Source organism: Pseudoalteromonas apostichopi (genome assembly GCF_030297135.1).
Taxonomy (GTDB): Bacteria; Pseudomonadota; Gammaproteobacteria; order Enterobacterales; family Alteromonadaceae; genus Pseudoalteromonas; species Pseudoalteromonas apostichopi.
On the sequence record NZ_AP028065.1, the window covers coordinates 1326441 to 1384111 of the forward strand.

Annotated in this window: 49 protein-coding genes (2 of these 49 cut by a window edge); 19 read left to right on the plus strand and 30 right to left on the minus strand. The window is 41.3% G+C overall.

The genetic code is table 11. The features are described from left to right. Nucleotides 1-632, minus strand: partial view of a tRNA (cytosine(32)/uridine(32)-2'-O)-methyltransferase TrmJ gene (gene trmJ / locus QUE86_RS05905; protein ID WP_130050440.1) — the 5' portion only. 91 nt of this gene lie to the left of the window's left edge; only the first 632 of its 723 coding nucleotides appear in the window; it begins with the start codon at nucleotides 630-632; the stop codon falls past the left edge of the window. Between the two features lie 618 nt (nucleotides 633-1250). Here trmJ and suhB point away from each other — a divergent pair. Then, nucleotides 1251-2054, plus strand: coding sequence for an inositol-1-monophosphatase (suhB, locus tag QUE86_RS05910; RefSeq protein ID WP_130050439.1), 804 nt, complete (start codon nucleotides 1251-1253; stop codon nucleotides 2052-2054). A gap of 36 nt (nucleotides 2055-2090) precedes the next feature. Here suhB and QUE86_RS05915 read toward each other — a convergent pair whose 3' ends face one another. The 5 genes from QUE86_RS05915 to QUE86_RS05935 all read right to left on the minus strand — a co-directional run bounded on the left by QUE86_RS05915 (nucleotide 2091) and on the right by QUE86_RS05935 (nucleotide 8258). After that, nucleotides 2091-2921: a substrate-binding periplasmic protein gene (locus QUE86_RS05915; RefSeq protein WP_130050438.1), complete on the minus strand. Its 831-nt coding sequence runs from the start codon at nucleotides 2919-2921 to the stop codon at nucleotides 2091-2093. A gap of 83 nt (nucleotides 2922-3004) precedes the next feature. Continuing rightward, nucleotides 3005-4795: a GGDEF domain-containing protein gene (locus QUE86_RS05920; protein ID WP_286259876.1), complete on the minus strand. Its 1791-nt coding sequence runs from the start codon at nucleotides 4793-4795 to the stop codon at nucleotides 3005-3007. Nucleotides 4796-4882: 87 nt separating this feature from the next. Further along, nucleotides 4883-5434, minus strand: a complete 552-nt coding sequence (locus QUE86_RS05925) for a hypothetical protein (protein ID WP_286259877.1) — start codon at nucleotides 5432-5434, stop codon at nucleotides 4883-4885. Between the two features lie 125 nt (nucleotides 5435-5559). After that, nucleotides 5560-6516 carry a sugar-binding transcriptional regulator gene (locus QUE86_RS05930; RefSeq protein ID WP_286259880.1) on the minus strand — a complete coding sequence of 319 codons (957 nt, stop codon included), beginning with the start codon at nucleotides 6514-6516 and terminating at the stop codon, nucleotides 5560-5562. A gap of 392 nt (nucleotides 6517-6908) precedes the next feature. Further along, nucleotides 6909-8258 (minus strand): carbohydrate porin, encoded by a 1350-nt coding sequence (locus QUE86_RS05935; protein WP_286259883.1) that lies wholly within the window; start codon nucleotides 8256-8258, stop codon nucleotides 6909-6911. A gap of 612 nt (nucleotides 8259-8870) precedes the next feature. On the opposite strand from QUE86_RS05935, the gene QUE86_RS05940 reads away from it, so the two are divergent. Together QUE86_RS05940 and QUE86_RS05945 are read left to right on the plus strand one after the other, a co-directional pair. After that, nucleotides 8871-10583, plus strand: a complete 1713-nt coding sequence (locus QUE86_RS05940) for a purine-cytosine permease family protein (protein WP_286259884.1) — start codon at nucleotides 8871-8873, stop codon at nucleotides 10581-10583. 17 nt (nucleotides 10584-10600) lie between these two features. Further along, nucleotides 10601-12097: a mannitol dehydrogenase family protein gene (locus QUE86_RS05945; RefSeq protein WP_286259886.1), complete on the plus strand. Its 1497-nt coding sequence runs from the start codon at nucleotides 10601-10603 to the stop codon at nucleotides 12095-12097. 60 nt (nucleotides 12098-12157) lie between these two features. On the opposite strand, the gene secF is transcribed toward QUE86_RS05945, so the two are convergent. The 5 genes from secF to queA all read right to left on the minus strand — a co-directional run bounded on the left by secF (nucleotide 12158) and on the right by queA (nucleotide 17661). Beyond that, nucleotides 12158-13105: a protein translocase subunit SecF gene (gene secF / locus QUE86_RS05950; protein ID WP_130050431.1), complete on the minus strand. Its 948-nt coding sequence runs from the start codon at nucleotides 13103-13105 to the stop codon at nucleotides 12158-12160. A gap of 8 nt (nucleotides 13106-13113) precedes the next feature. Beyond that, entirely contained in the window at nucleotides 13114-14973 is a 1860-nt protein-coding gene (gene secD, locus QUE86_RS05955; protein WP_167658393.1) for a protein translocase subunit SecD, read from the minus strand. A 22-nt stretch (nucleotides 14974-14995) separates the two neighbouring features. Further along, nucleotides 14996-15334, minus strand: coding sequence for a preprotein translocase subunit YajC (gene yajC / locus QUE86_RS05960; protein ID WP_036973302.1), 339 nt, complete (start codon nucleotides 15332-15334; stop codon nucleotides 14996-14998). A gap of 29 nt (nucleotides 15335-15363) precedes the next feature. Continuing rightward, on the minus strand, nucleotides 15364-16491 hold the full coding sequence (tgt, locus tag QUE86_RS05965; RefSeq protein ID WP_058583935.1) for a tRNA guanosine(34) transglycosylase Tgt: 1128 nt from the start codon (nucleotides 16489-16491) through the stop codon (nucleotides 15364-15366). A gap of 138 nt (nucleotides 16492-16629) precedes the next feature. Next, the gene (queA, locus tag QUE86_RS05970; protein WP_130050429.1) at nucleotides 16630-17661 is read right to left on the minus strand and encodes a tRNA preQ1(34) S-adenosylmethionine ribosyltransferase-isomerase QueA; all 1032 of its coding nucleotides are present in this window, start codon (nucleotides 17659-17661) and stop codon (nucleotides 16630-16632) included. A gap of 215 nt (nucleotides 17662-17876) precedes the next feature. On the opposite strand from queA, the gene QUE86_RS05975 reads away from it, so the two are divergent. Together QUE86_RS05975 and QUE86_RS05980 are read left to right on the plus strand one after the other, a co-directional pair. Further along, nucleotides 17877-20387 carry a two-component system response regulator gene (locus tag QUE86_RS05975; RefSeq protein WP_167658394.1) on the plus strand — a complete coding sequence of 837 codons (2511 nt, stop codon included), beginning with the start codon at nucleotides 17877-17879 and terminating at the stop codon, nucleotides 20385-20387. Between the two features lie 233 nt (nucleotides 20388-20620). Beyond that, nucleotides 20621-20824 (plus strand): hypothetical protein, encoded by a 204-nt coding sequence (locus QUE86_RS05980; RefSeq protein ID WP_054563535.1) that lies wholly within the window; start codon nucleotides 20621-20623, stop codon nucleotides 20822-20824. A gap of 29 nt (nucleotides 20825-20853) precedes the next feature. Here the strand turns inward: QUE86_RS05980 and QUE86_RS05985 are convergent, their stop codons facing one another. The 10 genes from QUE86_RS05985 to QUE86_RS06030 form a co-directional block, all read right to left on the minus strand. Next, complete coding sequence (locus tag QUE86_RS05985) at nucleotides 20854-21762, minus strand: hypothetical protein (protein WP_286259905.1); 909 nt, start codon at nucleotides 21760-21762, stop codon at nucleotides 20854-20856. 1 nt (nucleotide 21763) lies between these two features. Continuing rightward, nucleotides 21764-22363, minus strand: coding sequence for a hypothetical protein (locus QUE86_RS05990; RefSeq protein WP_130050426.1), 600 nt, complete (start codon nucleotides 22361-22363; stop codon nucleotides 21764-21766). Beyond that, nucleotides 22356-22898, minus strand: coding sequence for an RNA polymerase sigma factor (locus QUE86_RS05995; RefSeq protein ID WP_130050425.1), 543 nt, complete (start codon nucleotides 22896-22898; stop codon nucleotides 22356-22358). Before QUE86_RS05995 ends, QUE86_RS05990 begins: the two co-directional genes overlap by 8 nt. A gap of 132 nt (nucleotides 22899-23030) precedes the next feature. Continuing rightward, on the minus strand, nucleotides 23031-23960 hold the full coding sequence (locus QUE86_RS06000) for a hydrogen peroxide-inducible genes activator (RefSeq protein WP_130050424.1): 930 nt from the start codon (nucleotides 23958-23960) through the stop codon (nucleotides 23031-23033). Between the two features lie 76 nt (nucleotides 23961-24036). Then, complete coding sequence (locus tag QUE86_RS06005; RefSeq protein ID WP_130050423.1) at nucleotides 24037-25305, minus strand: inorganic phosphate transporter; 1269 nt, start codon at nucleotides 25303-25305, stop codon at nucleotides 24037-24039. A gap of 42 nt (nucleotides 25306-25347) precedes the next feature. Further along, the gene (locus tag QUE86_RS06010; protein WP_130050422.1) at nucleotides 25348-26025 is read right to left on the minus strand and encodes a TIGR00153 family protein; all 678 of its coding nucleotides are present in this window, start codon (nucleotides 26023-26025) and stop codon (nucleotides 25348-25350) included. Nucleotides 26026-26176: 151 nt separating this feature from the next. After that, nucleotides 26177-26878, minus strand: a complete 702-nt coding sequence (gene phoU / locus QUE86_RS06015; protein ID WP_130050421.1) for a phosphate signaling complex protein PhoU — start codon at nucleotides 26876-26878, stop codon at nucleotides 26177-26179. A 47-nt stretch (nucleotides 26879-26925) separates the two neighbouring features. Then, nucleotides 26926-27753, minus strand: coding sequence for a phosphate ABC transporter ATP-binding protein PstB (gene pstB, locus QUE86_RS06020; RefSeq protein ID WP_130050420.1), 828 nt, complete (start codon nucleotides 27751-27753; stop codon nucleotides 26926-26928). Between the two features lie 26 nt (nucleotides 27754-27779). Next, a complete protein-coding gene (gene pstA / locus QUE86_RS06025) occupies nucleotides 27780-29429 on the minus strand; it encodes a phosphate ABC transporter permease PstA (protein WP_130050419.1) in 1650 nt (549 codons plus the stop codon). Between the two features lie 15 nt (nucleotides 29430-29444). Next, on the minus strand, nucleotides 29445-31679 hold the full coding sequence (locus tag QUE86_RS06030) for an ABC transporter permease subunit (protein WP_130050418.1): 2235 nt from the start codon (nucleotides 31677-31679) through the stop codon (nucleotides 29445-29447). 348 nt (nucleotides 31680-32027) lie between these two features. On the opposite strand from QUE86_RS06030, the gene QUE86_RS06035 reads away from it, so the two are divergent. The 3 genes from QUE86_RS06035 (at nucleotide 32028) to ppx (ending at nucleotide 36501) form a co-directional block, all read left to right on the plus strand. After that, nucleotides 32028-32534 (plus strand): glycine cleavage system transcriptional repressor, encoded by a 507-nt coding sequence (locus tag QUE86_RS06035; protein WP_130050417.1) that lies wholly within the window; start codon nucleotides 32028-32030, stop codon nucleotides 32532-32534. A 405-nt stretch (nucleotides 32535-32939) separates the two neighbouring features. After that, nucleotides 32940-35021, plus strand: coding sequence for a polyphosphate kinase 1 (gene ppk1, locus QUE86_RS06040; RefSeq protein ID WP_130050415.1), 2082 nt, complete (start codon nucleotides 32940-32942; stop codon nucleotides 35019-35021). Next, on the plus strand, nucleotides 35014-36501 hold the full coding sequence (gene ppx, locus QUE86_RS06045; protein WP_167658397.1) for an exopolyphosphatase: 1488 nt from the start codon (nucleotides 35014-35016) through the stop codon (nucleotides 36499-36501). The genes ppk1 and ppx overlap by 8 nt, the downstream gene beginning before the upstream one ends. 276 nt (nucleotides 36502-36777) lie before the next feature. Here ppx and QUE86_RS06050 read toward each other — a convergent pair whose 3' ends face one another. From QUE86_RS06050 to QUE86_RS06080, 7 genes are all read right to left on the minus strand, one after another. Further along, the gene (locus QUE86_RS06050; RefSeq protein ID WP_054563522.1) at nucleotides 36778-37233 is read right to left on the minus strand and encodes a hypothetical protein; all 456 of its coding nucleotides are present in this window, start codon (nucleotides 37231-37233) and stop codon (nucleotides 36778-36780) included. A gap of 142 nt (nucleotides 37234-37375) precedes the next feature. After that, nucleotides 37376-40480 (minus strand): efflux RND transporter permease subunit, encoded by a 3105-nt coding sequence (locus QUE86_RS06055; RefSeq protein ID WP_286259918.1) that lies wholly within the window; start codon nucleotides 40478-40480, stop codon nucleotides 37376-37378. Continuing rightward, a complete protein-coding gene (locus QUE86_RS06060; protein ID WP_286259920.1) occupies nucleotides 40477-41934 on the minus strand; it encodes an efflux RND transporter periplasmic adaptor subunit in 1458 nt (485 codons plus the stop codon). The genes QUE86_RS06055 and QUE86_RS06060 overlap by 4 nt, the downstream gene beginning before the upstream one ends. Continuing rightward, on the minus strand, nucleotides 41927-43249 hold the full coding sequence (locus tag QUE86_RS06065) for a TolC family protein (RefSeq protein WP_286259922.1): 1323 nt from the start codon (nucleotides 43247-43249) through the stop codon (nucleotides 41927-41929). The genes QUE86_RS06060 and QUE86_RS06065 overlap by 8 nt, the downstream gene beginning before the upstream one ends. Before the next feature lie 104 nt (nucleotides 43250-43353). After that, complete coding sequence (locus tag QUE86_RS06070; protein WP_286259924.1) at nucleotides 43354-43710, minus strand: hypothetical protein; 357 nt, start codon at nucleotides 43708-43710, stop codon at nucleotides 43354-43356. Between the two features lie 40 nt (nucleotides 43711-43750). After that, a complete protein-coding gene (locus tag QUE86_RS06075) occupies nucleotides 43751-44365 on the minus strand; it encodes a paraquat-inducible protein A (RefSeq protein WP_286259926.1) in 615 nt (204 codons plus the stop codon). Between the two features lie 54 nt (nucleotides 44366-44419). Continuing rightward, on the minus strand, nucleotides 44420-45697 hold the full coding sequence (locus QUE86_RS06080; protein ID WP_130050408.1) for an EAL and HDOD domain-containing protein: 1278 nt from the start codon (nucleotides 45695-45697) through the stop codon (nucleotides 44420-44422). A gap of 104 nt (nucleotides 45698-45801) precedes the next feature. Here QUE86_RS06080 and QUE86_RS06085 point away from each other — a divergent pair, with 104 nt between their 5' ends. The 3 genes from QUE86_RS06085 (at nucleotide 45802) to QUE86_RS06095 (ending at nucleotide 48180) form a co-directional block, all read left to right on the plus strand. Beyond that, a complete protein-coding gene (locus tag QUE86_RS06085; protein ID WP_286259927.1) occupies nucleotides 45802-46566 on the plus strand; it encodes a substrate-binding periplasmic protein in 765 nt (254 codons plus the stop codon). 80 nt (nucleotides 46567-46646) lie between these two features. After that, nucleotides 46647-47213 carry a PhnA domain-containing protein gene (locus QUE86_RS06090; protein ID WP_130050406.1) on the plus strand — a complete coding sequence of 189 codons (567 nt, stop codon included), beginning with the start codon at nucleotides 46647-46649 and terminating at the stop codon, nucleotides 47211-47213. A 157-nt stretch (nucleotides 47214-47370) separates the two neighbouring features. Further along, on the plus strand, nucleotides 47371-48180 hold the full coding sequence (locus QUE86_RS06095; RefSeq protein WP_239977677.1) for an META domain-containing protein: 810 nt from the start codon (nucleotides 47371-47373) through the stop codon (nucleotides 48178-48180). Between the two features lie 57 nt (nucleotides 48181-48237). On the opposite strand, the gene QUE86_RS06100 is transcribed toward QUE86_RS06095, so the two are convergent. Beyond that, a complete protein-coding gene (locus QUE86_RS06100; RefSeq protein WP_130050404.1) occupies nucleotides 48238-49077 on the minus strand; it encodes a 23S rRNA (adenine(2030)-N(6))-methyltransferase RlmJ in 840 nt (279 codons plus the stop codon). Nucleotides 49078-49316: 239 nt separating this feature from the next. Between QUE86_RS06100 and QUE86_RS06105 the strand changes: the two genes are divergently transcribed. The 8 genes from QUE86_RS06105 (at nucleotide 49317) to QUE86_RS06140 (ending at nucleotide 54994) form a co-directional block, all read left to right on the plus strand. Further along, entirely contained in the window at nucleotides 49317-49547 is a 231-nt protein-coding gene (locus QUE86_RS06105; RefSeq protein ID WP_130050403.1) for a DUF904 domain-containing protein, read from the plus strand. Next, nucleotides 49547-49834, plus strand: coding sequence for a cell division protein ZapA (locus tag QUE86_RS06110; RefSeq protein WP_130050402.1), 288 nt, complete (start codon nucleotides 49547-49549; stop codon nucleotides 49832-49834). The genes QUE86_RS06105 and QUE86_RS06110 overlap by 1 nt, the downstream gene beginning before the upstream one ends. 233 nt (nucleotides 49835-50067) lie before the next feature. Further along, nucleotides 50068-50889: an MBL fold metallo-hydrolase gene (locus QUE86_RS06115; RefSeq protein WP_353506591.1), complete on the plus strand. Its 822-nt coding sequence runs from the start codon at nucleotides 50068-50070 to the stop codon at nucleotides 50887-50889. 43 nt (nucleotides 50890-50932) lie between these two features. Beyond that, a complete protein-coding gene (locus QUE86_RS06120) occupies nucleotides 50933-52411 on the plus strand; it encodes a LysM peptidoglycan-binding domain-containing protein (RefSeq protein ID WP_372799671.1) in 1479 nt (492 codons plus the stop codon). Nucleotides 52412-52475: 64 nt separating this feature from the next. After that, nucleotides 52476-52964, plus strand: coding sequence for an FKBP-type peptidyl-prolyl cis-trans isomerase (locus QUE86_RS06125; RefSeq protein ID WP_130050399.1), 489 nt, complete (start codon nucleotides 52476-52478; stop codon nucleotides 52962-52964). Nucleotides 52965-52973: 9 nt separating this feature from the next. Further along, nucleotides 52974-53699 carry an SDR family NAD(P)-dependent oxidoreductase gene (locus tag QUE86_RS06130; RefSeq protein ID WP_130052235.1) on the plus strand — a complete coding sequence of 242 codons (726 nt, stop codon included), beginning with the start codon at nucleotides 52974-52976 and terminating at the stop codon, nucleotides 53697-53699. After that, nucleotides 53696-54538 (plus strand): amidohydrolase family protein, encoded by an 843-nt coding sequence (locus tag QUE86_RS06135; RefSeq protein WP_130050398.1) that lies wholly within the window; start codon nucleotides 53696-53698, stop codon nucleotides 54536-54538. Before QUE86_RS06130 ends, QUE86_RS06135 begins: the two co-directional genes overlap by 4 nt. 84 nt (nucleotides 54539-54622) lie before the next feature. Beyond that, a complete protein-coding gene (locus QUE86_RS06140) occupies nucleotides 54623-54994 on the plus strand; it encodes a hypothetical protein (RefSeq protein ID WP_205987921.1) in 372 nt (123 codons plus the stop codon). An 81-nt stretch (nucleotides 54995-55075) separates the two neighbouring features. Here the strand turns inward: QUE86_RS06140 and QUE86_RS06145 are convergent, their stop codons facing one another. Continuing rightward, nucleotides 55076-57671: the 3' portion of a TonB-dependent receptor gene (locus tag QUE86_RS06145; protein WP_130050397.1), read on the minus strand. The gene runs 425 nt beyond the window's last position; only the last 2596 of its 3021 coding nucleotides appear in the window; its start codon lies off the right edge, out of view; the stop codon is at nucleotides 55076-55078.

Sequence of the window (57671 nt, forward strand, 5' to 3'; positions counted from 1 at the left end):
AGTTTTGTCATCACCATACCTGGGTGTTGCTTGATGATAAAACCTGTATCATTTAGAGTTTGCTCTAAGTGCTCGTAAAACAGCTCAGTTTGCTTTGCATTTGGGTAGGTTGCTTCGTCTTCTTCTTGTGCTTTTGGCTGTTTGTTTAAATAAGCCATACGTGTTTCATAACACAATGTTTGCACAGCCATTGCTAGATTTAGCGAGCTGTATTCAGGGTTCGCAGGAATACATACGTGGTAGTTACATTGTTGTAGTTCTTCGTTAGTTAAACCACTATTTTCGCGGCCAAATACCAATGCTACTGGACCATGCTCAGCTTCAGCCACTAGTTTTTCACCACATTCACGCGGCTCAACCATAGGCCAAGATAAAGTACGTGAACGTGCACTCGTACCAATTGTTAAACTACAATCAGCAATTGCATCAGCTAGCGTATCAACAACCACAGCTTTACCTAAAACATCCGTGGCACCTGCAGCAAGGGCACTCGCATGACTATCAATTTCACAAGCAGGATCAACAAGATATAAATTTGATAAGCCCATCGTTTTCATAGCACGTGCCGCTGAGCCAATATTACCAGAATGTGATGTGTTTACTAATACGATACGAATATCATCAAGTGTCATTGCGTTGTTACTTACTGAAAGTCAAAAATTGCGGGGATTATAGCATGGCTGCAAGCGCTAGGCGATATGCTTTGAGCGGTAAGCAAGCATTGTAGGTACGATTTTACATCGCGCAACACTTCTATGATTCACAAAGAGAATAAGAGGCGCTGCGCTTTAGAGAAAACAAAAAAGCCTTATTGTCACTTTCTTATTTTCTTCTCGCTCACTTCTCTTTTGCAAAAACATATTTGAACCACAGAGAACACAGAGGCGTTTATCGCTTCACTGAGAAAACCAAATTATCACAAAGAGATAAAGAGACGCTGCGCTTTAGAGAAAACAAGAAAACATAATTATCAGTTCCTCATTTTCTTCTCATTCACTTCTCTTTGTGTAAATATTTTCGGCACTAAAGTACCTCCTACGAGGCAGGCCTTTGACAAAACCCTGAAAAACAACACCGTTCGACTTCAAACTTAAAGCTTACCGCTTGTTGTGCAATAGGATCCCCTTACATTTCAACCCTGTACAAAAAACAACCTAATTTATTCGAGTTTATTGTTTACTTTACGCTAGAAATCGCTAGAATACGCCGGCTTAAATATATTCGTTCTTTTACAACCCAAAGGTAATGCTATGCATCCAATGTTAAACATTGCGGTTCGCGCTGCGCGTAACGCAGGCAAAATTTTACTTCGTGCAAGTGAAGATTTATCAAAAGTTGATGTACAACAAAAAGGCACTAACGACTTAGTGACTAACATCGATAAAGAAGCTGAAGCCGCAATTCGTGATACCATTTTAAAATCTTACCCTGATCACTGTATCGTAGGTGAAGAGCTTGGTGAGCACAAAGGTAAAGATGCAGATTACCAATGGATTGTTGATCCACTTGATGGCACAACTAACTTCATCAAGGGTATCCCTCATTTCGCAGTATCAATTGCACTTAAAGTTAAAGGTCGTTTAGATCAAGCTGTTATCTATGATCCAATTCGCGGTGAATTATTCACTGCTTCACGTGGTCAAGGCGCACAGCTTAACAGCAAGCGTTTACGCGTAACTAAAACTAACGAGTTAGCAGGTTCTATACTTGCAACTGGTTTCCCATTCAAACAAAAGCACCACTTAGACGCATACTCTGAAGCGTTTAAAGCACTTTTCATTCAAACTGCTGATATCCGCCGTGCAGGTTCTGCTGCGTTAGATATGGCTTATGTTGCTGCGGGTCGTGTTGATGGTTTCTTTGAAATTGGCCTTAAGCCATGGGACACAGCGGCAGGCGAGCTTTTAGTTAAAGAAGCTGGCGGTATGGTTGTTGATTTCGCAGGTGGTATTAACTATAACCAAAGCGGCAACATCATTTGTGGCGCACCTAAGTTAACTCAAGCGATCATTCGTGAAATTCGCCCAGTGTTAACTGAATCACTACTTCGCTAATAGCGGTTGTAATACAGATTTACATACAAAAAGGAGCTAAGGCTCCTTTTTTTGTGGCTGAAAATAATCGTTATCGAGTTCTATCTCTGTTACTTCACCTTCTTTAAATGGCAATTTGGCTAAGTCCTCAGCAAAGTAGCTCGCAAATAATTGCTCAAACTCGCCCGTGCTTTTCATCTTGGTGAGTCCTTTCAATAACACCTCAGCGAGTTCTGGCCTGTGGTTGCTGACAAAAAAGTAAAATGCTGTTGGGTAACTAATATAAAGGTCAGGCACTATAACCAGCTCGTCACTCTTTACTTGTTCCATTTCTGAAATGACTTCAATGAACGAACGCGGAAAATAATCAACTCGCCCTCTGATCACTAAACTAAACATTGCTTGATAATTTGCTAACGGCCTGACAGATAGACCATTTTGCGCAAGAATTTTAGTATCAGGCCAATCATGACCCTGTATAGCTGTAAACGGTGCTAAATCTTGTTTCGTTTTTACATCTTTAAAACGAGGCACAAACGCTCGTTTGGTAAGTAGCGCTCGTTTGCCTATGTAACCCTTAAACAAAGGGACGGGTACAGCAATGGCTAAGTGTTCACGCTCTGGGCTTGTCATACTCCAAAACAAATCGGCTTGCTTTGCATCAAGCATAAGCAAAGTACGCTGTTGGTGAGGATGAACAAGTACTTCATTGATTTCTGCTTGGTAATTACCGGCACGTAACGCCGCTGTCAGTAATTCATGAAGATAATAATCACGTTTATAAAATGGGCGTTGCTCAACCGCTAAATTCACCACATTGTTAGCTTCAGTAGCAAGGCTGTATCCTAGGCTCAGCAATATTAATATTGCACTACATAGTCGCTTCATTGTTATTTTTGTTAATGTGTTTTTTTTAAGCTACACCCAGTTAAACAGGGACACAAGTAAAATTAAGCAAACTTCAAATTTCTTCATGAGTTAATAGTAAGTGCTTCATCTTTTTGACAGCTTAAACGCACCACTGCAGGAGCTGGCCGGCTGCGTTTACATACAAACAAGTGGCTACTCTGATAGCGCTTGGCCTCTTTTTTCGCATCAGTAGCCAGCGCTGCAACTTGGTGGCTGTTGATGCAAAGCTTCAAATCAGGCTTAACCAAACCTATTGATAATGTAAGTAATGGCACAAACTGCTTTTTGCCCTCTCGGTTACTGGCCCAGTAACCCCCTTGCTCCATATGCTCTGGGGTAAAAAAAGCCCGAGACTGGTGTTCAAACTTTCTAATAATGTCATGGCATACTTGCTCTGCATCATTTTTATCAAACACTACCATAAAGTCATCACCACCAATGTGACCCACAAAGCCTTTGCTAGTACTACAGGCCTCTACGATTACTTCTGCAAGCAGCTTTATAACGCTATCACCACTGGCGTATCCATACAGGTCATTGAATTGTTTAAAGTGGTTTAAATCAACATAGGCTAACGAGAATGGGTAATTATTGCGAAGTCTCAGTTCAATTGCTTCGTTAATAGCGACATTACCCGGCAACATAGTTAGCGGATTGGCATGTTGTGCATGGCGGATTTTTTCTTCTGTAATGTGTTTTAAGATATTACGTAGTGGTGCCAAGCCTAAGTATTCGCCATTACGGGTGATCACAATGTGACGTCGAATATCAAACTCAAATTCGGTAATTTGCTGACTCACCGTATCGAGTAACTCGTTTTCGTCTACCACTAACGGCTGCTTATCCATTAAAGAAGTAACTGGTTGCTTGTCGTAAAGTGCATGGCCATAAGGAGCGGCAAATACTTCAGTGAGTTGATCTCGATGTAATAAACCAACGGGGATATTGTGCTCTAGTACGGCAAGGCTAGTTAGAGTTTTATCTTGTTCAAAAATACTGTGAGCATCTTTACAGCGTGTTGTTGCTTCAATATTAGCGTGCTCTACCGCTAACCAACCAATCGCCATTGACTGCTCAAATGTATTGCTATTGTCTGATGACTCCAAGTGCTTTAAGCAGTGGATATTAATTTCGTAACTAGGCTGCAAGCTCGGCCTTTCCAGTAAAAAACCTTGTGCATGCTGCACGCCCAAAATTTCGAGTAGACGAAGTTCCTCAGCCCGCTCAATGCCTTCTGCTATCACTTGCGTATTGGTGGCTTTTGCAAGCTCAATAATTGACTTTAAAAACTCTTTTTTAACGACACTCTGGTCACAATGATCGATAAAGTAGCGGTCTATTTTTACAAACTCAGGACATAACTCAGACCATTGCTTTAAACCCGAATAGCCAGCGCCTAAGTCATCAATGGCAATCGAAAAACCTAACTCACGATAATGGGCAATGGTCTTTAACAATAAAAAGCCATCATCCACTTTTTCTTGCTCTGTAACCTCAATAACCACGCGATTAGTTGCAAGACCAAAGTGTTCAACTAGATGTAATGTTTCACCCTTAGGGTGGCAAGGGTCGAGTAAAGTTTTAGGACTTACGTTTAAGAACAACTTACCCTCAAGATTGAGCTTAACAAAGTTTTCAATTGCTCTACTGCGGCAAAGTAGCTCTAATTCAGAGATCTTATGGCAATCAATGGCTGCGCTGAACAATCTACTCGGCATTTCTAACTCAGACCCTTTCGGGCCGCGACTTAACGCCTCGTAGCCCAAAATATGTTGATTAGAAATGTCAAAGATAGGTTGAAACAAGGTTTCAATTGCACTGTTATCTAAGATCTGCTGTAGTTGTGCGTTCACCTTACACCTAGCCTAAAAAATACAAATAGGAGGCTAAATTAGCAACCTTGTATGACAATTTTATGGCAAGGCGATGACGAGTGCAGACTAGTCAATGGCAGTGATCAGCTCAAGCTGTTTAATACGGGCAAAACTATCAATCATTTTTAGTTTGGCGCTCTGGTAATCATCCTGTGCTAAACTTGTTTGTTGAGCTAATTTATAAATTGCAAGCGGATTAAGTAATAACTGCTGCGCGTGATAGCAACTTGCAGCTGCAAATTCTGGAAGCTCCGGTTCTAAGTTAATCGTAATTTCATTCTTCAACGCTTCTGTATCATCACTTTGCTGTTGCTGAAACTCTGTTGCGTTTGCCATCGCTTGCAAACTTGCCTCACATTCTGGCAGCTGTGCTTTAAGGTTTAAAAACAAACCAGTTGATGAACTAATTAGCTTAAGCGTCAGATCTTGTAATTGCTGAGCAGTTGATTGGTTTTGTAATGCTTCTACAACTTGCCAAGCCAACCCTTGATAGCTGTCGAACTGCTGCCCTAGAGTCACCTCAGGTGATTGTTGAATTTCAGTCTGTTCTGGCTCTGCTTTTTTGCCACAAGCGCTAAGCATTAAAAGTATAAACACACTAAACATCAGGTGTTTCATAATTTCTCCGAGAGTCTGATTTAACTCATTTTAAAACAATCATTAGTAGCAAGAGTAACCATAAATGCAAGAACAACTGAAAACATGTAACTCGTTAAGTATAGTCAATTTCATAACACCAAGATTTACTTCAGCAACAGTGCCTCTGCAGTTAGTTCGTTCGTAATGAGACTATTGATCATTCCAGATTCTATCGCTCCAGCAATGGCTGGCACTTTATTGTTACCTGCTGCAATCCCAATAACACGTTTTTCATTGCTGGGAGAAAGTACTGCACTCGTCACTCGATTATTTATTTCTGATTCGACAAGATTACCTTCATTATTATAAATCCAGCTAATTACTTCACCTGTAGCACCAATAGCGTCAAGCGCAGCCAGTTCATGCCGAGTAACAAAGCCGTCTAAGTGAAGGGGTGAATTAGTTCCTAAATCACCAATTCCAACAAATGAAACATCAGCTTGTGATGCAAGTTGATGTACATTTTTAACATGCTTTAATTGCTGCCAGCCTACTTTCTCAGCTTCAGATCCTGCAATGACGGGTACTGGCATAGGAAAATGTTGCGCACCAACTCTTTCTGCAACATGAATTGCAACTCCATAGCGACTTGCTGAGCCATCTTGAGCAATATTTCCAACTAAAGATACAATACGATGATGTGGACAATGCATTGTTGGGAGCTCTTCTGCGCATGCACGCAACACTCTACCTGTACCAAACGCTATGATTTTTGCCTGACGTTGTTTTAGCTGTCTTTCGATTTCTGCAGCACCCGCTTGAGCCAAGCCAACAGTAGAATTTATATCGTTACTCTCGCTAGGCACCACTTCACAACTAAGCAAACCGTATCGATTTTGCAGTGCATCAGCAAGCTCCATACAGCGTCGAATTGGATGCTCTAATCGTACTTTTATTAACCCCTGTGATACTGCCAAAGCAACAAGCCTTTGCGCAGATTGGCGAGATGTATTAAGTTGCTTGGCTATTTCATCTTGAGTTTTACCAGCAACATAGTAGAGCCAGCCAGCCCTCGCTGCTTCTTCTAATTTTTGATTATCACTGCTAGAAATTGAAGCCATTTTATACGCCTGTTTAAACAATAAATGAGGTAAATAATTAGCAAAATCAGTCTGCTAAACAAGAGATTTATTACTTTTTAGGGATTTTTAAATACATTTATATAATTGTGCTGTACTCATCCCTTGGGTTGCAAACAAAGTTAAAAATCGACTCTATATTGCTTCTCAGGTTAAGTTAGAATCAGCTATGCAGCGGCTATTTTATACATAATCTGTCATGAATAACAATTTTAGGGTTCACACTCTAAACTAAAAAAGCACCTAACTAAATTTGTTTCAAAATTAGTGAGGTGCCTATGCATTTCACAAAGTGTGAATAACCTGAAGCTATTAGCATCTGAACGACAAAATCAAGAATTTGCAGTCAAATAACTTCGGTTTAAAAGGTTTAGCTAGAAATTTAAGCTCAACTGTAAACCAGCAATCATTGCATTCTCAGCATCATTATCACCATTAGGGTCGATGATATACTGGATACTAGGCATTAACTGTATTGCCGGGGTGACAACATAATTATAATTTAACTCAATCGGGTACTCATGATCCCTTACTATTAATTCATTATTTGAAAAATTAGCATTATAAAAGCGCTGAGCATCATTAAGATCATTACTCACACTGTTTCGACCTACTGCAAAACCTATACGATCGTTTGGTCTACTAACCAATGGTGCATCAATATATCCGCCAAAAGCCAAAACTTCGCCAATAGCACTGATGCTTTTATCTGCATGAATCATACTCGCAAATATACGTAAGCCACCTCCTGATACATTACGAGTAAGCTGTTGTTCAATATTAAAATAAAATGCGTTATCAGTATCCTCTATAGCAACCATATCGTTTGTCGTGCCTGCAGGATAACCAGCGTTATTGACTAGTTTAGTTTTATCTAAACTACTACGGACAATGCCAAACCGATAATCGCCATCTAAACCATTTTTGTAATCCCTTTTATATTCCAGCTCACTAACCAAGGTAGTTCCGTTAATTTCACCTGATGTTGTTAATTTTAGCCCCTGATTTAATGACATGGTTGCAGGGTTTGCATCATAACTGCCTAGTTTAAAAAGCAAATTATCAGTCACTTTGTATGTTAATTGCATTCCTAATGCACTAAGAGGGTCACCATACCAGCTACTACTCAAATAATTAGATGAACCACCACTACAAAATGTCAGGTGCTGAAAGGCACAACTCATCGCAAAAAAATCAGCACTTGGGTAAATTCGACCCACTTTAATGCTAAGTTGATCTTCAAATAAATGCTGAGTTAACGAAAATTGGGTTAAACGAGTTACATTGCCTCGACCATAAATTTGTTGCGATTGCAGCAAAACAGGCAGATTTGCTTTTTCATTAATAAGCTCGCCATTACGATTAGTAAGCTCCACTTTAAATTCGGCGCCAGACCAATTAACCAATTTTTCTAAATTAAAGTAGCCACCGACAAAAAACTGATCTGCATAGGCTGTTTCTGTGCTTTCTCCTCCTTTTAAGTTATGCGCTGTTTGGCTGAAGTAGCCTAAACGAATATTCACTCCTTGCTCTGCTAGCTTATCTCTTGCCCCTAGCCAATCGCCACTTAAATGGCTGTGAAAATCAAAACTATTAGCTGTATGTCCTGACTGAGAATACAGCAACATAATGGCTGCAATAGATTTAAGTCTAGCTACATTAGAATAGCGATAGCTTCTCCCTTTCAATATACGACAAAACTTAGGTTGTTGATTTTTGTTCATATGCATGCTCTCCATTTTAAAATTGTCCTAGCTTAATCAGTATCTTGGTGTCTAGCGCTCGCAACAAGAGCAAATGACACCAGCATGAGCATATTCCTAACACACACTATATTTGTCAACATCAAAAAATAGAGCCTAAATTCTAATAAAAAGAAATTGAAATCTACCAAAGATAAATTGGAATGGATAAAACTAATCCTCGTTAATGCGACCAGTGCTTGCAGACAAAACCAAAAACAAATAAAGCATTGATGAGAATAAATAAAATTTAATAACTTAACTAAGCATAATTTAATGAGGTTTAAGTTTGCTAAACAAGTGTAATTACTTCGACTTATTATTAACAATTAACCGATTGAGCAGACTAGTTTATTAACATTGACAAAAAACAAACACCGTAGGATTATGCCCAACAGGCATAGATTTGCCCAAGAAAGCATTTGCTTTTATGTAAATGCTCAATGACAACAATCATGGGCATGTTGAATTTGAAATTTTCTATTTGTCTAATAAAAAGTTTTAAGTGTTAAGCAATAAGCACACAAATAAAAATGCGGTTTAAGCTATTCACTTGCAAATCAGCATGCCTAAAAAGTACTGGGATCGTTACTTATGAAAAGTGATCATAAAGACCTAAACCACATAGAAGAAGAACAATTGCCTATTGCAAAACATAAGCTCAAAGGATGGAGACATTTTTTAGGTTTATACGCTGGTGAGCATGTTGCTGCCACCGAATTTGTATTTGGTGCAACCTTTGTTGCACTTGGTGCAACCATGACAGATATTCTGCTTGGTTTACTAATAGGTAATATTCTCGCCGTGCTGAGCTGGACACTAATCACAACCCCAATAGCGGTTGAAACACGCCTGAGTCTATATACTTACCTTCAAAAAATAGCAGGAAACTCTATGACCCGGTTGTATAACTGGGCGAACGTAATAATCTTTACAGTCATTTCTGCAGCTATGATCACCGTCTCTGCAACGGCTGTTCGCTTTGCACTTGATATTCCCGCTCAATTAAATTGGTATCCAACAAACGCATGGTTTGTCATGGTCGTTCTTGCCGTTGGCATTATCGTTGTATTGGTTGCCATGTATGGTTTTAATGCTGTATCGCAATTCTCAGGTATTTGTGCTCCATGGTTATTTGTTATGTTCATCAGCGGTCCATTAGTACTCATGCCTGAACTTGCAAATTCTGTAATTGGTGAAACCTCAGTCTCCAGCTGGAGAGACTTTATGCACATTGGCAGTGTCTCCGTATGGACTGGGTTAGATGCTAATGGTGAGCCAGGCATTGGGCTGTTAGAAGTCATCGGTTTTTCTTGGGCAGCGAACACGATTACTCATTTTGGTTTAATAGACATGGCCCTACTACGTTACGCGAAGAAAAAAAGCTATGGCTTATGTACATCAGCAGGTATGTTATTTGGTCACTATATCGCTTGGATCTCCGCTGGTATTATGGGTGCGGGCACAGCTGTCCTTGTGAAAAAATCTATTACGGAGCTAGATCCAGGTGATGTTGCGTTCCATGCTCTTGGATTATCTGGGTTAGTTATTGTTATTGTTGCAGGCTGGACAACAGCAAATGCAAACTTATACCGAGCAGGTCTTGCTGCACAAGCTATATTTAGTAACCTTTCGCGTACCAGAACGACATTTTTGGTGGGCATAGTTACTGTTTTAATTGCTTGCTTTCCATTTGTATTTACTAAGTTACTCCCATTACTAACATACGCAGGGCTTTTAGTCGTACCTGTAGGTGCCATCGTTTTTGCTGAACACTTTTTATTTCCAAAGATAGGGCTAACTCGTTATTGGGTTACCTATAAAAAGCTTGAGCATAGCTCTGCGGCTGTGATTGCGTGGGCACTTGGTTTGGTTTTCGGATTTACATTAAACGCGATCAATATAATCCCATTCTACTACCTTTTCTTACCGACTTGGGTTTTCAGTATTGTCGTATATATATTTTTAGCAAAACGAAGTGGAGCTGCACATAAATATCCTGAAGAAGAAGCAGATCTTGCTAATTTTGATAAAAAAGTAGAAAGATTTCACGCCGAGCAAGCAGCCAATGAGCCATCATTTATTCTTGATACACGTCTGCTAACCAAAGTACTCACTTCGGTTGCTTGGTTAAGTTTAGGTATCACTGTGGTGCTAGCAGCAAATACCATGTTCTACTCACCTGATGTTGCTTCATATGAATACAATAGAACATTATTTTTCAATAGTGGATTCGCTTGTACCATCATTTACTTCGCGAGTGCGTATTGGGCTATGCAGCGTAAAAAACAATTTTCAGCCGTTTAACTGCTCGGGGGCAAAACATGAGCGCACTTTCTTTAAATAACTCAACACTGAGCTCTTTTCCTACATCTATATCAGCGCCGCGTTATAACCGACAATCACTGAAAGCCGGGATTGTCCATGTTGGTGTGGGCGGATTTCACCGCTCTCATCAAGCTTTCTATACTGATAACTACATCAACCATACGGGGGATTTAGGTTGGGGCATATGCGGTATAGGCTTACGCGAGGCTGATCGGGCTATTAAGCAATCTCTAGAAGCACAAGATTATCTGTACTCTCTATTAGTAAAACACCCAAGTGGCAAAACTGATGTGCAAGTAATTGGCTGTTTAACCGATTTTCTCTTAGCGCCGGATGATCCAGAAGCCGTAATAAATAAAATGGCCGCTGATGAAACTCAGATTGTTTCATTAACAATAACCGAAGGTGGTTATAATTATGACCCATCTACCGGCGAGTTCGATTTTTCAAACCCCGATATACAACATGATTTAGCAAACCCAAACAAGCCAAAGCTGATTTTTGGCTACCTTGCTGCTGCTTTAGATCGCCGTAGAAAAAGTGGCAAAAAACCATTTACAATTCAGTCTTGTGATAATGTTCAACACAACGGTGATGTAATACGGAAAATGTTAGTTACTTACATTAGTTCGTTTGACTCAGAGCTTGCTGATTGGGTAGTAAGTCAAGTTAGCTTCCCTAATGCAATGGTCGATCGTATAACGCCTGCAACCACTGATAAAGATATTGCTCTAGCTGAACAAATGGGAGTAATCGATTCATGGCCTGTCACGTGTGAGCCTTTTCACCAATGGGTCATCGAGGATAAGTTTTGTCAACAACGCCCAGCTTGGGAGAAAGTAGGTGCACAAGTAGTAACTGATGTAACTCCTTATGAAACCATGAAAATTCGCTTGTTAAATGCGAGTCATACTGTTTTGGGAATACTCGGTTCTTTGCGTGGCTATCAAACCATAGAACAAACAATTTCAGATCCCTTATTTGCAGCAGTAATAAGCAATTTCATGGATAACGAAGTAACACCTATTTTAGATGACGTGCCCGGTATTGATCTAAGTGATTATAAGCGAACGCTGATAGCTCGATTTGCAAACCCTAACATCAAAGACAGCCTTACACGAATTTGCTCTCAAAGCGCAAGTAAGGTCTCTACCTTTTTAGTGCCTACTATTTTAGAAAACTTTAAAATTGGTGGGAATACTCCAATTGCTAATTTAGTGATTGCAGCTTGGTGCTTATACAGCGACACTCATTCATCGCAACAAGGTAAGCCTTTAGAGGTTATCGATGATATAGCTGAAACATTACAGCAGGCAGCTCATGCATCACGAATCTCACCACTCGCTTTTCTTGAGCAACCGAGCATTTTCGGCCCAATTATTGAAAACAAGTCATTTTGTGATGAATATAAATATTACATCAGTAAACTTTATGCGGGAGTGGCGATAGAGCACATTATGGAAGCATTGTTAAGTAAGGATCAGGTAAGGTAAGTTTAAAAAGATATTATTCAAAAAAAACCGCCCTATGGCGGTTTTTCTTTGTAACACTGGTTAAGGCATAGGATCGAGATCCGCACCTTCTTTTTCTATTACTTCTGGAATTAAGTCTTCTTTACTTACACCCATTGCAATTGCTACAGCTGAGGCAACATAGATAGATGAGTAAGTACCGATGAATACACCAAATAGTAATGCAGTTGCGAAACCGTGGATCGTTTGACCACCCCAGCCAAATAACGCAATCAATACTAAGATAGTGGTGATTGAAGTTACTAGGGTACGGTTTAACGTTTGCGTTAATGAAATATCGATAATTTCAATCGTGTCATCAATACGCACCTTACGGAAATTTTCACGGATACGGTCAGATACAACGATGGTATCGTTGAGTGAGTAACCTATTACCGCCAAAATTGCCGCAAGAATCGTTAAGTCAAATTCAAGGCCAAGCACTGAGAATAAACCTAATGTAATGATAACGTCGTGTAATAGTGCTGATACTGCACCGACCGCAAAACGCCATTCAAAACGAAACGCAACGTAAATTAAGATACAGATAAGCGCAGTTAACATGGCAAGGCCACCCTGCTCTTTCAGATCTTCACCAACACTTGGGCCAACAAATTCGATACGACGCATTTCGACTGTCGACTCAACTTTTTGTAATGCCGTAATGATTTGGTTACCAATTACTTCTGCTTTTACGCCAGGACCTTGCGGAGCAAGACGCACTAGAATCTCTTTACTTGAGCCAAACAGTTGCACCGAAAAATCTTCAAAGCCACTTTCAGTGATTGCATCACGAACTTCTTTAAGATCAGGTGCCTGTGTAAAGCCTACCTCAACAGCGGTACCGCCAGTGAAGTCGAGACCAAAATTTAAGCCTTTAGTAAAAAACGATACGAAAGAAGCCAAAATCAACAAAGTTGATAGTGCCATGGCAAACTTTCTTAACTTCATAAACGGGAGTGTTTTACCACCGAGTTTTAAAATTTGCATGCTGACTCCTAAATCGACAACTTCTCAACGCGCTTACCGCCAATAAACAAGTTGATTACCGCACGGGTACCAACAATGGCTGTAAACATAGAGGTGATAATACCAATCGCTAGCGTTACTGCGAAACCAGCAATAGGACCAGTACCCACAGCAAATAGGATCACTGCTGCGATAAGCGTTGTGATATTAGCATCTAAAATTGTGCTAAACGCGCTGTCGTAACCAAAATGAACCGCTTGTTGTGGACTGCGGCCATCTGCAAGTTCTTCACGAATACGTTCGAAGATAAGTACGTTGGCATCAACGGCCATACCTACGGTTAGTACGATACCGGCAATACCCGGTAGCGTTAGCGCTGCACCTGGGATAAGCGACATTACACCGACGATTAGTACTAAGTTGGCACCTAGTGCGATATTCGCCACCATGCCGAAACCTTTGTAATAAACAAGCATAAATAAAAGTACAAACACGAAACCAAGCACAACCGCGGTCATACCCGCTTCAATGTTTTCCTGACCTAAGCTTGGACCTACCGTGCGCTCTTCAACAATTTGAATTGGCGCAACAAGTGCACCCGCACGTAGTAATAAGCTAAGATTATGTGCTTCAGCTGGGTTATCGATACCAGTAATACGGAATGAACGGTCTAGACGCGCTTGAATCGTCGCCACGTTAATCACTTCTTCAACTTTAATTGGTGGAAGTGCTTTACCATTTTCATCTGTTTTACCTGATGGCTTATATTCGATAAATACCGTTGCCATGCGTTTACCGATCGCACGCTTAGTGAACGCATTCATTTTCGCGCCACCTTTACTGTCTAGCGTGATGCTAACTTGTGGACGTTGATACTCATCCATACCTGATTGCGCGCCAGTAATGTGGCTACCTTCAAGGATGATGCGTTGCTTAAGTACCACAGGGTAACCTTCACGAGCCATAATCATTTCAGTACCAGGCGGTAAACGGCCCTGAAGCGCAGCACTTGCATCTGCGTTTTCATCAACTTCGCGGAATTCTAATGTTGCTGTTGCACCAAGAATTTCTTTTGCACGAGCTGTATCTTGTACACCCGGAAGCTGCACGATAATGCGCTCAGCACCTTGACGCTGTACGTTCGGCTCAGCAACACCAATCTGGTTAATACGGTTACGAATAATCGTTTCGTTTTGTTTGATAGCGTAATCACGAATTTCTTTAAGCTTTTGCTCGCTCATGCTGGCATAAAAAGCATTATCGCTGCTGCTATCATCAACATAAACGTTTAATGGGTAACGTGTTGATAAGAAACGCTCTGCAGCGTCTTTATCTTCTTCGTTACGCATTTCAACACGTAATCGCTCACTATTCGCTACACGGCGAATAGTACGATAACGTAGTTTTTCTTCACGTAAGTCACTTTTGAAATCTTGTTCCATTTGCTCAAGCTGAGTATCAACCGCCGTCGCCATGTCGATTTCCATAGTAAAGTGAACACCACCGCTTAAATCTAGGCCTAGCTTCATTGGGTTACCACCCAGTGACTTTAACCACTCTGGTTGAGCAGGAGCCATATTGATTGCAGAGATATAATCTTCACTAAGGGAATCACGCAGTAGATCTTGCGCTTTTAGTTGGTCTTCAACATTCTTAAAACGAACCAGAATTTGTCCGTCTTCAAGTTTACTTGATTTAACAGTAACGTTATGTTCTTTGAGAGTCGCATTTACTTTATCGAGTACGCTGAGGTCAGCATCAGTACCTTTAGTGCCCGATACTTGTATGGCCGGGTCACGGCCATACAAGTTAGGAGAGGCATATAAAATACCAACGACTAACACTACAAGAACAAGTAAATACTTCCATAATGGAAACTTGTTTAACACGTGTGAGTCCTTATTTTTATTGTTATAGCGACTTCATAGTGCCTTTAGGCAATACTGCAGAAACAGCTGATTTTTGTACTGTTACTTCTGCTTGGTCATTTAATGAAATCACGATGAAGTCTTTGTCATCAGCGATTTTAGCAATCTTACCCACTAAACCACCTTGCGTTAGTACTTCGTCGCCTTTTGCCATTGCGCTCATTAGTGCTTTATGCTCTTTTACGCGCTTAGCTTGTGGACGGTAGATTAAGAAATAAAATACCAGACCGAAAATACCCAACATGATCAGCATTTCCATGCCACCACCTGCTGGTGCTGCACCTGCCGCACTTGCGTGGGCGTTTGAGATGAATAAACTCATTTCACTTCCTCTTTAATTTTTCTAAAAATTTAATCTGATGTATCTGCAAGCTCAGGCACTTCTTGGCCGCGGCGTGCATAAAAATCTGCAACAAATTCGTCTAGTTTGCCATTGCTAATGGCATTACGTAAGCCTTCCATCACGCGTTGATAATAACGTAAGTTATGAATCGTGTTTAGACGTGCGCCTAAGATTTCATTACATTTATCAAGATGATGCAAGTATGCACGTGAATAGTTTTTACAAGTATGACAATCACACTCTGGATCCAGTGGACCCGTGTCTGTTTTATGGACTGCATTACGGATTTTAACAATGCCGCCTGTTACGAATAAATGACCGTTACGAGCATTACGCGTAGGCATTACACAGTCAAACATATCGATACCACGGCGAACCGCTTCAACTAAATCTTCTGGTTTACCAACGCCCATTAAGTAACGAGGCTTGTCTTCAGGCATTTTGTAAGCACAGTGATCAAGAATATTGATCATCTCATTTTTCGGCTCACCTACCGATAAACCACCTAAGGCATAACCATCAAAGCCGATTTCTTCTAGGCCTTTTTGTGATTGTGCACGAAGCTCAGGATACATACCACCTTGAATAATACCAAATAGCGCAGCTGGGTTATCGCCATGACCTTCTTTTGAACGTTTAGCCCAACGAAGTGATAACTCCATAGAATCTTTAGCTTCTTTTTCTGTCGCAGGGTATGGCGTACATTCGTCAAAAATCATCACGATGTCAGAGCCTAAATCACGCTGAACTTGCATCGCTTTTTCTGGCGAAAGCATGATTTTTTCACCATTAACTGGTGAGCTGAACATTACGCCTTCTTCAGTGATTTTACGCATTGCGCCTAAGCTGAATACTTGGAAACCGCCTGAATCAGTTAGGATTGGACGATCCCAATTCATAAAGTCGTGTAAATCACCGTGTTGCTTAATGATTTCTGTACCAGGACGCAGCATTAAGTGGAAAGTGTTACCTAGGCAAATTTGCGCGCCGGTATCTTTCACTTCGTCAGGCGTCATGCCTTTAACAGTACCGTAAGTACCTACAGGCATAAATGCTGGCGTTTCTACAACACCACGTTCAAAAATCAAGCGGCCGCGGCGCGCTTTACCGTCAGTGCGGTCTAATTCAAATTTCATATTATCCTCAGTGTCGGAAAAACAGTCCAACAAGCTATAATTTAACCGCTCGATTCTACCCTGTTTGCGGGTTTATTACTATAAATTGGGCTAAATTCGAAAATAAAAAGCCCAGTTAAAAAACTGGGCTTTTTATAGTTATTTGCGCGTTAAGAACATCGCATCACCATAACTAAAGAAGCGATACTGCTGCTCAATAGCCGTATGGTAGGCACCCATAATGTTCTCTTGGCCAGCAAAAGCACTCACTAACATGATTAACGTTGATTCAGGTAAGTGAAAATTTGTCACCATGGCATCAACCACATTGAACTGATAACCCGGGTAGATAAAGATATCGGTATCACCAAAATATGTATCTAATTTGCCGCCGTGCACTTTAGCAGCTGACTCTAACGAACGCACTGACGTAGTACCCACCGCAATTACACGACCACCTTTTGCTTTCGTTTCAGCTACCGCTTTAACCACTTCATCTGGTACTTCGATGTACTCTGAGTGCATGACATGCTCATCAACTGAGTCAACGCGCACAGGCTGGAAAGTACCTGCACCAACATGCAAAGTCACAAACGCCATGTTAATGCCTTTATCTTTTAAGGCTGCCATTAACTTATCGTCAAAATGCAGGCCTGCAGTTGGGGCTGCAACTGCACCTGGTTTTTCACCATATACTGTTTGGTAACGCTCACGGTCTGATTCGTTATCAGGGCGGTCAATATAGGGTGGCAATGGCATGTGCCCAATGTCATTAAGAATATCAAGTACATTTTCGTCTTTGGCAAATTCAAGCTCAAATAGCTCACCGTGACGGGCAACCATGATTGCTTCAGCTTTACCTTCAAGAATGATTTTTGATCCTGGTTTTGGTGATTTGCTGGCACGTACATGAGCCAGCACTCGGTGCTCATCAAGCACACGCTCGACCAATACCTCTAGCTTACCACCCGACTCTTTTTGCCCGAACATGCGAGCAGGGATCACTTTGGTGTTATTAAAAACTAATAAGTCATTTTCGTTAACGAGCGATAAAATATCACTAAATACTTTGTGCTCAACTTGCCCTGACGGGCCATCAAGCGTCAGTAAACGGCTGCTAGTTCGATCTGCTTTAGGAAAACGAGCAATTAATTCATCAGGAAGGTCAAAGCTAAAATCAGCTACGCGCATGGAGCATATCTCTCATTAATAAAAACGCGCCAAGTTTACTCTGATACGCCCACTACCTCAAGCAAAGCACTGCACCATCTTAGCGCTCGCTAAAGGCGATTTTAGACTTAAGTGCTTAATAACCGCTTTTAGGTAAAGTTTGCTTGTAGATTAGGCAAAATGTCATTATTCTAGCTTATTCACTAAACATGGGTTAAGTAAGAGGTAGTAGCGCCATGGCAAAGCAGTTAAAGCTGCTAATTTTGAACGCGAGCGTTGCTGAGCGTGAAACAATTAAGACTACATTAAATAAGCTTAATGTCTTCACCTTTATCGAAGCTAGTGACTCTCAAGATGCGCTAAAAATTCTCAAAAGCCACCCTGTGGATATTATCATTACAGGCCTTGAGGTCGGTAAAATTGATGGCTGGCGCTTCTCGCGCATGATTCGCTCTGGGTTATTAAAGACCCCAAAAAACACACCGATTTTACTTACTCCTCCAATTTATTGTGAACGTATAGCCGAAACCACTGCTCGAAGCTATGGTATTGATGCCGTACTGCCGTTTGAGCGCCAAGATATGCTACCGCAAGTACTGGCAAACGTGTTATCAACTCACCTTGAAAAAAGTAGTCGCCTTAATTTATTACTACTTGAAACAGATAACCGTAAAGCAAATGACATTAGCGAACAGCTAAAACTCAGCTTCGCTATTACCCATACCACATCAACAAAAGCGGCCCTTGCCACCTATTTGCAGCAAAAGTTTGCCATTGTACTGATAGATGCCACTGAATCTCACTCTGATACCGCAGCCGGATTGATTAGTGAAATTTTACAGCACAACCCTAAACAAGCAATTGTAACCATCATAGATAACAATGATGCAGATTACGCAGAGCAATTGTTACTTTCTGGCGTCACTGATTTTATTCGCGCACCTTACGATCATTCGTTATTGAGTAAAGTCTGCGACCATGCCGCCCGTCGTGAAGACTTTATGGTGAGCTATGCAGAGTTTGCGCAAAAAGTAGAACAACTAAGTCAGAGCCAAAGCCGTTATAAAGAGCTTTTTTCAGCTCACCAACGTATCTTATTACATCTCAATACCGTGGTGCTTGAGTTTAACCAAGAGGGTAATATTCGCTTTATTAACCCAGCATGGGAGCACCTAACGGGCTACGGCATTAAGTCTAGTTTGGCGAAATCATTAACTGACTTTTGTTTGCCTGAGTGCAAAACAAAGCTGCAGGCTACAATTCAGAGTATTTTGCGTGGTGGCGAGTTACAGCAACAAGTTGAAATTCAGTTAAAGCACAAAAATGGCAATGCAATTTGGGTTGAGTGCCGCTTACAGCTGATTAAAAATAGCCAAAACTCAGCAACCATAACTGCTACTATCGATAACATCCATGAACGTAAGCAAGCTGAACTGCAACTACGTCACTTAGCGCTCCATGATACGCTCACAGAGCTGCATAACCGCTACTACTTTGACCAACAATTACAACGTATTTGTAAAGCTAAATACACCAGTAATGATACCGAGCATGCGCTCATTTATATCGACTTAGATCACTTTAAAATTATCAATGACAGTAAAGGTCACCAACAAGGTGATATCGTTTTAAAAGAGGTTGCTCAGTTATTCATTACAAATATCAGTGAGGAGCACCTGATCTGCCGTATAGGTGGTGATGAATTTGCCGTGATCTTAAAAAATACCAACTTACTCGATGCGCACTTAGTTGCAGAAAGTATTTGTATGGCGATTGAAAAACACCGTTTTCACTCAGAAGGTCAAGAATACTCAATTAGCTGCTCGATAGGTTTAACCCAAATAACCGCTGAAAATAACGATCCAAGTGAGTGTTTAAAGCAAGCTGATATTGCTCTGTATGTGGCAAAGAGCTTAGGCCGAAATCTAGTTCATTGCTACTCGAAGGAAGACTCTAGCCACAACAGTTTACAAGCTGGCCTTGAGTGGGGCCACAGTATTCGCCAAGCATTACAACATGATGCTATCGAATTACACTATCAACCGATTTGGGATTTCAAGCAAGGTCACGTTGCCTATTTTGAAGCTTTATTACGCTTAACGCTTGATGATGAACTCATCTACCCTAACCAGTTTATTCCTGCACTAGAGCTTTTAAACGATACCTTTTTGATGGATCAATGTGTAATTCGTAATGCTATTAAAAGCGTTGCCAAGTACCCCGAACTAAATCAAGTTGCGATTAACTTGTCTGCACAGTCATTTTTAGATGAGCGCTTGCTGCCACATATTGAGTCGAGCTTAAAAGAATACAGTGTTGAACCAACACGCATTATTTTTGAGATCACTGAGTCTGCAAGTATCAATAACCTTGCTGCTACCCGTGCCATGATCGAGCGATTAAACGGCTTAGGTTGCCACTTCTCTATTGATGACTTTGGAACTGGCTTTAGTACTTTTAACTACCTTAAACAATTACCTGCTCAGCATGTAAAAATTGATGGCTCATTCGTCCGCGACATGTTGAATGACCCCATCGATTTAGCTCTTGTGAAAGCGATTAATGACATTAGTACTTCTTTAGATAAACGCTCTGTTGCTGAATATGTTGAAAATAAAGAGATATTCTTAGCGCTAAAAGAGATTGGTGTCGACTATGGTCAAGGTTACTTTATTGCTCGCCCTGTACCGGTTGAAAAAATAAGCGACGAGCTTAAAAAAATATCTGAAAATAATCTGTTTAACTAACAATTATCTAGCCTTAAAAAGCTTAAATTTAATACATTTTTAAACATTTTTTATTAGTTTTTAAACTTCCATACTGACAATACTCATCTATACTTAAATCCACAGCAAGATGAAATGTCATGCATTTATGGTGATTATCCAAAAAAAACATGACATTGCATATTATATTAAACATACATAATATAACTTAACATCGTTAAGTCCATGTATTGACGGTATAAAGGAGAAAAGTGATGACACAACTAATCGTTTTGTTACTGATTGTGAATCTAGGGATAGCGTATCAATGTTACCGTAATGCGACCTTTAAGGGGTATCCGGTAAAAACATTTACAGGGCTAGGGTTAGTACCTTACTTTAATTTAGTCGTGTGGGTTTACTTGTTGTTTTTACCCGACTTAAAACCATTTTCAATGAATGAAAAGCAGCCACTTTAGGCTGCTTTTTTAGTTGGGAGTGTGAAAGCTTAAAAGCTATAACTTGATGCTTTATCAAGTAATTGTGCGGCTTTTATATCACCGACCACACACTTTTTAATATCTGATTTTTTAAACACTTTTACTTGCTCACTTTTACCTTCGCTAACACCACGAATGATAAAACTGACATGCTCATCATTAGGTAGACTTCTTAAGCCGCTACCATAATCACATAAGGTCAGTGATAAACTTTTATCTACTTGCTGAGCTAAGGCGGCCAATTGCTGTTTTTGTTCTTTAACACGCGCTTGCTTCTTCTCAGCTAACTCTTTGCGCATTTCTTGCTGTTTTAATGACAACTTTTGCTGCTGTTTTTCAAGCTCTTTGATAGATGCTTGCAAAGCCTGTTTACGCTTTTCGAGCTCTTGCTCTTTCGCATCTTTATCGTGACGGCGGTCAAATTCAAGGTCGCGCTTTTCACGTTCAAGATCGCGGATTTCACGGCTAACATCGCGCTCTTGTTCAGCTACTTCACGAACTCGTTCAGCGCTTTCTCGCATTACTTCCATGGCTTGTTGATAGGCCTCTTGGGTTTTCACTACGACAGCATCGCTAATCACTTGCACATGTTCGCCCAGCACTTCTATTTCAGCCAGCTCTTCAAAATCGATATCTGGCAGTGGTGGAAGGGGAGCATCAGGCACAGTAGCAAATACTGAAGACCAACGTGAGCTACCTCGCACATCAAAGCTAAACACCACGCCTTGGTGCTGCAAATAACTTGAAGACACGTTTCTTACCTTGTTATCGGTATCTTGTTTTAATGCGGCTGTTAGGATTTTTTCCATTATGCCTACTTCTCGCTGAATTTGCTCTAATTCATCACTTGCTTGTGCTGATAAGCTTACTGCTGTGCAAAGCAATAAGGCAGCCGTGGTTGATTTGTATTTTGACATCTTAATACTCCAAGTTATTGGCAACGGTTGGCAATGGGCTACCATCCACTTGCTCTGCTAAATCATTTAATTGCATACGTAAGTACGCTTGGTCTTGGGCTCGCTGCGTTTTAATATATGCAAGCACACTGGCAATATCTTCCTGACGCTCTACTCGCCCCGTCTTAATAGCTTCTTTTGCTAACTGATACATTTGTTGCTGCTGCACTTCATTTTGCGCAGTGATAATATTTTGCAATTGATCTATTTGCTTTTGTTGTGACTCTAATAAATTGGTTTGTTTGGCCACTTGCTCGAGTAATTGCTGATTTCCTTGCTGTGGATTACTAACAAAAAGCCACGCGCAAAATGCAATTGATGCAGCCACTGCCCACATCCCTGAACCAAAAAACAGATTCGATTTTTGTACTTTTGGCATACTGGACTCTCGATCCCAGTTTGGTACTGACACCGTTTCATAATTCTGACTTTGCTGTTGCCATTGCATTGCATTACTCATCATTAATGCATATTCAGCATTGGCCTGTAGCAACGCAATTTGCTCATCGGTAAGACTTTCGCCTTCTAACCATGCGCTAAACAATGAATCTAAATTAGCCATCTACGGCCTCCAAATGCACTTTTAACTTACCAAGTGCACTGTATAGTCTCGATTTAGCTGTATTGGTTGAAATACCTAATTGCTCAGCTATCTCTTCAAACGTACAGTGCTGAAAAAATTTTAACTCCACCACCAAGCGTTGCTCCCAGGGTAAATTATTCATCATTTCTTTGAGCTCATAATGCTGCTCGGATTGCAGTCGATTGGTTTCTAACTCACTCTGCTCACAACTTTCTTCTGGTACAGAATCCAAGCTCTGATGCAGCTTACGGCGGCGATAATATTCAACACTGCGCCTGTGCACAATTTGATAGAGCCAAGTGTTAAAACTCGATTCCCCGCGAAAACTTGGCAAGCTTTTATATACAGAAATAAACACTTCTTGCATCAAATCCATTGCATCATCAGGGTGGCTTAGCATCCTTAAACAATAGTTATACACCTGTGTTTCGTGCTGCTTGACTAATTTCAACCACGCCCGTTTATTACCTTGCTGCGCTTTAGCAATTAATGTTTCAAGTGATTGAAAAAACACACTAGCCTCGTCATCTGATCTGCCTTTTATGGTTTTGTTATTATGTTAGTCGAGGGAAGGAAAAAAATAGTTTATTTAAATAATAAAAAACCCCAAATTTTTTATTTGGGGTTTTATTTAGAGGTAGAGGCTTTATTCGTTGTCACACTGACCGTCTAAGCTACATTGCTTGTTAAGAAATAGCTCTAACTGTTGGCTAAACAGCCTAAAGTCTCTGATCCGGCCTGTGGTTTTACGCCACACGATACCTATTTCTCGGTAAGCATCGCCTTGAGATGGCGTTGCGACCATATCTTTCTTATCTAAAATGCCGGCATTTATGGCCATTTGAGGTAGGAAAGTAACACCCAGTTGGTGTTCAACCATACTTAATAAAGTATGTAAGCTTGCCGCTTCAAATGGATTAATACAGCTTGAGCGATTTAAATGACAGGCACTTAGCGCGTGCCCAGTCATACAATGCTCACGTTCAAGTAAAAACACGCTAGCATCAGGTAACAGATTAAAATCTTCTACACCATCCGCTGGAGTGTAATCTTTATGATGCACTAGACTGAAGTGATCTTTGGCAAGTACTTGGGTATGAAACTTTTCAGTATCAAATGGCAAGGCCAGTAAAGCCATATCAATTTGTCCGTGCTCTAGCTTATCGAGTAGCTTGTCGCTGGTATCTTCAACCAAGACTAACTCTAACTCAGTAAAGGTTTGTTTGCAGAAATGATATAAGGGCGCAGCAATAAAGCTGGCAATCGTTGGGATCACACCAAGAGTAAGTGTCCCGCTTAAAGGCGTTAAAAAGCTCTTTGTAAGCTCTTTTAGACTAAGAGTGTCGTCAATAATTTTACGGGCTTTCTCTACAACTTCCTCACCAATAGCTGTAAACATTAAACTGCGGTTTTCGCGCTCTATGAGCTGGCAACCTAAAGTTTCTTCTAGATTTTGAATTGCACTACTTAATGTAGATTGACCAATAAAACAGGCGCTGGCTGCGCGGCCAAAGTGTTGATGTTGATGGACTGCTAGTAAATACTGTAGTTGTTTTATACTTGGTAAGTTATTCATACTCTACCTGAAAATAAAAAGACCCCAATACCTAAGGCATTGAGATCTTTTCAAGCTAAAAGTCTTTTAGTACTTTTTATACCCCGAAGGCAGTTCTCAGTACGTAGAAAATAACAATAGCAAGGGCTGCGCCAACTGGCAATGTAATTACCCAAGAAACTACAATGTTTCTTACAACACCCATGTTAAGTGCCGCAATACCACGTGCCATACCTACACCTAGTACCGCACCCACCAGTGTTTGCGTAGTAGAAATAGGTAAACCAGTACCTGAAGCGATAACAACTGTAGAAGCCGCAGCAAGTTCTGCAGCAAAACCACGGCTTGGTGTTAAGTGCGTGATACCTTCACCGATTGTTTTAATTACTTTCTTACCTAAGATAGCAAGACCAGCAACAATACCTAAACCACCTAGTGGTAAAATCCACCATGCGATAGCCGCTTTCTTAGCGATTTCACCGTTGTGCTCAACAATGTTTACAACAGCAGCTAGTGGACCAATCGCGTTAGCAACATCGTTTGAACCGTGTGCGAAAGCCATACAACATGCTGTTAGTACCATAAGTACTGCGAACACTTTCTCAACGTTGTTAAATTGCATTGCTTTGTCAGCTTTAGGATCGATTTTCAGACGCGCAATAGCAATCTTACCAATAACAGCTACGACAACTGCAATCGCGATAGAAAGCGCGTAACCTTCAACAGCACCTAAATCAATACCAATGTGCTTCAAGCCTTTCTTAATTGTTACCAGTGACATGATAAAGCCTGCTAGACCCATATACACAGGTACGAAACGCTTAGCATTTTTAAGTGGTGCATCAGTGTCAAAAATTAGCTTTTGCGCACTCATAAAGATCAGGTATGCAATAAAACCAGAAATAGCAGGGGTAACAATCCAGCTACCAACAATACCCATTACCTTGTTCCATTGGATTGCTTCGCTACCGACAGCAACCAAAGCGAAACCAATGATGGCACCAATGATTGAGTGAGTCGTAGATACAGGCCAGCCTAAGAAAGAGGCAATCAATAACCAGCTACCTGCAGCGAATAGTGCGGCAATCATACCAAGGATCATAAGTTCCGGTATGTCCATAAATGGCGTCGCATCAATAATTCCTTTTCGGATTGTAGATGTAACCTCACCACCAGCAAGGTATGCGCCAGCGAATTCAAACACCATCGCGATGATGATTGCTTGTTTAATTGTAAGTGCTTTTGAGCCAACTGATGTACCCATCGCATTGGCAACATCATTTGCACCAATACCATAAGCCATGAAGAAACCAACTGCGGCGGCAGTTAAAACCAGTATCGTGCCGTAATTTGCAATGATATCCATTGTGTGAACCTTTAATTTTTTCGTTTTTGAACTGATTTGAAATTAACGAGCTAACATCAGCTCAAGACGAGAACCTACGCGCTCAGCAATATCTGCAAGCTCGCCTACCCATTCAATGATCTTGTATAAGAACATTACGTCGACAGGATTAAGTTCATTTTCGATGGCGCGCAATTGACGGCGAATTTTGATTTGCATGTCATCCGTGTCTTGTTCAATAGCGTCCAATTCAACGAGCATTTTCTCAACTAAAGTAACTTCGCGACCTTTGAAGCCAGTTTCTAGCAGCTCATCTAGCTCATTGATTGCTTTTGATGCTTGTTTAGTCGCATCAACACAACGCGTTAAATAAACAAGGAAATCTTCTTGTATTTCAGTGGGAATAGTCATCTCACGACCAACTACACGACCTGCAATGTCTTTTGCTTTGTTAGCAATTTTGTCTTGTTGGGTAACAAGCTCAAGCAAATCGGTACGCTCAACGGGCATGAATAAACCACGTGGTAGTTGAAGGCGGATGTTACGTTTCATTTCATCAGCTTCACGCTCTAAATTGCGAATGTTTAGGCGGATTTCTTCCGCTTCTTGCCACTCTGCTTTAAAAACGTGATTAAAGAAAGGTATCAATGCTTTACTTGCTTGATGTGCTTTCTTAATGTGATCTTCCATAGGCTTAATAGGTGATTTAGCAAAAACCCCTAAAAATGCATTTGTAGGCATAACTGACCCTTTATAAATTAGTATGCTTTGGCAGCTGCGAATTTTACAGCATTGTGTTCGATTGTGAACGCTTTTTCTGCCTTACATCACCAATAAAACACAAAGCGGCCCAAGGGCCGCTCGATTTAATAATGAAAAGGAGCGGCTTAATTTACAGCGACTTTTCTATATCTTCTTGAGATGTATGACGAATATCTTTACCGTTTACAAAATAGATGATGTATTCAGCTATATTTTGGCAACGATCGCCAATTCGCTCTAATGAACGAACTGACCACACTAAATCCATAATTTTCGGAATTGAGCGTGGATCTTCCATCATGTATGTCATGATCTGACGTGTAATTGCTTCATATTCACGGTCAACTTTGGCATCTTCTTTGTGTACTTCAAACGCACACTGCACATCCATACGTGCAAATGCATCAAGAACATCGTGAAGCATTTTCGATACTTGGCGACCCATGTTTTCAATGTTCACCAGTAGGTCTTGCTGATCTTTTGTGAATGAGTCCAGCGCTACTTTAGCAATGCGCTCAGCTTCATCACCAATACGCTCTAAATCAGCAATTGTTTTAGCAATTGCAATCACAAGGCGTAGGTCACTTGCTGCTGGCTGACGACGAGCAATGATGCGCGTGCACTCTTCGTCGATGTTCACTTCCATTGCATTCACTTTATAGTCGTTTTCACGTACTTTTTGTGCAAGTTCTGCATCACCATTGCTAACAGCATCTAGTGCACTGTTTAGTTGTTGCTCAACTAACCCTCCCATGTTCAATACATGGTTTCGCACATTTTCAAGCTCTTCATTAAAACGGCCCGAAATGTGTTTATTGATATTATGTTCCATTGTCTACCTCTATAAATTTCGTCTACGAGACCAAGTGACTTTATTGACTAACCGTAACGGCCTGTAATGTAGTCTTCTGTTTTCTTCTTGCTTGGTGTTGTAAATAACGTATTGGTATCTGAATACTCAATCAACTCACCCATGTACATAAACGCAGTTTGGTCAGATACACGAGCGGCTTGTTGCATGTTGTGAGTAACGATTACCACGGTAAACTTGTTCTTTAAGTCGTTAATTAGCTCTTCGATAACTAAAGTAGAAATTGGATCTAGTGCCGATGTAGGCTCATCCAGAAGTAGTACTTCAGGCTCGATAGCAATTGAGCGAGCAATAACAAGACGCTGTTGCTGACCACCAGATAGACCAAATGCGCTATCGTGTAAGCGGTCTTTCACTTCATCCCATAACGCTGCGCCACGTAAAGATTGTTCAACCACTTCGTCTAGTTTACGCTTTTCTTTAATACCTTGTAAGCGTAGGCCATAAACGACATTTTCGTAGATCGATTTTGGAAATGGATTAGGACGTTGGAATACCATCCCGACATTTCTTCGTAGTGCAGCAACATCTACATTCTTATCATAGATATTGTGACCATGTAGTAAGATCTCACCATCGATACGACAGCTATCAACTAGGTCATTCATACGGTTGATACAACGTAAAAGTGTTGATTTACCACAACCCGATGGACCGATAAATGCCGTTACCTGACCCTTCGGGATGTTCATATTTACGCTGCTAAGTGCCTGTTTATCACCGTAGTATAGATCTAAGTTTTTAATTTCTAACGCAGTTTGTTCTGCAGTTAGGTTATCTAAATCTAGCTTTGCCGCGCTTTTCGCTTGGTTTACTTGTGGTGCAACTGTAATCATCTCTGTCTACCTATAAAAATTCTGTATTAATGCTCAAGAGCTCTAAACTTTTCGCGTAAGTGGTTACGAATACCAATCGCGGTGATATTCAGGGCGATAATTACTGATACCAGTAAGAATGCCGTGGCATATACCAGCGGGCGTGCCGCTTCTACGTTAGGGCTTTGGAAACCAACATCATAAATGTGGAAACCTAAGTGCATAAATTTTCTATCTAAATGTATGTATGGGAAGTTACCGTCAAGTGGCAGTGTTGGCGCCATCTTAACAACACCAACAAGCATTAGTGGTGCTACTTCACCGGCTGCACGTGCAACCGCTAAGATTAAACCGGTCATAATCGCTGGGCTTGCCATCGGAATGATGATACGCCATAGCGTTTCTGCTTTTGTTGCGCCAAGTGCAAGTGAACCATGGCGCACTGTACTAGGAATACGTGATAAACCTTCTTCAGTCGAAACAATTACAACGGGTAGCGTTAGAATTGCTAGTGTTAATGCTGACCAAATAACACCTGGCGTACCAAATACAGGGCTTGGCGACGACTCAGGGTAGAACAATTGGTCAATACTGCCGCCTAGCATGTATACAAAGAAACCTAGGCCAAATACACCGTATACAATTGAAGGTACACCGGCAAGGTTGATTACCGCGATACGGATCATCTTAGTAATGGCGTTTTTTGCTGCGTATTCATGTAAGTAAATCGCTGCGACTACACCAAATGGCGTCACAATCACTGCCATTAGTAAGACCATAAACACAGTACCGAAAATCGCAGGGAATACACCCCCTTCAGTGTTGGCTTCACGAGGGTCATCCGAAACAAATTTACCAAGTTGTACAAAGTAATGACCAAGCTTAGCAAAGAAGCCCATGTCATTAGGGAACCACACATCAAGAACTTGATAAAGTGGCAAAGTAACCACTTCACCACGCATGTCTTTAACCGTTACTTGGTCACGCTTAGCTGCTTTGCGAAGTGCGAATAACTGTTTTTCTAATACAGTGTACTCAGCGCGTAGCTCAGCACGCGCTTGTGCAAGCTCTGCAACACGCTCATCTGTTAGTTCGTTATCAAGCTGGTATGCTTTTTCTTTTAAACGTAAACGCTCAAGCTCATAGTTGATATGGCCAATTTCACCATTTTGTAAATCTAAGGCTTGGTCATTCAGGTCAACTGCGCGGTCAACAAGATCATAAAGCTCTTCGATTTTGTTATCTGTGATAACTTCACCGTCTTTAATAACCTGTTCAACATAACCGTAAAAGTTACCGTTTTTGCTACGCTCGAATACAGCAAGCTCAGCTGGCGTAGTACGTGATGTAATATCTGTCTCTAGTACCCAACGGAAATCTAGATCTACATACTCTCGGTTACCTGTTTTAATGAGTAAGCGCTCTAGTTGCTCTTTGTCGTAATCAGATAAATCAACGCCCGTCGCCTCAATACGTGATTTTGCAACTAGTTCTCGGTCATAAACTTCACCGATCACTGTTTGCTTTGCTACTGAACCTTGCAGCTCAAGTTGCACTACTTCTGATGGCCAGAAAAAGCTTAAACCTTTCCAAGCAATCATGGCTAGTAAGCCAAGAACCGAGATTAAACTGATGCTTACCGCACCGCCGGTCATCCAAATCCAAGGAGAACCAGACTTAAACCACTGCTTTACCATGTCGTGTTTCTCCACCTACATTGAACTGTATTTTTCGCGCAGTTGCTGACGAACAAACTCAGCCACTGTGTTGAAAACGAATGTGAATATGAATAATACAAATGCTGCTAAGAATAGGATGCGATAATGCGAGCTGCCTACCTCAGATTCTGGCATCTCTACCGCGATATTCGCAGCAAGTGTTCTCATACCCTGGAAGATACTCCAGTCCATAATAGGTGTATTACCTGTTGCCATTAGAACAATCATTGTTTCGCCTACAGCGCGGCCTAGACCCATCATCACTGCTGAGAAAATACCTGGGCTTGCTGTTAGTAGTACTACGCGAACCAATGTTTGCCATTGCGTTGCACCTAGTGCTAATGAACCGTTTGATAAGTGCTTTGGAACACTGAATACCGCATCTTCAGCAATTGAGAAAATAGTTGGGATTACAGCAAAGCCCATTGCAATACCAACAACTAACGAGTTACGTTGGTCGAATGTCATACCTAATTCATTGGTTAAGTACTGACGCACATTACCGTCAAACATCCATAACTCAATTGAGTTACTCATCGCAAACGATAGCCAACCAATAAAGATAACAACTGGAATCAGTAATATTGAGTGAGAACCTTCAGGAACACGGTGACGGATAGACGCCGGTAATTTGTTCCAGCCAAATGCGGTTAATAAGATACCAATTGGCAGCAACACTAATAATCCGACAATCGCTGGTAAATGTTCTTCAATTAATGGTGCTAACCAAAGACCTGCTAAGAAGCCTAGAATTACCGTTGGTAATGCTTCCATGATTTCTACAGTCGGTTTAACTACTTTACGTAGTTCACTCGACATAAAGTACGCCGTGTAAATTGCCGCTGAAAGTGCAATGGGTACCGCAAATAACATCGCGTACATTGCAGCTTTAATCGTACCGAATGAAATTGGCACTAATGAGAACTTAGATTCAAAGTCATCACTTGCCGACGTTGACTGCCAGATATAACCCGGCTCTGGATAACCTTCGTACCATACTTCTTGCCATAGTGCAGACCAAGTTACTTCTGGATGCTCATTATGAATTTCAATTACTTTCAACGCGTCATCTGCAAGAATCAATGCCGCGTTAGAACGTGGTGCAATTGCAAAGTTTTGAATTGGACCTTCACTTACTTTACCTTGCCACAGTTTGGCATCGCTAGTTGTGTAATAAATACCTAGCTCACCGTTAGCACCTGTTGTGAAGAAAGTACGTCGGTAGAATTCTGTAAAAATGTTTAGTTTAGATTGCTTGCTGGTTTCAAATGCACGAATCTTTTGGAACTCACGGCCATCTTCAGTGTTTACTTCAAACCACTGAGATACTTCACCATTATCGTTGGCAAGCATCAGTGAGTTTGCACCAGCTAATAGTTGAGTTGAAACTAGGTTCGCGTTTTCTTCGTTCGCAGCAAGCAGTTGGATTTGCTCAACCTCTGAAGGGTAACGCGTATCGTATACGTAAATTTGATTTGCTGATCGCACGAATGTACGTGTTGTATCAGGTGAGATTAATAGCTCATCAACACGACCTTCAATATCAAGCTCAGTTCGTTCAACAACCCACTCAACTTCGCCAGTGAACATGTTTTCTTCACCTACAAAGCTGCTAAACAAAACGCGCCTATCAGCCGTTAAAGCAACAACCGCTGTTTTATCTTCATAGTGGCTAAATGCAAATTTAGTGATTGCCGCACCTTGGTCATCGACCTCTAGCGCCAAATCACCCAGCGGGTAATCTAAACGTGGTGTTAATTGACGTTGGTTGTTAGGGAATGTCACTAAGAATTTTGGTGCAACCACAACAACAGAACCATTTTCAAGGCCATATGCGTATTGACCTTGGAACGGTGCAGAGCTTGCAAAGCTGCTTACATCGCTAGGTAATTCTGTATTAAGAGTGGTGATCTTTTTACCAAACTGCTCTTTTTCAACACTGTAAAAGTCAACATTACCTTTTTCACCAAGTAAAAAGGCAACTTCTGTTTGCTCTTCAATGCCAAGACCAACAACTTCTGACGCATTTTGTAGTTTTACACTGTTACGTGTCTCTACTTTTGCTGACTCAAAAATAGGTTGAACAACATAAAGAAGGTAAAAGAATATGAGTAGTAGTGCTACTAGCACCATTACGCCACCTGCGGAAATACCCCACTTGGCAAACCTGTCTTTAAATAGACGGCTTCTATCCGTATGAAAGGTAGGTTTATTCGGATTGGAAGTCATCAAAACACCCTTAAAACTTAACGTTGCGCGCATTATATTTCACCAAGATGACAGTAATGTTACAAACGTCATAATTCAGTGTAATAAAGCATGTATTTAAGGAACGTATTTTAACGTTAACAAATGACCAAATTGCGACATTGTTCTGCGTATTTATAACGACCAAATTCACAAGCTAACAAATTGTTATAACTAATTTTTTATAACTATATGGAAAAAATTGGACAAACAATAAAACTACATCAATACTCAATAAGACTTATTTTTTCGACAATAAGAATCATTTTTAAACCAACGCCTCCTTCCTTTTTTCGCATTTTTCAGAGGCATTTTTATAGAGATATAAGTATGAAGCAGTTAGTAATTACTATTTTAGGACCAGATAAACCCGGCCTGGTTGAAGACCTCTCAGCTACGATTTTAAACCACCATGGTAATTGGTTAAGCAGTAACTTGAGCCATCTTGCAGGCCACTTTGCAGGAATTATTGAAGCCGCAGTCCCCGAAGAACATCTGCAAGAGCTGCAAGATGCACTACATAGCCTGCCGTATTTAGAAATTAGAATTGAACGCGGTGCCGAAATACTACCTGAAGAAAAGTCTGAACAGATTAATTTTGTTATCACAGGAAATGACAGACCAGGCATTGTGCAAGAGTTAGCCAGCGTTATTCGCCATAAAGGTGCGAATATCACTCATCTAAATTCAAAACAACAAAGTGCACCTAACTGGGGGGTACCTATTTTTAGTGCTGTTGCCACCGTTGCTTTACCAATAGGCATGAACAAAGACGAAGTAATCACTGCACTTGAGTCTATTACCACAGACCTAATTGTTGATATTGAGGACGCATAACAAACAAGTCTATAGGGACATCCGAGCTTAAACTAAGCTTTAAAATTAATGACATACATGTCACAAAACCGACATGTTGAATACTCAAACTACCTCTAGATACAGAATTCAGCGTTTCTCTGGGGTTTAATATCAAGGCGTTACTTTGCAGGAATGGCATTCCCTTTTAAAAAGTAACAACGCAGAGAGTAAGCCCCAGAGAATCGCCCTATGGGTTGGTTTTAAAAGCGATTTATTCTGCGTTATTGAATTTAACAAGGGAGCAACCATTCTTTGCATTCAATGCCTTGCCTAAATCGCTTTTAATTCCAACTGAAACGGTATCTAGAGGCAGCTTGAGTATTTTAATACAACCGTCATCTGCATCCTCTATATTCTAACTAGTTATAAACGTTGGAAAACCAGATGAACGCATCACATTCTTCTTCTCAAGCTGTAAACTACTTTGCTAAAGAGCTTAGTTGGCTGTCTTTTAATGAACGCGTGCTGCAAGAAGCCAAAGATAAATCGAACCCGATTATTGAGCGCATGCGCTTTTTAGGTATTTACTCAAACAACATGGATGAGTTTTTCAGAGTACGTGTAGCCGATGTAAAGCGTCGAATTTTACTTAATAAAATTCCTGATGCGAACTTTGAAGAAGACGAAATACTACTTCATCAGATCCAAAGTAAAGTGCTACTGCTTGGTAAAAAGTTTAATCAAATTCATAAAGATATTTTGAATGATTTAAACGAGCACAATATTCACGTAGAGCTACCAGAGAAACTATCTGAATTTCATTTAACCTGGCTGAAAAAGTTTTTCCACGACAATGTGCTACAACATATACTGCCAATTTTACTCACTGAAAAGAAAGACTATTCAGATCAAATAAACGACACCATGACCTATTTGTTTGTCGAAATGACCAATCAAAAAAGTCATTATGCCATGATGGAGGTGCCAACTGACCGCGTATCTCGCTTTGTTATTTTGCCACCAGAGAAAACACGCCGTCATAAAACTATTGTGATGCTTGATGACATCATCGCCTACTTTATTCGCGATGTGTTTAGCAGCTTCTTTAGCTTTGATGATATTCAATGTTATGCCATTAAACTAACTCGTGATGCCGAGTACAATTTAGATGACGAGCTTGAAGAAGGCTTGCTCGATAAAATGTCGAAAGGACTAAAGCAACGTATTTATGCTGAACCTGTGCGTCTTGTTTATGACGAAAGTATGCCAGCTGAAATGCTTAAAGTGATGAAAAAACGCCTTAATATTAGTCAACATGATGCGCTGATCCCCGGTGGTCGTTACCGTAACTTCCGCGATTTTATTGCGTTTCCGAATGTTGGCCGCCAGTACTTAGAAAACAAACCACTACCAGCGTTACAAAGCACGGCCTTTAATAATCACTCGAGTGTGTTTGATGCCATCTCAGAGCAAGATATTTTGCTGTATTACCCATATCACACTTTTAACCATTTACTTGAGTTTGTACGCCAAGCAGCCTTTGATCCGGATGTGACACAAATTAAGGTCAATATTTACCGTGTAGCCAGTCAGTCTCGTCTAGTTTCTACGCTCATTAATGCCGCCAAAAATGGCAAACATGTAACTGTCATGGTCGAGCTTAAAGCGCGCTTTGATGAACAAAATAATATCGAATGGGCAAAAACACTCAGTAATGCTGGTGTTAAAGTGATCTTTGGTATCCCAGCACTTAAAGTACACAGCAAGTTATGTGTCATTCACCGTAAAGAAAAAAACAACATAGTGAAGTACGCACACATTGGCACAGGTAACTTTCACGAAAAAACAGCCAAAATATACACTGACTTTAGCTTATTCACTAAGCATGAAAGTATTAGCGAAGAATGCGATAGCGTTTTTAAATTCATTGAAAGTAGTTATAAGCCATTTCAGTTTGATCATTTGATGATCTCGCCAGTCAATGCAAGGCAAACTATCATCTCACTGATAGATGCAGAAATTAGCAATGTAGAGCACGGTAAGGCTGGGCGAATTACTTTAAAAATAAACAACCTTGTCGATAAAGAGCTGGTTGATCACCTTTATTTTGCCGCAAGACGTGGCGTAAAAATTCGTATTATAGTGCGTGGTATGTGTTCGTTAGTACCCTCTGTCGCAAATGATAACATTCGTATCATTAGTATCGTTGACCGCTTTTTAGAGCATCCGCGGGTTATGGTGTTTCATAATAATGGTGATGAAAAAGTATATATTTCATCAGCTGACTGGATGACCCGTAACCTAGATCATCGTGTTGAAGTGGCCACTCCAATTTATGATAAAAAATTAAAACAGCTTATCATTGATATTCTTGAACTACAGTTTAAAGATAGAACAAAAGCACGCATAATCGATAGTGAGCAAAAAAATAGCTATGTGCGCCGTGGTAATCGTAAGAAAATTCGCTCACAAATTGCCATTTATGACCACCTTAAAAAATGGGAAAGTAACTATAATAATGAATGATTATCCCTCAATAGCTGCCGTTGATTTAGGCTCAAACAGTTTTCATTTAGTGGTGGCAAGAGAGGTCGATGGCTCTTTGCAGATCTTACACAAAGAAAAGCAGCGCGTTTACTTAGCTGACGGTTTGGATGATAAAAATCACTTAAGCCAAGAAGCTATTGAACGTGCTCTAGCCATCCTTAAACAATTTGCGACCACCTTACAGGACTTTCCCATCGAGAATGTCAAAGTTGCCGCGACGTACACATTACGCCGCGCTAAAAATATTCATTCGTTCTTAACCCAAGCAAGTAGGGTATTTAACTACCCGATTGAAGTGATCTCAGGGCAAGAAGAGGCGCGCTTAATTTATCAAGGTGTCGCCCATTACATTCATCATGATGAAAATCGCTTAGTTATTGATATTGGTGGTGGCAGTACTGAGCTCATAATTGGCAAACATTTTAAACACAAGCTACTAGCTAGTCGAAACATGGGATGTGTCAGCTATACCAAGCAGTTTTTCGCTGATGGGCAAATTACAGCTAAGCGCTTTGATAAAGCAGAGGTTCGCGCAGAACAAGAACTCGAAGTGATCTTTGCCAACTACTTATCGGCTGGCTGGCAATCTGTAGTAGGGACATCTGGCACAATTAAATCAATCCTTGCCATGATTAACGCCAATGATGCCGAGCAACAGTTAATCACGCTTGAGAGATTACTAGAATTAAAAACCCAGTTTATTGCTGCTAAACAAATTCAGGCGCTACAAATTGAAGGTCTCACAGCTGAGCGACAAGTCAGTATTTGTGGTGGTTTAGCGATATTGATTGCAGTATTTAAGCTATTTAAAATAGAAGCAATGCAATACAGCGACTTTTCTCTTCGTGAAGGTTTACTTCATGAAATGCAGCAAAAGCTCGCCCATAAAGATATTCGCACTAATACCATAGAGAACCTGTCTGAACGTAACGCCATAGATAAAGAGCATGCTAACCGCGTATCTAAAACTGCAAAATGGCTGTTTGAACAAGTAAAAGGTGCATGGCAATTTACTGATCCGGACTATATCAACTTACTGGATTGGGCCGCGCAGCTGCATGAAATTGGCTTAGGGGTAAATTCATCAGGAATACATAAGCATAGTGCGTACATCGTTGCGAATAGCCAATTACCAGGGTTTACGCAGCAACAGCAAACCTTGCTCAGTTGCATGATCCGCTTTTATCGGAAAAAGATCCGTTTAGAAGAGTTTCCGGCACTGCATACAATGCAGCATTATGAAATATTACAACTTATTGTGATTTTGCGCTTAGCGGTACTGTTGAATCAAAAGCGTATTACCGATCAAGGTTTTAAGCTTGAGATAACAGCCAAGCAAAATAGTATGTTCCTAAAGTTTCACAATAAGTGGCTCAAAGAACATACCTTGCTTTTAGCTGACTTACAGCAAGAGCAAAAATACCTTAAGAAGGTCGGCTTCTTACTCGATTTTCATTAAGCGGATTAATATATACCCAAACCACCTCAAGATGTAAGTTTCAGTTGGAATTAAAAGCGATTTAGGCAAGGCATTGATTGCAAGTAATAGTGGTTCTATTGTTAAGATCGATAACGCAGTATAAATCGCTTTTAAACCAACCCGTTGGGCGCTTCACAGGTACTTACTCTCATCGTTGTTACTTCTTAAAAGGGACTGCCATTCTTGCAAAGTAACGCCTTGATATTAAGCACCTGTGAAACGCTGAATTCTGCATCTTGAGGTGGTTTGGGTATACTACATATCCATATGGCGGTTTGAGCTTTGCATCATTTGCTTAAGGCCTTGATGCTCAAGCTCTAGCAATCGCTCAAGCTTTTCTTTGCTTTGCTCTGTATCAGCGCGCGATACCAAGTACTCGTATAAGTCGATTACTTTTTGGTGTTGCGTGGTTAAGTAAACCTGAATCGCCTTTTCATCAATTTGCTGATCTGTGCTGATATCGTTGAAGGTAATTAGCTCAGGGTTTTCAGCAAAATACTCATAGCAATACGTATCTAGCGTGTTTATCTCAGTAATTGCTTTAAAGCCAACGAGATCTTCTGCTAGTTTCTTCTCATATTGCAGATAATAATCCACCAGCATTTGATTATGCTCGTCCAGTAAATCTTTAACGCTGTGGAAATTGGCTGCCATTTGAGTATGAAATAACACGGTCCAATCATAAACTTGTTGTATTGTTTTAACTTGCATGTGTATTCCTTATCAAAATCAATTTAATATGACTTTGCATAAATCACACCATTAGAAAAAACATTAATTATCAGCGCCTTAAAAATAAAAAGTGTAACTTGAAGCAAGTAAAAGCGTACAAGTTACACACTGACTGTAAAATTTATAGGTGGCGTTTACGCCATATAAAATAAAGTGCAGGTAACACGAGTAGCGTTAAAACAATGGCACTGAGCATCCCGCCAACCATCGGCGCTGCAATTCGGCTCATCACCTCGCTTCCCGTTCCAGTACCATACAGCACAGGTAATAAACCTATGATAATAGTGGCAACTGTCATCATCACAGGCCTAACCCGAAGGCCTGCACCATTGATAATTGCTTGGCGCAGCTCTGTAACCGTAAACTGTGCTGATTGCGCTTTGGCATCTTGATACGCTTGATTGAGATAAACCAGCATGATCACGCCGATTTCTACGGCAACCCCTGCTAGGGCAATAAAGCCAACCCCAACAGCGACCGAGAAATTAAAGCCTTCAAGGTACATCAACCAAATACCGCCTATCATCGCAAGTGGTAAGGTCAGCATGATCATTGCCACCTCAATAAAACTTCTAAAATTGAGATATAACAGCACCACAATAATTGCCAAAGTTAGTGGCAATACGTAACTGAGTTTGGCTTTTGCGCGCTCCATATATTCATATTGCCCCGCCCATGTAATTGAGTAACCAGCAGGTAGCTCGAGTTGCTCATGCAGTGCTTGTTGCGCATGCTCAACATAACTGCCGATATCACTGCCTTCAATATCAATTAAGCTCCAGCCATTGATACGTGCATTTTCACTTTTAATACCCGGCGGACCATCTTCAATAAAAACATGAGCAACGTCAGCCAATGCAATACGTTGTCCATTTGGCGTCACAATGGGTAACAACTTAAGCTCTTCTGGCGAGTCACGATAATCTTGCGGGTAACGCAAGTTAACAGGGTAACGCTCTTGCCCTTCAACCGTTTCGGTCACATTCATACCACCGATAGCGGTGGCAACGACCTGTTGCACATCAGCAATGTTCAAACCGTACCGTGCTGCTTTTTCACGGTTGATATCGACTTTGATGTAGCGACCACCGGCAACGCGCTCTGAGTAAACCGAAGCTGTGCCCGGTAAATCTTTTAAGATGACTTCAATTTGCTCACCGATTTTTTGAATTTCACTCAGCTTTGGCCCTGCAACTTTGATCCCCACAGGCGTTTTAATACCAGTGGCAAGCATGTCGATTCGCGTTTTGATTGGCATAACCCACGCATTGGTGAGCCCTGGGAACTTAACCAGATTATCGAGCTCTTTTTTAAGTTTCTCGGTTGTCATACCCTCGCGCCACTGTGACTTTGGCTTTAACTGAATAAAGGTTTCGATCATGGTTAGCGGCGCTGGATCTGTCGCAGTATCTGCACGACCAACTTTACCAAATACCGACTCAACCTCTGGCACACTGGCAATTAATTTGTCGGTCTGTTGTAAAATTTCACGGGCCTTACCAATTGAAATACCAGGATAAGTAGTTGGCATATACATCAAGTCCCCCTCATCAAGAGGAGGAATAAACTCACTTCCAATTTTATTAACCGGGTAAAAGCCGATAACTGCCAAAACTAAAGCCAATACCAGTGTTGTTTTCGGCGCTTTTAACACCGCATTTAACAAGGGTTTATACGCTGCCACCAATAAGCGGTTTACAGGGTTTTTCTGCTCCGAAATAACCTTACCGCGAATAAAGTAGCCCATTAATACCGGCACCAGTGTAATCGCTAGACCAGCCGAGGCCGCCATTGCATAGGTTTTTGTGTAAGCCAGCGGCGAGAACATACGCCCTTCTTGTGCTTCTAAAATAAACACTGGCATAAAACTGACTGTGATAATTAATAAACTAAAGAATAACGCGGGCCCCACTTCTGCGGCTGAGTCCATCACTACTTGCCAGCGGTTTTCGTCGGTCAGTGGAGTTTTCTCCATATGTTTATGCATATTTTCTATCATCACGATAGCGCCATCTGTCATTGCACCAATCGCAATCGCTATCCCGCCAAGCGACATGATGTTGGCATTTATACCTTGCCAATACATAACCACAAAAGCCGTTAAAATCCCCATTGGCAGCGTGATAATGGCAACTATCGATGAACGTATATGGAATAAAAACACCACACACACTAAGGCCACGACAATTAATTCTTCAATTAACTTTGAACTTAAGTTATCAAGTGCTTGTGTAATAAGGTTTGAACGGTCGTACACAGGGATGATTTCAACGCCCTCTGGCAGGCCTTTTTTGAGCGACTCTAGCTTTTCCTTTACTAATTTGATGGTCGCTTCAGCGTTTTCTCCAAAGCGCATCACCACCACACCACCTGTCACTTCGCCCTCGCCGTTAAGTTCGGCAATCCCACGGCGCATTTGCGGCCCAAGTTTAATATCGGCCACATCGCGTAATTGCAGTGGTGTACCATTGGCATTGGTACCAAGTGGGATGGCTTCTAAATCGGCAACACCTTTAATATAACCTGTGCTTGATACCATGTATTCGGCTTCAGCCATTTCGACCACTGAGGCACCGCGCTCTTGGTTACCTTGTTTAATCGCTGTTTGAATTAAACTCAGTGGAATACCATATGCTCGTAATTTGTCGGGGTCGACATTAACCTGATACTGCTTAACCATACCACCAACAGAAGCCACTTCTGATACACCTGGCACAGTTTGCAGTTCAAACTTTAAAAACCAATCTTGCAGACTTCGTAGCTGGCTAGTATCGTGTTTGCCAGTTTTATCCACCAGCGCATAAAGGTAAATCCAACCCACACCTGTTGCGTCTGGGCCAAGTTCTGGCCTAGCTGAATCGGGTAAGCGAGCACTTACTTGACTCAAATACTCTTGTACTCGACTACGAGCCCAATAAAGGTCGGTATCTTCGTTAAAAATAACGTACACGTAAGAGTCACCAAAGAACGAAAAACCCCTGACCGTTTCAGCCCCCGGCACCGACAACATTGCCGTAGTGATCGGAAACGTCACTTGGTCTTGCACTACCTGCGGCGCTTGTCCTGGGTAAGAGGTTTTTACAATAACCTGTATATCAGATAAGTCAGGTAAGGCATCAACTGGGGTATTCTTTAAAGAAAAAACCCCAAAACCTGCCAACATTAAAGACAGCAGTAATACAAAGAAGCGATTCCCGACTGACCAACGGATCACGGCTGCTATCATTGCATTTCTCCTTGCATAGGATGGCTCATGGTCATGATGTCAAAAATCATAAACTCACCGTCCACTAACTTAAAAGTAAAATGCACTTCATCATCGCTTTGCAAACTAGACATATCAATGCGCGGCGAAAAGTGAAATTCCATGGTTGCGGCCTCTCGGCCCCACTTGGGGATGGCTTCACGACTGATTACAGCAGTTCTGGCTTCACGGTCAATGCTGTTGATCACGCCATTCACCATTGCGCTGTCACTATCTGGTTCTTGCATACGCATAAAGTCAGAGCTTTTGCTTGATTCTGAGTCGATTAAGAACTGCGCTGAAATAACCACCTTATCGTCTTTCAGTAAGCCTGATAAAATCTCGACGTCATGATTATCACTGCGGCCTAACGTCACAGCGACTGACTTAAAGCGGCCTTCGCCTAAATCAATCACGACACGGTCTTGGCTACCAGTGCGGATCACCGCTTCTTTTGCGATGACTAATTGCGGCTCAGTCGGCTTAGTAATAATACTCACTTCAGCAAACATATTCGGTTTTAGTAGGCCATCTTGGTTAGCAAAGCGAAGGCGTACACGAAGAGTACGGTTTTTCTCATCAAGGGTTGGATAGATGTAATCGACCTTCCCTTGCCAACGTTTACCCGGTAAATAATCTAAGCTCATGGTAACTGGCAAGCCTTTATGAATAAGGCCAGCTTGACGCTCAAAAACTTCTGCCTCAACCCACACTTCTTCTAGGTGAGCGATACTCATCATGGTGGTGCCCGGTTTCACATAAAAACCTTCGCGGATATTTAGCTCATCCAATACGCCACTTTGTTTGGCATAAAAGGTTATGTTTTGCCTAACCTTTTGGCTTTGCTCTAATCGCGCAATAAAATCGTCAGAAACATTTAATGAGGCTAAGCGCGCTTTAGCCGCACGAATAAGTACCGCATTGTTACGTTTAAGGGCAAGCAGTAGCTCTTCCTGTGCATTCACTAACTGTGGAGAATACAAGGTATAAAGAGGCTCGCCTTGCTTAACTTGGTCACCCGCAGCCTTTACATATAAAGTTTCGATCCAGCCTTCGACACGAGGATGAATATGCACTAATTGGTCTTGGTCATATTGCACATAGCCAACCGTATCAACTGTGCTTTGTAATGATTTAAAACGCACTGGCGCTGTTCTTACCCCTAAGTTATTCACTACGGCTGGTGAGATTCTCACAGTACCTGGGCTGTCTTCAGCGCTGCTTTGTTCCTCATAAACAGGCACCAATTCCATACCCATCGGCGATAAACCTGGCTCATCACGACGGTAGTTGCTATCCATAGGTGCCACCCAATATAGCGGCTTTTTTTCAGCGCTAGGCATAGTTGCATGATCTTGCTCAGCAAGTTTGTTTACAGCCGTTGCCAATGCAGCACCTACCGCCAAAGCGACAACTAATTTGACTGTGTTATTCATAGGTAACTCCTTGGCTTTGTGCCGCATTTATTTGGCTATCTTTTGCCGCCGCGTAATAGTTAAGGCGAGCGAGGGTTATTTGTTTATCTACTTCGATATTTAACGCATCAATTTTCGCATTAAGTTCGCTGATGCGTGCACGCATCACTTCTGAAAAGTCACCAGCATCGTTAGTGTAAGCATTTAATGTCGCCTCAGCTTGCTCTGCCATTTGCGGTAATAGCTGTTGCTGATACAGCGCTTTGCGCTGGGCTAGCCGGCTTAACTGGCTTAACTCTTTAAAATACTGACCTTGTAGTTTTTGTAGGGTAATAAGTTTGTTAGTTTTTACCGCCTCTGCACTAGCTATCGCAGCATTAACTTGTTGGTCCTGACGGTTATCTGTAAAGAGAGGTAAATCAACACTAACCCCTATTGAGAGTAAGTCAGCGCGCGAGTCCCCCATAGGCGTGTCTTCACGATAGCCATAGCCTAGGTTCATTCCAAATTGAGGCTTATACGCTTCTTCTGCCACTTGCACTTGTGTATTCTTAGCACGCAAAGCATGCTCAATAGCAATAATTGCGGGATGAGCCATCAACACTTCTATCACCCCTGATGGAGCAAGCTCTTGATAAGGCATTAATGCGGCCACCTTTATATTTTCATCGCTTACAGCACCGTTTAACATGTCAATCGGTAGCCATTGAGCTAGTCGCTTTTTGGCACTATCAAACTGCTGCTCTAACATCACTAGCTTATCTTCAAGACGAGTGAGCTCTAGTTGAGCGCGAATAATATCCTGCTGGCGAGTCGCACCAAGTGTATTGGCGTAACTTGCCTCAGTAATATCAATTAATTGATTGAATAAAGCTTTATCTTGGTTGATTAATTGAATGCTTTTTTGCGCGCGATAGGCATTTAGCCAGGCTTCGCTAACAATGGCTTTAACCTGGGCTTGACGATCTGCTCTAAGCCAAGGATATTGCTCAGCTGATTGCCTTAATGCCTGCTGCTGCAAGGCAAGGCTATCACCTCGACTAAACTGCTGCGACAAGCCCACTTTAAATTGCGTCATACCTTCTTGATCAAAGGCAAAGCCATCGGTTGGTAAATTCATTAGTCCGACAGTTAATACTGGGTCTGGTAAAGTGCCTGCAGCAATACTTTGCGCTTCTATCGCCTGCTGCTGGTATTTATTCGCCTGCAACCAAGGCTCGTGAGTCAGTGCATAATCAATCACCTGATTGAGTGCCAACGGCTCTGCTTTCACTAAACTTGAGGTTATCAATACTACGCCTAGAGAAAGCGCCTTAATCAATTTTCTGTGAGTCATCACATGCTCCAAAAATCTTAAAAATGGTTAAAAAACAATAGATTTTGGGTGCAGAATGAGGTGTATTTCAGCGTTTTACTGAATTTTAGACAGACCTATCCTGCTTAAGCAGTAATAGGTGGACGATATAAAGAACTTGCGTGGAAACTAAGCTGGCTGGCGCCTAACACTGTGACTTTTTCGGATTGCTTAATTGATTTAACAACTAAATCATTTAACGGAAGGAGTGAGTGAGCTGTACAGGCATTAAACGGACACGCGCAATCGCTGTTATCCATTGCATCTTCATGGCAACAATCCATATCACTCATGTCGCTGTCAGCATTCATATTAGCATGATGATCCATTTGCATGCTGCCATGTGGCATATCACATACCATAGCAACAGACGCAACTGACTGAGCCACAAAAGTGAGCAGCATCATAGCTATCAATAAGTAGCTTGAAAGTCGCGTCATCATAATACCTTAAAAATTAATTGCCCAAATTGTAGCCCGAAATTTACGCGCTCGACAAGGGTTTATCTATTTTAATACTATTGCTGGCAGCAATAGCAAACAGGCAGTAACCAGTAAAATACCAAAATCCATCCCCCAGTTCGGCATGCATTTTTATAAGTTCGCCCATTTGCCCATCGGCGTTGCCAGCTAAATAAGACACGATCAATGCAATCACAAACACATCGACCATGCTCCATTTACTTAGTCCTTGTATGAGTTGACCGAGTAAATGTTTAATTTTATTCATAGGTAAGAAACAATAAAACAATTGCATCAGCAATTTTAAAGTGGGGATCACTATGGAAAACAAGGCAACAAGCGCGGCGACAAGGTAGTTTTTGTTATTAGCAAGCTCATTCACGGTACCCCAAATGCTGCGTGTTTTTTTATAGGCATCAATTTCACCTTCGAGCCTATCAAGCCCCAACATGCTTGATGCCATCATTAGTACACTACGGGTATTCCGGTCGCCTTCATCGGCAATCATTTCAATACCTGTTTTAGCAAGCTTAGATTTATCGATTTTTCCTTCAAGGGTAAGTACCGGCTGGGTTACTCCTGGTATAAGTAACGCCAAAGCAACTAAGATGGTCACTACCTGTAAAGCTAAACGCATTATTTACAAACCTTTTTGATACACAGAGCCCGCATCATAGCGAACTCTGCACTTTTAGTCTGTAACCGAAGATAAGCTTACGAAAACGTCATCTGCATATGCACGAGCATCGTACATGGCTTGAAAAACTACATCCATTTTTGAGGCAGGACGAATCATCATTAGCAACTCATGAGCCGTTTCCCATTGCTCTTCCTCTACCGCTTTCGTGAGTTGTAAGCTTGCACCTTGCATCCCATTAAAGTTTAAAAGAGCGCTAGAGAGCTCACTACCAAGCGAAAACTCTTTTGCTATGGTATCAAGTTCCATATCTAAAATAGCATCAAGCACAGAAAGTAGCCCAACCAAATACCCTTGCTCAGCAAGCTCTTTCCCACCTGGCTCAAGCATCAAAGAGATAAATTTTGCCCTTGTTAAACCAAGTTTTGTCAGCTCCTGCGGTTTATCATTACCTAATTCGCTAAGTGCTAATACACGCACAAATTGCCTAATCGCATCTTCACCAAGATAAATAACCGCTTGCGAGATCGAACGAATAGTTTGTTGGGTGCTGCTAGCTCGCGCATTAACTAACTTTAAAATGCGTGCGGTAAGCCCTAAATCTTTAGCAACACGTTGTTGAATAGCATCAAAATTTAAATCAGTTTGTGCAGTGCAATTGAGTAATTCAAGTACGGCAACTTTTGATGGTTCAACATTTCCAAAACTTAAAAGTTCTGGTTTGGCAAAAAAGTACCCTTGGAACAGATCACAACCAGCGGTTTTTAACTGCTCAAAATCTTCATAATTTTCAATACGTTCAACTATGATAGTGGTATCAGGGAAGCTGCGTTTTAGTTTTTTGATCATCATGTTGGTTTTGATAATCGGCTGCGTTACTTCAAGCTTAATAAAATCCATCAAAGGTAAGATATCTTGCCATTTATCAGTGCCATCGTAATCATCTAAAGCGAACAAGTAGCCTTCTTGCTTTAACTGCTTAACGCGGTTCACTACTTTAGGAATACTCGTCGCTCGTTCAACGATTTCGATAACCGCACTGCGTGGTTGCAACAGCTTTGGAAAGTCATCCAAAATAGCGTCGGTTGATAGGTTGATAAACGCGGGTTGAAACCCCGTTAGCTTTTCGAGCCCCATCAGCATCAACGCATTAAAAAACAGCCGCCCTGTCGCTTGACCATCACTCGTGCCTACCGGAAAAACATTGTCGCTCGATTCTCTGTACAGTAATTCGTATGCATACAAACTTCTATCAGCATTAAATATTGGCTGCCGTGCTATATACTGAGTCACACTCTGACTTTTGTTACCTTCAATACTTAATTCTGACATTCTACTTCTCACTTAGATGTGGCTATCTCCACATTACTATTGTTATAAGTATAGTGAAAGATGTTTACCTTGCTAAAAAACAAAAACCCAACCAAACTAGGTACATGAAAACGTATTCAATCAGACCATTGAGCTTTTTTAACTCGACTTTATTAATTTTACTTTTGCTCTCACCAGTAGTTTTTGCTGAGCAGCAACCGGTATTAAAATACAATGTTACTGGCTCGGGTAACTATTATCCTTATTACATCAACGACAACAACACCCCTGGGATCCTACCCGAAATGATTAAGCAAGTTATGCAGCTTGCTGATATTCAAGTGCAGCATATCGAACTTCCTGCAAAAAGGACTGTAAAATACCTACACCAAGGAGACATCGACTTTGATGTTCTTAGCCCTGAATGGCTAAGCCAAGCAGAAAAACAAAACCCGCAATTTATTTATTCAGATACCCTGTTTGTCATTGAGGAGTACCTGGTCAGTTTAAAAAACTCTGTGACTCAATGGCAGCAACTTAACAATATTAATAATCAGCCAGTGGGTACTGTCTTAGGCTATTACTACTACGATGACAATCGCTTTAAGCGCGTTGATTTTCATTCTGAAAAACAACTAATAAAAGCATTAAAAATGCAGCGTATCGAAGTTGTCATAATAGACAAACTTCCGGCACAATACTGGGCTGAGCAATTTAATGTTGATATTGGCTTTGGCGCTTTACATTCGCTGGGAAACTTAAAAATTCGCCTGCGTAGTGAACATCAGCTATTGCTACCAAAAATAAATGCAGCTATTAAAGAGCTTAAAAACTCTGGCAGCTTAGATGCCATAATCAATAAATACACAAAAAGCATATCCCTACAATAATTAGGGATATTCCGCTTTGGACCTGCTTTTGCTATAATGCGCGCTGTTTTTCTTACCTTGTTAACTAAAAAGAGTCTCCTATGAGCATTGAACAAGCACTAATCGAACGCAGTAATAACCAATGTGAACTTTGCACCGCTACAGATAACCTATCTGTTTACGAGGTGCCACCTGTTACAGAGGCTCATTCTGATAAATGCATTTATGTTTGCCAAACTTGTAAAGATCAAATTGAGAATAATGCCGATCTAACTGCAAACCACTGGCATTGTTTAAATGATAGTATGTGGAGTCAAACACCTGCAGTACAAGTAGTGGCTTATCGCATGTTAAAACGTTTAGCGGCCGATAACGGCTGGGCACAAGATGCTCTAGACATGATTTATTTAGAAGAAGACACGCTAAAGTGGGCACAAACAGCACTTGCGGAAGACGATGATATTAAACACATCGACAGTAATGGCGTTGTACTTCAAGCAGGTGACACTGTAACTCTAATTAAAGATCTTGATGTTAAAGGCAGTAGCCTTGTTGCTAAACGTGGCACAGCAGTAAGAAACATCGGTTTAACAAGCAACCCTGAGCACATCGAAGGTCGTGTTGACGGGCAGCGAATTGTTATCCTCACCAAATACGTGAAAAAGTAACGATTACTCTAATACGCTTTATTTTCATAAAGCGACTCGTTATGACGAAAATGGGCCTAGTGCCCATTTTTTGTTAATTAAGCTATGATTAAGTCAGCGAACTTTATGCTAACTTTAAAACAAAGACGCATACCCCTAAAAACGCAAGGAAACAATCATGGCTTCGGATACCATCTCATCTTTCAAACGCGCTTCTCTATGCAGTTTAATGATCTTAGGGAGCAGCTTAGTATTAACAGGTTGTGGTGAAGACTCAGGTGCACCACAGGCTGAACAATCAACAATGAAAACCCTAAATACTCAAGTTACTTATTTAGACCGTAGCATGCTCCCCCCTGGTTCGGTATTAAAAGTACAGTTGGCTGATGTTTCAAAAATGGATGCCAAAGCTGACGTACTCAGCGAACAAGAAATTGAATTAAACGGCGCCCCACCATACAGCGTGGAACTCGAATATGATGAAAGCAAAATTGCTGACCGTCACCGTTATAGTGTAAGTGCGCGCATAGAGAATCAAGGTAAATTACTTTACATTAGCACCACTCACAATAACCCATTTGCTGAAGATGTATCGGGCGATGTTTACAAGGTAACAGTGACAAAAGTATCGGCTAAAAAACCCGATGTTACTTTAACAAATACCTACTGGAAAGCAGTTACAATTAGCGGTGAAACAATCACTGTTGAAAATAAAGAACCCTTCGTGCAGTTTAAAGACGATGGTTCAACCAGTGGTTACTTAGGCTGTAATAACTTCTCAGGTAATTACGAAGTTAATGAGCAAATGCTGACCTTCAAACCATTAGCTATCACCGAAAGAATGTGTGTAGCACAAATGGATATCGAAGCAGCCATGTCAGCAACACTAGCAGCCACTGCTAAATACTCTATCAATGGTGAGCAATTAACCTTGCTAGATGATAGTGACGAGCCACTAGCGACCTTTGCAGCTACTTACATGAATTAATAGCGGTAAAATTAAAAACGCCCAGCAATTGCTGGGCGTTTTTGTATTGAAAAGGAATTATTCTTCAACTAATTGCTCGCTACGATAAAAACCACTGCTGTCGCTTAATAATGAAACAAGTTCTGGTAATACCGCATCCATTGTTTGCTTTAATTTCCATGGTGGGTTAATCACTATCATACCCGACGCTGTCATTCCATGAACGTCAGTATCGGCCTGTGTTGCGAGCTCGAAAAGCTGAATGTTACGCATACCCGATGCAATTAAACCCGCTTCCATTCTATCGATTCGTTCACGGTCAACAACCGGATACCAAATCATATATGTTCCCGTTGCAAAGCGCTTATATGCTTTAACAAGGGTGTTAACAACCGTGTCGTAATCATTTTTAATTTCGTATGGAGGGTCAATAAGCACGCAAGCTCGACGTGACGCTGGAGGTAACAAACCAACTAAGCCTTGAAAGCCGTTTTCGCCACGAACACGAATAGAACGTTTACCTTTCATATTGTCTTGCAGTAATTGTAGATCTCGTGGGTGTAACTCAAAAAACCAACCGTTATCTTGGCGACGCAAAAAGTGCTCGGCAATTTTTGGTGAACCTGGGTAAAAATCTAAATTACCGTTTTGGTTAAATGATTTAATTAGCTCAATATATTCATTAAGTGCATCATGCTCACTATTATGCTGCCAAAGCTTAGCAATACCCTCTAAATATTCTTGTGTTTTTTGTGCGTCACTGCCTGCAAGTTCAAAAAAACCAGCACCTGAGTGCGTGTCTACATAATCAAGTGGCTTATCTTTGATTGTTTGGTATTTAAGTACTTCAGCTAGAACAAGATGTTTTAGCACATCAGCAGGGTTACCCGCATGAAAAGAGTGTCGATAACTAAGCATATTTATAATTCGCCAGATGCAAACTGCGTTAAAAATGAATAGTCTTATTGTACATGATAAACAACAAATGATCCTAAGTTCAGGCTATTCCATGAACCATAAATGAATAAAAAAGCCATTACGCTGAATTAAGCCTTAATAATAAATAAAAATACGCTAAAACAGCCGTAAATGCTGGCATATCAAGACACTTTCCTTTACATTTGCATGACAATAACCACAGTTTTATGAGCGCATTTATGAATAACGAAACTCTTTCCCAACTCGAACAACTGATCGACAAATTAATCCTTCGCAATAGCGAACTTGAAAGCGAAGTTAAAAGCCTACAAGAGCAAACAGCTAAGCTTTTAGATGAGAACGAAACTCTGCAACTTGAAGTGCTAGAAAACGAAGAGAAGCAAAAAGATGCAAGCAGTACACTAACAGGCCTGCTTGAGAAATTACAAAGCGTACAACAGGCTAGCTAATGAGCAGCCCACAAAGTCAGCGGGTCAGCGTAGAGCTACTAGGTAAAGAACATGAGTTCTCTTGCCCACCTGGGCAAGAGCACGCCCTAGTTGCTGCTGCACAAAATTTGAATGACTTAGTGGAGCAAATGAAACAACGCTCATCGGTTCGAAATGACCAAAAAGCCCTGCTGATGGCCGCATTACATTTAAGTCATGAATTACTCGAAGTTAAATCACAACAAGCAGAACAAGAGCAACAACATGACAAACTAATAGATAAGCTCAGCCAACATCTTAGTATTTAGAAAAAAGCGCATCCAGCGCTTTTTTTGTTTACAATCAACTGCACTGACTATTATTCGAGCGGAACACCATGCGATTTTGTGCTTTTTTGATCTGTCTTTTTGTAAGCTATAGCGCCCAATCAAGCGTTAGCTGGCATAGCATCACTCCCGAAATTCAATTTCTTCAACAACAAAATAAACTGCGCTTTTACGATTCGAATCAAGTGCTAATTGAAGGTAAAGAGTGCGCCTTAATGTTTGATGCCAGCGGTAACTTTGCCGAAGTAGAAATGCTCGCAGAGCAGCTAAAAGAACACCTAAAAACACCATTATGTTATTTAGTCGCCAGTCATTATCATGATGATCATCTACTAGGATTAGCGGTTTTACAGGCTGAATTCCCTAAAGCCAAACTGATAGTTCATCAGCAAGTAGAAACTGAGTTTGCCGCCATGCAGCAAGCATTAACTGATAAATTAGATGGCTATGAAAAAAGCATAGAGCTGAGCTATCAACGCCTTGCCAATCAACCAGAAGATCAACAAGTGATTTGGCGCGACAAACTAGAACTTGCTAAAAAGCGTTTATTTCGCTGGCGGGAGTTAACCTTAAACCCGCCGGCTATTAGCATTACTGAATCAACACAGCTAGACCTTGGTGATTATCCCGTAGTTATTACACCTTACCAAGCGCACACTAAAGGCGATCTTACTTTAAGTGCAGATCAAGGCCGCGTTCTGTTAGGCGCAGATATAGTCGACAGCTTACCCTACCCCGGGCATGGTACCTTTACTAGCTGGATCACAGTACTGCAAGATATTCAAAAAAATACCACGCTCGTAACTATTTTACCTGGTCATGGCAAGCCACTATCGCCACAAGATCTTGCGCTCCCTTTAAGGTTTTTAAAAACGATTAAAGAGATGACAAAATCAGCGCCAGATAAATCAGTTAGTGAATTAATTCCGCTTTTTCCTGCTGAGATAAAACAGCAATATCAGCTTGATGAAATAGGTGAAAGGGCTTTCTCTATGTTTCTAGAGGCTGGACTAAAACAGAGCAAGTTGTCAAAATAGAGCTAAAATAGTAAAAGGATTTTATTATATGGCTCGAGTAAGTTTGAGATATTTACTTTGGCTGAGCTTAGTTATTGGTCTACAGGGATGCCAACTAACTCAGCAGAAAACAGATGAGCGGGAAAGGCCAGCGGTTTTTAACCATTATGAGCCCGACTTAGCAACCCAGCAAGCAACTAGTGACTATGTGGCTTCAACGGCTGTTGAACCACCCGCTACAGTTGCGCCACTGCCAGCTGGTGACACTCCGTTACCAACACCTCGTTCGAACGATCTTTGGCAGCATATCGCCAACAATTTAACACTCGTCTTTCAAACTAATAAGCATACTTCTGCACGTGTAAAATGGTATTTAAAACAGCCTCATTACCTCATAAAAGTAAACAAACGTGCAGCACCTTACTTGTATCATATCGTGACACGGATCGAACAACAAAAGCTACCTATGGAGCTGGCCTTGCTGCCATTTGTCGAGAGTGATTTTAGACCGACAGTAAGCTCATCAAAGAATGCTGTAGGTGTTTGGCAACTTGTTGGCGCAACAGCTTATCATTTTGGCGTACAAAGCGATCAATGGTATGACGGACGCCAAGATATTCTCGCCTCAACCGATGCCGCTTTGGCTTATTTAAGTTACTTACACAAGCGCTTTGATGGTGACTGGTTACATGCACTTGCCGCTTACAACAGTGGCGAGGGACGTGTAAAAAAAGCCATTGAAAAGAATAAAAAAATAGGTAAAAAAACTGACTATTGGTCGTTATCTTTACCAAAAGAAACTGCCGATTATATTCCTAAACTATTAGCACTAAGTTATTTACTGAAACATCCTGAGCAAGGCTTAAAACGGCCTAAATTGGTTAATAAAGCACTCACTACTGAGTTTGATGTTGGCCAGCAGTTTGATTTTTCAGTAATAGCTAACTTATCTGGCGTGGGACATAACCAGCTCCATAAATTAAATCCAGGATATTTAAAAAACCAAAGCTCCCCGAATGGTCCACATACCCTGCTATTGCCTCTTGACCAGCGTACGCTATTACAAAGCAAATTGTTTCGCAATAACTTTGCTGGTGAGTATATAGTGCAAAAAGGCGATACTCTTTACAGTCTTTCTAGACGCTTTAATATGTCTGTAAAGGATCTAAAAGCACTCAATAGCAAAACAAGCAACCTAATCAAAGTTGGTGAGCAGTTGCGTTTATCACAGCCACAAACCATGCCAGAATCATTACTGGTTGATTACAATATTAGCCCCTACCTCGAACAGCATGAAGAAACTATCGCAACCATTGCGGTTGATTACCTAGTAAAGCCAGGTGACTCAATTTGGAGTATCAGCCAATTATACGACGTGCCACACAAAGACATTGCAACTTGGAATAAACTGAGTGCCACCAGCATATTAAGACCAGGCACGATTTTGACACTTCACTTACCGCAAGCAAAACCTGCAGAGCGACAAACGCCAACCAGTGAAGCCATGCTGTCAAGAATAGAAGGCTCGTTGAAAAAGCCTTGATTGCTCAGTCTTAACGGTTAGCGTAAAATCACCGCCTATATTTTAAATTCTAAAGAGAAATAACATGCAAATCAGTAAAGACGCAGTGGTTGAATTTCACTACACACTTAGTGAAGCAGGCGAGCAAGTCGAATCAAGTAAAGATGGCGAGCCACTTTCATATATCCATGGTACTGAAGGCATGCTTCCGGGTCTTGAAAAAGCGCTTGAAGGTAAAGCAGCTGGTGATAACTTCAGCGTAACACTTGAGCCTAGCGAATCTTACGGTGAGCGCGTTGACAACCTAATCCAACGTATTCCACTTAAGCACTTACAAGGCAACACAAAAGTGTGGAAGCCAGGTATGACTGCTATTGTTCATTCTAACCAAGGCCGTCACCAAGTGACTATCGTTAAAGTGGGTCGCTTCAATGCAGATTGTGACTTAAACCACCCATTTGCAGGTAAAACCCTGACATTTGATGTTGAAGTAGTCAATGTTCGCCAAGCAACAGCCGACGAATTATCACACGGCCACGTGCACGGTGAAGGCGGTTGTGGCCACAGCCACTAAGGGTAAATGATGACAAACGTTGCAATTGTCACAGGTGGCAGTAAAGGCATAGGCAAAGCTATAGTAGAGCGTTTAGAACGTGAAGCATACACCGTTTACAACTTAGATATCACCCCGTCTGAGGGCAATTATCACCACTGTGACGTCAGTGATACTCAGCAGGTGAAATCGGTTATCACCGATATCATTGCACAGACGGGCCGTGTCGATGCCTTAATCTCTAATGCGGGTCGTCATCTAAGTGCCAACATTGAAAACACCGATGAAGCAACGTTTGATGCCCTGTTTGCGCTCAATGTGAAAGGTGCCTATGCAGCAATTCAAGCCGTATTACCTAGTATGAAAATCCAGCAAAGCGGCAGTATCGTGTTGGTTGCCTCTGATCAGGCAATTATTGGCAAACCAAACTCGTTTGCTTATAACCTAACCAAGCACGCGCTAGCTTCCATGGCAAAAACGACAGCACTCGATTATGCCGCGTTTAATATTCGTGCTAACGCAGTGTGTCCGGGTACAATAGAAACACCACTGTTTCATAATGCGATTGATGCCTACTGTAAACGCAGTGGTGCCGATAAAGCAGAGGTTGTTGCTGAAGAAGCCGCGCTGCAACCGCTAGGGCGTTTAGGTCAACCAGAAGAAATTGCTGCTTTGGTGAACTTTTTAATAAGCCCAGAAGCGAGCTTTATTACTGGTAGCTTACAAAGTATTGATGGTGGATACACCACGCAATGAGCGACAAAATAATTGACCCCCATGTGCACTTTTTTAACCTCACTGAGGGTCAATACACTTGGCTACAAGGTAGCAATCCCCCCTCTTGGCCAAATCTAGATAAAATTAAAAAGCAAATTACTAGCTCAGAACTTAAAGCCGCTTGTCCATTTCAACTAGAAGCCTTGGTGCATATTGAAGCTGGCTTTGATAATCAAGCGCCAGTGAATGAGCTTAATTGGCTTGCAACGCATTTAAATGACATTCCCTATCGAGCAATCAGCTACAGTGTGATTGACGCATCTACCAAACACTTTGAAGCGTCACTCAATGAGTTAGATCATCCATCTTTGGTTGGTATTCGCGATATAACCGAAGGTGATGAAGCCAAGCGCTTATTAACTCCTCACTGCCAAGACAACCTAGCCATGCTCGCAGGCGAAAATTTACACTTTGAAGCACAGTTTGAAATTGAAAACATGCAGACAACTGAGCAGCTTATTAAGTATTGCACAGCCCTGCCATCATTACGTGTGGTTATTAATCATTTAGGCTTTATTAGTGATGAGAAAACATGGCTTGAAGCAATCATTAAACTCAGCCACTGCGATAATATCGCGATAAAGTTCTCAGGCTTAGAATTCACGCAAATAGCCGTAAACAAACACCTTTGGCTGGTTAATAATTTAGTTAAGTACTTTGGTGAACATCGTGTGATGTTTGCAAGTAATTTCCCTGTTTGCCAAATAAATACCAGTTACGAAAACTGTTGGCATCACTATCACTCATTGTGCTCCGAGCAGAGTTTATGGCAAAAACTAAGCTATAAAAACGCCCGTGAAATCTATCAAATTGTTTAAAAAATAGCTATATTCAATAAAGTTAAAACTTATAAAGCGAACAAGCATCAAGTCTAAAATCTGTTTGCTTGTTCAGGAGTATTAATGAAAGCCTCTATTACCAGCCTTTTACTAGTTAGTGTCTTATTTGGCTGTAGTTCTAAGCAAGAACCCACTCCAAAACTACAACATGCACAGCTAACAGAGCCGCAAAGTGAGCTAATAGCACTTGGCATAGCAAGGCTAATGCACAGTAAGCCTGTTAACGTAGCCGAAGATGCGTTTATCAATAGCAGCATACTTGTTATTGAAAGCTTGAATAACGCTGCTATACCAGAGAAGTCCAACCATGGGTCTTACCCAGATATGCCTGAACGTTTTGAGCTGTTAATAAAAAACCAAATGTGTTTTGTACGCCATTTAGATAGTAAAGCCACCGAGCCTCTTCCTTTGGTAAAATGCAAACCGACAGACTAATCTAAACTAAATAAACAGATATAAAAAAAGCCCTTACGGGCTTTTTTAGTCGGGGGACAATCAAATTGATTGTTCTTATGATTAGAAGCGAGCTTCAAATCCTAAACGAACAGAGCGAGGTGCTTGCCATGTATACGCAGAACCATAATAAGAGTTAACTTCACCCTCATTTTGCTCATAATGCTCATTCGCAGATGTCATCTCTTGGCTATTAAGTACGTTAAATACGTTAATAGTTGCACGCATATCAATATCAGATACTGTAAAGTCATATGCAGCTGATAAATCTAAGTTAAACGTCCAAGGAGTACGACCCGCTGTACCACGAGTGTGCTGCTCATAGATTTTTTCGTCTTGTTGACATTCGCCATCACCATTTGTGTCTGGACAATCATTGGTATAGATGTAGAAAGTATCACCCCAGCCACCATTTAGGTTTGGATCTTTTGATGGATAACCTTGACCGAACAAGCTTTGTGGACGACCACTTTGTAGTGTTGCATTCCAACCAACAATTAAGTTTTCAACTGGTTCCCAGCTACCGAAGAACTTAAATGTGTGACGACGATCGTTAGGTTGATAACCTTGTGAACCATCCATTACTGCTGGGAAGTCGAAGTCTTGTGTAATACCCGCATCAGCTTGGCCGATGTCAGACTTAACAGCACCTTCGAAGTTACCTACACTACGTGCCCAAGTATAACCAAATTGGTAACGAATAGTTTCCGCGCGGTAATCTAGGCTAAATTCAACTGACGTATACTCATTATTTGCTTTCGGTAAGCCGATTGTTTCAGCTGAGTAAGTTGTTAGTGAACCTGCATCTGGAACACCGTCATTATCAAAGCTTGAATCACCCCAATCAGTACCATTCCAGTAATAACCATCGCTGTACCAGCTTGATGTAGAGCCAGGGTTGATCATGACGCAGTATGGATATGCGTAACGGCCACAGTAATCATCAAGTGCAGTTGCAACTTCACGATACGTACCTTTTAAACCAACAGTGTATTCATCATTAAGTGCTTGTTGCACACCAATGATGTACTCATCTTTAGAGAACGGATCCGCTTCTTTTGCTTGGAAAATATCTTTTTCCGGAATAACAGGTACACCACTCACTTGTTGTGAGTTTGCTAAACCACCACTACCGATAGTATCAGCTAAAGGAGCAAGGCCTGTTGGTGCGCCTGTTGTTGGATCAACACCCGTATACGTATAAGCAGTCGTGATATCACTTACACCTGATGCCGCACGGAAAATCGTATTATTAGCAACTGGTAAATAGTAACGACCATATGTACCGTACACTTTCGTATCACCCGTACCTGTTGGATCCCATGTGAAACCTAAGCGAGGAGCAATGTCTGTTTTAAAGCTTGTTAATAACTTGCCTGTCGTACCCCAGCTATCGAATTCGTCGATACGTAGGCCAACTTTAACAGCAAAATCATCAGTTACTTGCCAGTGATCTTCAAGGTAGTAAGCGGTTAATTCTGACTCAAAGCTACCACCACCGTCAAAGATACGATCTTCAACATAATCAAGTGCAGCACCTGTGTTATTGGTTAGTGCACCATTATCAGCTTGCCAGCTACCATTATCTGCAAGCGTACGATAATCATAGCTATGGCCACCAATTGGTTGGCTGATTCGCTCTGATTTACGCTCTTGATAATCGATACCAAAGCTAATTTCGTGTGCATCCCACACATACTCAACATCTAAGCGGTATTGTGTGTTGTCATCGTTATTTGCTCCAAAACTACCACCAGCACCACAGCCAGTGATTGGGTTTGAAGTACCACGCGAGTCAGTGACACTTGGACAAACTAGATTTTCAGACTGAGTTTCATATTCAGTTTTGATATTACCAGCCATTGCTGTAACTACTAGGTCTTCTGTTAAGATACCTGTATAGCTTAAGCTTTGTGCTTTACCACCACGTTTTAGAAGTGCGCCATCAATACGCTCACCAATCGCACCATTGTCATACTCAAAAACAGAGCGCTCAATATCACGACGGTTTGAGTAAGCAAAATAGCTCAAGCGATGGTTATCCGTAATATCCCAATCAAGCTTACCACCCCAGAAAAGGTTATCACCGCCTGATGCTGATTCTTTACGATATTGATCGTTTGGTGAGAATTCGTCACCTCCCCAAGTGTATGTAGACTCTGTATCACGAGGGTTTACTAAGCCATAGAAGAATAAAGTATCTTCAATTAACGGACCACCCACTGCTAAAGTGACATCCGCGCTATTATCAGAAGCTACGCTTTCGTCTCGGAAAATTTGTCCGGCGCCTTGGTTACCACGTGAAATAGAACCCTCTTCTTGAAGTGAGTCAGGAGAATATTGTACAACTGCAGAGAATTCCCATTCATTGGTACCACTTTTGGTTGTGGTGTTAATCGTACCACCCGTCGCACGGCCAAACTTCGCTGAGTAACCACCCGTTTTTACTTGGAATTGGTCATAAAATTCGAATGGTACTTCACCACAGCCTAGACCTTGACGTGTATTTGTTACTTCAAGACCATTGATATAACAAGCATTTTCCGCAACAGATGAACCACCAAATGACGCAGTGTTACCAAATGCACTATCACCTTTAACTGCACCAGGCGCTAATAATGCAACCGAAGTAAGATCACGACTGATAGGCATACGATCG

Excerpts from the sequence above, each read along its gene's own strand:
- pstB (WP_130050420.1), bottom strand. The coding sequence starts at position 27,753 with ATGATTACAGTTGCACCACAAGTAAACCAAGCGAAAAGCGCGGCAAAG.
- QUE86_RS06075 (WP_286259926.1), bottom strand. The coding sequence starts at position 44,365 with ATGCGTTTAGCTTTACAGGTAGTGACCATCTTAGTTGCTTTGGCGTTA.
- secF (WP_130050431.1), bottom strand. The coding sequence starts at position 13,105 with ATGCAAATTTTAAAACTCGGTGGTAAAACACTCCCGTTTATGAAGTTA.
- tgt (WP_058583935.1), bottom strand. The coding sequence starts at position 16,491 with ATGAAATTTGAATTAGACCGCACTGACGGTAAAGCGCGCCGCGGCCGC.
- yajC (WP_036973302.1), bottom strand. The coding sequence starts at position 15,334 with ATGAGTTTATTCATCTCAAACGCCCACGCAAGTGCGGCAGGTGCAGCA.
- QUE86_RS06035 (WP_130050417.1), top strand. The coding sequence starts at position 32,028 with ATGAAGCAGTTAGTAATTACTATTTTAGGACCAGATAAACCCGGCCTG.
- QUE86_RS05980 (WP_054563535.1), top strand. The coding sequence starts at position 20,621 with ATGACACAACTAATCGTTTTGTTACTGATTGTGAATCTAGGGATAGCG.
- QUE86_RS05935 (WP_286259883.1), bottom strand. The coding sequence starts at position 8,258 with ATGAACAAAAATCAACAACCTAAGTTTTGTCGTATATTGAAAGGGAGA.
- QUE86_RS06050 (WP_054563522.1), bottom strand. The coding sequence starts at position 37,233 with ATGCAAGTTAAAACAATACAACAAGTTTATGATTGGACCGTGTTATTT.
- QUE86_RS06055 (WP_286259918.1), bottom strand. The coding sequence starts at position 40,480 with ATGATAGCAGCCGTGATCCGTTGGTCAGTCGGGAATCGCTTCTTTGTA.
- QUE86_RS05930 (WP_286259880.1), bottom strand. The coding sequence starts at position 6,516 with ATGGCTTCAATTTCTAGCAGTGATAATCAAAAATTAGAAGAAGCAGCG.
- QUE86_RS06110 (WP_130050402.1), top strand. The coding sequence starts at position 49,547 with ATGAGCAGCCCACAAAGTCAGCGGGTCAGCGTAGAGCTACTAGGTAAA.
- QUE86_RS06005 (WP_130050423.1), bottom strand. The coding sequence starts at position 25,305 with ATGGATATCATTGCAAATTACGGCACGATACTGGTTTTAACTGCCGCC.
- QUE86_RS06100 (WP_130050404.1), bottom strand. The coding sequence starts at position 49,077 with ATGCTTAGTTATCGACACTCTTTTCATGCGGGTAACCCTGCTGATGTG.
- ppk1 (WP_130050415.1), top strand. The coding sequence starts at position 32,940 with ATGAACGCATCACATTCTTCTTCTCAAGCTGTAAACTACTTTGCTAAA.
- ppx (WP_167658397.1), top strand. The coding sequence starts at position 35,014 with ATGAATGATTATCCCTCAATAGCTGCCGTTGATTTAGGCTCAAACAGT.
- QUE86_RS06010 (WP_130050422.1), bottom strand. The coding sequence starts at position 26,025 with ATGCCTACAAATGCATTTTTAGGGGTTTTTGCTAAATCACCTATTAAG.
- suhB (WP_130050439.1), top strand. The coding sequence starts at position 1,251 with ATGCATCCAATGTTAAACATTGCGGTTCGCGCTGCGCGTAACGCAGGC.
- QUE86_RS05990 (WP_130050426.1), bottom strand. The coding sequence starts at position 22,363 with ATGGCTAATTTAGATTCATTGTTTAGCGCATGGTTAGAAGGCGAAAGT.
- QUE86_RS06085 (WP_286259927.1), top strand. The coding sequence starts at position 45,802 with ATGAAAACGTATTCAATCAGACCATTGAGCTTTTTTAACTCGACTTTA.
- QUE86_RS05925 (WP_286259877.1), bottom strand. The coding sequence starts at position 5,434 with ATGAAACACCTGATGTTTAGTGTGTTTATACTTTTAATGCTTAGCGCT.
- QUE86_RS05915 (WP_130050438.1), bottom strand. The coding sequence starts at position 2,921 with ATGAAGCGACTATGTAGTGCAATATTAATATTGCTGAGCCTAGGATAC.
- QUE86_RS06125 (WP_130050399.1), top strand. The coding sequence starts at position 52,476 with ATGCAAATCAGTAAAGACGCAGTGGTTGAATTTCACTACACACTTAGT.
- QUE86_RS06065 (WP_286259922.1), bottom strand. The coding sequence starts at position 43,249 with ATGACTCACAGAAAATTGATTAAGGCGCTTTCTCTAGGCGTAGTATTG.
- QUE86_RS05975 (WP_167658394.1), top strand. The coding sequence starts at position 17,877 with ATGGCAAAGCAGTTAAAGCTGCTAATTTTGAACGCGAGCGTTGCTGAG.
- QUE86_RS06115 (WP_353506591.1), top strand. The coding sequence starts at position 50,068 with ATGTTTGATGCCAGCGGTAACTTTGCCGAAGTAGAAATGCTCGCAGAG.
- QUE86_RS06000 (WP_130050424.1), bottom strand. The coding sequence starts at position 23,960 with ATGAATAACTTACCAAGTATAAAACAACTACAGTATTTACTAGCAGTC.
- QUE86_RS06030 (WP_130050418.1), bottom strand. The coding sequence starts at position 31,679 with ATGACTTCCAATCCGAATAAACCTACCTTTCATACGGATAGAAGCCGT.
- QUE86_RS06135 (WP_130050398.1), top strand. The coding sequence starts at position 53,696 with ATGAGCGACAAAATAATTGACCCCCATGTGCACTTTTTTAACCTCACT.
- pstA (WP_130050419.1), bottom strand. The coding sequence starts at position 29,429 with ATGGTAAAGCAGTGGTTTAAGTCTGGTTCTCCTTGGATTTGGATGACC.
- QUE86_RS06080 (WP_130050408.1), bottom strand. The coding sequence starts at position 45,697 with ATGTCAGAATTAAGTATTGAAGGTAACAAAAGTCAGAGTGTGACTCAG.
- QUE86_RS06140 (WP_205987921.1), top strand. The coding sequence starts at position 54,623 with ATGAAAGCCTCTATTACCAGCCTTTTACTAGTTAGTGTCTTATTTGGC.
- QUE86_RS06060 (WP_286259920.1), bottom strand. The coding sequence starts at position 41,934 with ATGAATAACACAGTCAAATTAGTTGTCGCTTTGGCGGTAGGTGCTGCA.
- QUE86_RS06130 (WP_130052235.1), top strand. The coding sequence starts at position 52,974 with ATGACAAACGTTGCAATTGTCACAGGTGGCAGTAAAGGCATAGGCAAA.
- QUE86_RS06070 (WP_286259924.1), bottom strand. The coding sequence starts at position 43,710 with ATGATGACGCGACTTTCAAGCTACTTATTGATAGCTATGATGCTGCTC.
- QUE86_RS05940 (WP_286259884.1), top strand. The coding sequence starts at position 8,871 with ATGAAAAGTGATCATAAAGACCTAAACCACATAGAAGAAGAACAATTG.
- phoU (WP_130050421.1), bottom strand. The coding sequence starts at position 26,878 with ATGGAACATAATATCAATAAACACATTTCGGGCCGTTTTAATGAAGAG.
- QUE86_RS06105 (WP_130050403.1), top strand. The coding sequence starts at position 49,317 with ATGAATAACGAAACTCTTTCCCAACTCGAACAACTGATCGACAAATTA.
- QUE86_RS05945 (WP_286259886.1), top strand. The coding sequence starts at position 10,601 with ATGAGCGCACTTTCTTTAAATAACTCAACACTGAGCTCTTTTCCTACA.
- QUE86_RS05985 (WP_286259905.1), bottom strand. The coding sequence starts at position 21,762 with ATGTCAAAATACAAATCAACCACGGCTGCCTTATTGCTTTGCACAGCA.
- QUE86_RS06090 (WP_130050406.1), top strand. The coding sequence starts at position 46,647 with ATGAGCATTGAACAAGCACTAATCGAACGCAGTAATAACCAATGTGAA.
- queA (WP_130050429.1), bottom strand. The coding sequence starts at position 17,661 with ATGCGCGTAGCTGATTTTAGCTTTGACCTTCCTGATGAATTAATTGCT.
- QUE86_RS06095 (WP_239977677.1), top strand. The coding sequence starts at position 47,371 with ATGGCTTCGGATACCATCTCATCTTTCAAACGCGCTTCTCTATGCAGT.